Source organism: Bradyrhizobium sp. JYMT SZCCT0428 (assembly GCF_018131075.1).
Classification (GTDB): domain Bacteria; phylum Pseudomonadota; class Alphaproteobacteria; order Rhizobiales; family Xanthobacteraceae; genus Bradyrhizobium.
In genome coordinates this window covers 1-43760 of the sequence record NZ_JAFCLS010000058.1, presented here as the reverse complement: position 1 = coordinate 43760, position 43760 = coordinate 1, and the positions used below count along the sequence as shown (strand labels likewise).

42 protein-coding genes and 5 pseudogenes are annotated in these 43760 nt (G+C 57.8%); 23 read left to right on the top strand and 24 right to left on the bottom strand.

The features are described from left to right. Positions 1-161: 161 nt before the first annotated feature. Positions 162-1151 carry an ABC transporter substrate-binding protein gene (locus tag JQ575_RS37515; RefSeq protein ID WP_212038213.1) on the bottom strand — a complete coding sequence of 330 codons (990 nt, stop codon included), beginning with the start codon at positions 1149-1151 and terminating at the stop codon, positions 162-164. Positions 1152-2040: 889 nt separating this feature from the next. On the opposite strand from JQ575_RS37515, the gene JQ575_RS46725 reads away from it, so the two are divergent. Next, complete coding sequence (locus JQ575_RS46725; RefSeq protein WP_409364867.1) at positions 2041-2253, top strand: DUF6894 family protein; 213 nt, start codon at positions 2041-2043, stop codon at positions 2251-2253. Positions 2254-3340: 1087 nt separating this feature from the next. On the opposite strand, the gene JQ575_RS37510 is transcribed toward JQ575_RS46725, so the two are convergent. Continuing rightward, positions 3341-3544, bottom strand: a complete 204-nt coding sequence (locus tag JQ575_RS37510; protein WP_192740466.1) for a cold-shock protein — start codon at positions 3542-3544, stop codon at positions 3341-3343. A gap of 1110 nt (positions 3545-4654) precedes the next feature. Beyond that, on the bottom strand, positions 4655-5110 hold the full coding sequence (locus JQ575_RS37505; protein WP_212038212.1) for a hypothetical protein: 456 nt from the start codon (positions 5108-5110) through the stop codon (positions 4655-4657). Between the two features lie 1095 nt (positions 5111-6205). Between JQ575_RS37505 and JQ575_RS46720 the strand changes: the two genes are divergently transcribed. Continuing rightward, the gene (locus tag JQ575_RS46720) at positions 6206-6493 is read left to right on the top strand and encodes a Crp/Fnr family transcriptional regulator (RefSeq protein WP_409364868.1); all 288 of its coding nucleotides are present in this window, start codon (positions 6206-6208) and stop codon (positions 6491-6493) included. A 1111-nt stretch (positions 6494-7604) separates the two neighbouring features. Here the strand turns inward: JQ575_RS46720 and JQ575_RS37495 are convergent. After that, a pseudogene (locus JQ575_RS37495) lies at positions 7605-7851 on the bottom strand (HU family DNA-binding protein); the annotation flags it as partial. 114 nt (positions 7852-7965) lie between these two features. Here JQ575_RS37495 and JQ575_RS37490 point away from each other — a divergent pair. Then, complete coding sequence (locus JQ575_RS37490; RefSeq protein WP_212038210.1) at positions 7966-8142, top strand: hypothetical protein; 177 nt, start codon at positions 7966-7968, stop codon at positions 8140-8142. 281 nt (positions 8143-8423) lie between these two features. Here JQ575_RS37490 and JQ575_RS37485 read toward each other — a convergent pair whose 3' ends face one another. The 4 genes from JQ575_RS37485 to JQ575_RS37470 all read right to left on the bottom strand — a co-directional run bounded on the left by JQ575_RS37485 (position 8424) and on the right by JQ575_RS37470 (position 12422). Continuing rightward, entirely contained in the window at positions 8424-9023 is a 600-nt protein-coding gene (locus JQ575_RS37485) for an NYN domain-containing protein (RefSeq protein WP_212038209.1), read from the bottom strand. Positions 9024-10026: 1003 nt separating this feature from the next. Beyond that, the gene (locus tag JQ575_RS46715) at positions 10027-10494 is read right to left on the bottom strand and encodes a helix-turn-helix domain-containing protein (protein WP_409364866.1); all 468 of its coding nucleotides are present in this window, start codon (positions 10492-10494) and stop codon (positions 10027-10029) included. 267 nt (positions 10495-10761) lie between these two features. Further along, positions 10762-11070 carry an isochorismatase family protein gene (locus JQ575_RS46710; protein ID WP_212038218.1) on the bottom strand — a complete coding sequence of 103 codons (309 nt, stop codon included), beginning with the start codon at positions 11068-11070 and terminating at the stop codon, positions 10762-10764. 380 nt (positions 11071-11450) lie between these two features. Then, positions 11451-12422, bottom strand: coding sequence for an ABC transporter substrate-binding protein (locus JQ575_RS37470; protein ID WP_212038208.1), 972 nt, complete (start codon positions 12420-12422; stop codon positions 11451-11453). A 311-nt stretch (positions 12423-12733) separates the two neighbouring features. Between JQ575_RS37470 and JQ575_RS37465 the strand changes: the two genes are divergently transcribed. Both JQ575_RS37465 and JQ575_RS37460 read left to right on the top strand, forming a co-directional pair. Further along, positions 12734-13315 (top strand): N-acetyltransferase, encoded by a 582-nt coding sequence (locus JQ575_RS37465; RefSeq protein WP_212038207.1) that lies wholly within the window; start codon positions 12734-12736, stop codon positions 13313-13315. Between the two features lie 387 nt (positions 13316-13702). Next, positions 13703-15493 (top strand): adenylate/guanylate cyclase domain-containing protein, encoded by a 1791-nt coding sequence (locus tag JQ575_RS37460; RefSeq protein WP_212038206.1) that lies wholly within the window; start codon positions 13703-13705, stop codon positions 15491-15493. A 236-nt stretch (positions 15494-15729) separates the two neighbouring features. On the opposite strand, the gene JQ575_RS45890 is transcribed toward JQ575_RS37460, so the two are convergent. The 4 genes and pseudogenes from JQ575_RS45890 to JQ575_RS45210 form a co-directional block, all read right to left on the bottom strand. Next, positions 15730-15954 carry an ABC transporter substrate binding protein gene (locus JQ575_RS45890; protein WP_283842686.1) on the bottom strand — a complete coding sequence of 75 codons (225 nt, stop codon included), beginning with the start codon at positions 15952-15954 and terminating at the stop codon, positions 15730-15732. After that, positions 15951-16706 (bottom strand): ABC transporter substrate-binding protein, encoded by a 756-nt coding sequence (locus tag JQ575_RS37450; RefSeq protein ID WP_212038204.1) that lies wholly within the window; start codon positions 16704-16706, stop codon positions 15951-15953. The genes JQ575_RS45890 and JQ575_RS37450 overlap by 4 nt, the downstream gene beginning before the upstream one ends. A gap of 204 nt (positions 16707-16910) precedes the next feature. Beyond that, positions 16911-17180, bottom strand: a complete 270-nt coding sequence (locus JQ575_RS37445) for a hypothetical protein (RefSeq protein ID WP_212038203.1) — start codon at positions 17178-17180, stop codon at positions 16911-16913. 194 nt (positions 17181-17374) lie between these two features. After that, positions 17375-17547 (bottom strand): annotated as a pseudogene (locus tag JQ575_RS45210) (transposase); the annotation flags it as partial. 671 nt (positions 17548-18218) lie between these two features. Here JQ575_RS45210 and JQ575_RS37440 point away from each other — a divergent pair. After that, positions 18219-19094, top strand: a complete 876-nt coding sequence (locus JQ575_RS37440) for an ABC transporter substrate-binding protein (protein WP_212038202.1) — start codon at positions 18219-18221, stop codon at positions 19092-19094. A gap of 150 nt (positions 19095-19244) precedes the next feature. Here the strand turns inward: JQ575_RS37440 and JQ575_RS37435 are convergent, their stop codons facing one another. After that, the gene (locus JQ575_RS37435) at positions 19245-19691 is read right to left on the bottom strand and encodes an SgcJ/EcaC family oxidoreductase (protein WP_212038201.1); all 447 of its coding nucleotides are present in this window, start codon (positions 19689-19691) and stop codon (positions 19245-19247) included. 449 nt (positions 19692-20140) lie between these two features. Here JQ575_RS37435 and JQ575_RS37430 point away from each other — a divergent pair, with 449 nt between their 5' ends. The 10 genes and pseudogenes from JQ575_RS37430 (at position 20141) to JQ575_RS45885 (ending at position 28557) form a co-directional block, all read left to right on the top strand. Further along, a complete protein-coding gene (locus JQ575_RS37430) occupies positions 20141-21409 on the top strand; it encodes a sorbosone dehydrogenase family protein (protein ID WP_212038200.1) in 1269 nt (422 codons plus the stop codon). A gap of 69 nt (positions 21410-21478) precedes the next feature. Beyond that, entirely contained in the window at positions 21479-21838 is a 360-nt protein-coding gene (locus JQ575_RS37425) for a cytochrome c (RefSeq protein WP_249167160.1), read from the top strand. A gap of 497 nt (positions 21839-22335) precedes the next feature. Then, a complete protein-coding gene (locus JQ575_RS37420; protein ID WP_212038199.1) occupies positions 22336-24915 on the top strand; it encodes a GAF domain-containing protein in 2580 nt (859 codons plus the stop codon). Between the two features lie 17 nt (positions 24916-24932). Then, the gene (locus JQ575_RS37415) at positions 24933-25322 is read left to right on the top strand and encodes a response regulator (RefSeq protein ID WP_212038198.1); all 390 of its coding nucleotides are present in this window, start codon (positions 24933-24935) and stop codon (positions 25320-25322) included. Positions 25323-25524: 202 nt separating this feature from the next. Next, complete coding sequence (locus tag JQ575_RS37410; protein ID WP_212038197.1) at positions 25525-26010, top strand: ABC transporter substrate binding protein; 486 nt, start codon at positions 25525-25527, stop codon at positions 26008-26010. Further along, positions 25986-26489, top strand: coding sequence for an ABC transporter substrate binding protein (locus tag JQ575_RS37405; protein WP_212038196.1), 504 nt, complete (start codon positions 25986-25988; stop codon positions 26487-26489). Before JQ575_RS37410 ends, JQ575_RS37405 begins: the two co-directional genes overlap by 25 nt. Positions 26490-26691: 202 nt before the next feature. Next, positions 26692-27225, top strand: a complete 534-nt coding sequence (locus JQ575_RS37400) for an ABC transporter substrate binding protein (RefSeq protein WP_212038195.1) — start codon at positions 26692-26694, stop codon at positions 27223-27225. Beyond that, on the top strand, positions 27222-27665 hold the full coding sequence (locus tag JQ575_RS37395; RefSeq protein ID WP_212038194.1) for an ABC transporter substrate binding protein: 444 nt from the start codon (positions 27222-27224) through the stop codon (positions 27663-27665). The genes JQ575_RS37400 and JQ575_RS37395 overlap by 4 nt, the downstream gene beginning before the upstream one ends. A 385-nt stretch (positions 27666-28050) precedes the next feature. Next, positions 28051-28224, top strand: coding sequence for a hypothetical protein (locus JQ575_RS37390; protein WP_212038193.1), 174 nt, complete (start codon positions 28051-28053; stop codon positions 28222-28224). A gap of 169 nt (positions 28225-28393) precedes the next feature. Continuing rightward, a pseudogene (locus tag JQ575_RS45885) lies at positions 28394-28557 on the top strand (GDCCVxC domain-containing (seleno)protein). Positions 28558-29906: 1349 nt separating this feature from the next. Here JQ575_RS45885 and ligD read toward each other — a convergent pair. From ligD to JQ575_RS37375, 3 genes and pseudogenes are all read right to left on the bottom strand, one after another. Beyond that, positions 29907-30803, bottom strand: a pseudogene (gene ligD, locus JQ575_RS37385) (non-homologous end-joining DNA ligase). A gap of 333 nt (positions 30804-31136) precedes the next feature. Continuing rightward, the gene (locus tag JQ575_RS37380) at positions 31137-31361 is read right to left on the bottom strand and encodes a hypothetical protein (protein WP_212038192.1); all 225 of its coding nucleotides are present in this window, start codon (positions 31359-31361) and stop codon (positions 31137-31139) included. Positions 31362-32043: 682 nt separating this feature from the next. After that, the gene (locus JQ575_RS37375) at positions 32044-32550 is read right to left on the bottom strand and encodes a hypothetical protein (protein ID WP_249167159.1); all 507 of its coding nucleotides are present in this window, start codon (positions 32548-32550) and stop codon (positions 32044-32046) included. A 366-nt stretch (positions 32551-32916) separates the two neighbouring features. On the opposite strand from JQ575_RS37375, the gene JQ575_RS37370 reads away from it, so the two are divergent. Next, complete coding sequence (locus tag JQ575_RS37370) at positions 32917-33108, top strand: hypothetical protein (RefSeq protein WP_212038191.1); 192 nt, start codon at positions 32917-32919, stop codon at positions 33106-33108. A 730-nt stretch (positions 33109-33838) separates the two neighbouring features. Here the strand turns inward: JQ575_RS37370 and JQ575_RS37365 are convergent. Next, complete coding sequence (locus JQ575_RS37365) at positions 33839-34705, bottom strand: VCBS domain-containing protein (protein WP_312016090.1); 867 nt, start codon at positions 34703-34705, stop codon at positions 33839-33841. Positions 34706-35180: 475 nt separating this feature from the next. On the opposite strand from JQ575_RS37365, the gene JQ575_RS37360 reads away from it, so the two are divergent. Then, entirely contained in the window at positions 35181-35555 is a 375-nt protein-coding gene (locus JQ575_RS37360) for a hypothetical protein (RefSeq protein WP_409364865.1), read from the top strand. 267 nt (positions 35556-35822) lie between these two features. On the opposite strand, the gene JQ575_RS37355 is transcribed toward JQ575_RS37360, so the two are convergent. The 3 genes from JQ575_RS37355 to JQ575_RS37345 form a co-directional block, all read right to left on the bottom strand. Then, positions 35823-35999 carry a hypothetical protein gene (locus JQ575_RS37355; protein WP_212038189.1) on the bottom strand — a complete coding sequence of 59 codons (177 nt, stop codon included), beginning with the start codon at positions 35997-35999 and terminating at the stop codon, positions 35823-35825. 252 nt (positions 36000-36251) lie between these two features. Continuing rightward, positions 36252-36431, bottom strand: a complete 180-nt coding sequence (locus JQ575_RS37350) for a hypothetical protein (RefSeq protein WP_212038188.1) — start codon at positions 36429-36431, stop codon at positions 36252-36254. A gap of 333 nt (positions 36432-36764) precedes the next feature. Then, positions 36765-36968 (bottom strand): CsbD family protein, encoded by a 204-nt coding sequence (locus JQ575_RS37345; protein ID WP_212038187.1) that lies wholly within the window; start codon positions 36966-36968, stop codon positions 36765-36767. 279 nt (positions 36969-37247) lie between these two features. On the opposite strand from JQ575_RS37345, the gene JQ575_RS37340 reads away from it, so the two are divergent. Beyond that, complete coding sequence (locus JQ575_RS37340; protein WP_212038186.1) at positions 37248-38078, top strand: transglutaminase family protein; 831 nt, start codon at positions 37248-37250, stop codon at positions 38076-38078. A 117-nt stretch (positions 38079-38195) separates the two neighbouring features. Next, complete coding sequence (locus JQ575_RS37335; RefSeq protein ID WP_312016089.1) at positions 38196-38375, top strand: DUF3606 domain-containing protein; 180 nt, start codon at positions 38196-38198, stop codon at positions 38373-38375. 104 nt (positions 38376-38479) lie between these two features. Here JQ575_RS37335 and JQ575_RS37330 read toward each other — a convergent pair whose 3' ends face one another. Further along, on the bottom strand, positions 38480-38710 hold the full coding sequence (locus JQ575_RS37330; protein WP_212038185.1) for a hypothetical protein: 231 nt from the start codon (positions 38708-38710) through the stop codon (positions 38480-38482). Between the two features lie 62 nt (positions 38711-38772). Here JQ575_RS37330 and JQ575_RS37325 point away from each other — a divergent pair, with 62 nt between their 5' ends. Continuing rightward, positions 38773-39153 (top strand): holo-ACP synthase, encoded by a 381-nt coding sequence (locus JQ575_RS37325; protein WP_212038184.1) that lies wholly within the window; start codon positions 38773-38775, stop codon positions 39151-39153. Positions 39154-39856: 703 nt separating this feature from the next. On the opposite strand, the pseudogene JQ575_RS37320 reads toward JQ575_RS37325, so the two are convergent. After that, positions 39857-40479, bottom strand: a pseudogene (locus JQ575_RS37320) (tyrosine-type recombinase/integrase). Between the two features lie 236 nt (positions 40480-40715). Continuing rightward, positions 40716-41612, bottom strand: coding sequence for a LysR family transcriptional regulator (locus JQ575_RS37315; protein WP_212038214.1), 897 nt, complete (start codon positions 41610-41612; stop codon positions 40716-40718). A gap of 137 nt (positions 41613-41749) precedes the next feature. Between JQ575_RS37315 and JQ575_RS37310 the strand changes: the two genes are divergently transcribed. Next, positions 41750-42721: a tripartite tricarboxylate transporter substrate-binding protein gene (locus tag JQ575_RS37310; protein ID WP_249167157.1), complete on the top strand. Its 972-nt coding sequence runs from the start codon at positions 41750-41752 to the stop codon at positions 42719-42721. Positions 42722-42742: 21 nt separating this feature from the next. Then, a complete protein-coding gene (locus tag JQ575_RS37305) occupies positions 42743-43531 on the top strand; it encodes a class I SAM-dependent methyltransferase (RefSeq protein WP_212038182.1) in 789 nt (262 codons plus the stop codon). A gap of 48 nt (positions 43532-43579) precedes the next feature. Here the strand turns inward: JQ575_RS37305 and JQ575_RS37300 are convergent. Continuing rightward, a partial coding sequence (locus tag JQ575_RS37300; protein ID WP_212038181.1) for a hypothetical protein occupies positions 43580-43760 on the bottom strand: 181 nt, incomplete at its 5' end.

The following is a 43760-nucleotide window of genomic DNA, read 5'->3' as shown; positions in this document are numbered from 1 at the left end:
CGCTCAAGTGAGAACTCGTAAAACAGCGGGGCCTGATCAACCTGCCGCGGACCCATCATCGATTCGATCTCCCGCCCAGACGGGACGGAAGGAATCAGCGATCACGGTCGGCTTCAACACCGAGTTTTTCAACACAATCCGCCAAGAGTGGACTCGCACGATTATTCGATTACCTCATCAGCCCGAGCGCTTATTGATTGTGTGATTGTCACGCCAAGCGTCTTGGCTGCCTTCAAATTGATGACCAGCTGAAATCTGGTGGGCTGATAAATTGGAATGTCGCCCGGTTTTGCCCCATTGAGAATTTGGTGCACATTATCGGCGAGACGTTGGGCGAGTTCGCCGAGATCGGGCGCATAAGCCATCAGCCCTCCCAAGTCCACATAGTCGCGGTACGGATAACAGATCGGGACCCGGTGTTTGTCGGCCGATTCAACGATCAGTACTCGTTGCGCCAGAAATCCGCCTCCTTCGTCGATGAGCACAGCCTCGAATTGTTGTTGCGTCATCGCATCGAAGGTGTGCCGGATTTGAATCTCGTTGAACTCGGCAGGGAATATCCCGCTCACAGCCACGCCCAAGCGGCTTCCAGCTTGGCGAGCCGATGATCCCGCGTCGTCCTCCCACGCTCCGCGCGCCGACGCAAGGTAAGCGACTTTAGTCAACGAAGGTATTGTCTCCTTCAAGATTTCCAAACGCTTTCCGGTGATTTCGTTTCCCGCGTTGATGCTCACGCCCGTGAGGTTTCCACCAGGGCGCGCAAGACTCCTGCCTAATCCTCCCCAGATCGACGTTCCCGCGATCGCGACGATCGGTATCTCCGAAGTAGCCTGTGTGAAGGCGATGACGAGAGCATGCAGATTGGTAACGATGACGTCGGGCTTGCGGCTCACAATGGTACCGGCGAGTGCGGTCAAATGGTCAGTTCGGCCCTCGGCTGAGTAGCGTTCGACGACGAGATTGTCTCCCTCCCGATCGCCCAACTTGCGCAGCGTCTCGTAGAACCGGCGCACCCAGAATGGGCCAGCTGACTCGGTGAGTTGTTCCGCCGGGATACCGGAATGAACGAACGCGACACGGTTCTGCTTCCGCGACTGCTGTGCGCGGGCCGCAATCGGCCATGCGAACGATGCGCCGCCAAGTGTCGCCATGAAATCGCGCCGTCTCATCCAGCCCATGCCCCAGCCATCGCTGACGCGGGACTATAGCACCTTGGGAAGCCACGCGCCCGTCCTGTGGGCCAGCCGCCATGAAGTCTTTAGTTGAGCGCTGAACGCCCCAGCGCCAGTCTGACCGTGCCGAACACGCTCGTCGCACCGATCCATCGGAAGGCCGTACCGGCGAGATCGGCAGGCCAGCGCCGGCAGCTTGATACCGCAGCCCACATGATCGAGTGGTCTTGGGCCGGGCCTTAGTTCGGGAAGTTCGGCTCCAAATAATTCCGAAATTTTTTATTAATTCGGACCAGCCTCCCGTCAGCGGCAGGAGGTGTATCATGCGTAATCATGACTTCGTGTCCGACGGTTTCCTCGCGCTAATTGTAACCGCCCTTGTGATGTTGTGTTCAGGTTGGCTCGTTCTCGCGTTCAGCTAGGCACTCAATCGCGTGCACAAGGAAACTTGCTTCCTATTTGGCCGCGACTGAACTGGCTGACGCGCTTTATAAAAAACGGCCCCAGCGCGGGGAAGCAACTGGAGCCGTCAAGACTTAACGCGGGGCCCAATATGGACCTCAGAGTTCGCGAGCGTCTGTACACTTGTGAACGCAGGAACTCAGGTGTGCGGCGTTGCCAGGCGCGCGGAGACTCGTTTCTCGCGCCACTCGAAATAGGCAGTACGTTGCCTCGGGTGTTGGCGACATCCTTCGCCCGTATCGGGCGGGCCGAGCGGCACACTGGATCAGTGAAGAATCTACCTCACCGCCAAATCCGGGTCGCCGATAGCGAGTGATGGGAGGCACGAACGTCTGAAATCGAAATTCGCGTTGATCGATTGGGCCCGCCTTGGGGAACGATAACCCAGCATCCGCATTTCCCATCAATGCCGCACTATCATTTTGAATTAGCGAATGGACATCGGATTCCAGACCCGCGTGGCCTCCATTGTAGAGATAACGAGGATGCAATCGCCAAAGCGCACCAAATTGCGGATGCGATGGCCGCTGAGGTGGGCGAAACGCCTCGTTGCCTAGTCGTAGTGGACGATGAAGGAAACGATCTCTGCAAGGTGCCGATTGCATCACTCTCACCCTGACGCCGTGAAACTTGCGATGGTTGGAAGTAGGAATAGGCCTTGGACGGAGCAAGACGATCGCCGGCTGCTTGAATTGCGAAACAGCGGGAGATCGTATCTTTCGATAGCGGTGGCCATGAGACGCTCGGCCTCTGCGATTAGAGGTCGTCTGTGTATTGTCCGGGCTCGGGTGAGATCCATCCCAGAATCGCTAAAGGTCGATGCGTAGCGCCACGCTCAAGCCCACCCGCCCGCGCAGTGTTTCAGTTCACTTTTGAACATTTATCGGAAAGCGGATCGCGCAAACGGCCCCGGCGCGGAGAACGCCACGCTGCACCAAAGGCCGCCAACCCAATGGGGGTTTTCTCCCGGTTGGAGGCTGAGGAGTCACCGAGAGCGCAGAGTCGATTCCTGCGGCGCCGGATCGTTCCTAACATCAAGAAGAAAGCCCCGCCCGTAGGGCGCGAGGCGGCATAATCGCTTCGCATTTCCAGCATGCCCGCCTATGTATCCCGCATGCGTTTAGATGGCGAGGCGGTGCTGCTTGGTGTTGACGGGATCTCCGACTTCGACGGCCTTCACGCGTTTAGCTAAGGGCCTTTGGTCATATTAATTTTTCCATCTCCTGACGGGTGATTTGGTTCAAACTGGCTCCAGTCCAAATAATCGTAATAGCTGGACCATCGGAAAATCTCGGCACTGCAATTCCAGCACTTGAAGATCCCAAGTCGGCTGGGCGAACGCCGCTCTTGCATGGCGCGATAAACCCGACTGCATTGGGGGCAGACAAAGACTACCAGGGTCTTAGTGCCGAGCGGCATCTACTCAATATGCGTCCGGAACCCGCCGATTCCTAGGCATCGGAGGCTGGCAATCAAACTGATCCACTAGCTCTTTTTGCGGAGAACCCGCGGACTACATCGAACCGATCGAGGCCTGTGGGGCCGGGCGTGGAATTGTAGCCGCTTTGTTGGGCGCGTTTCTGGCCCGCCGCTCGACCGGCCGCTCAACCGTCGGGCCGCTCAGAACATGACTAAGGCCACACGGGCGTTACACCGTATGGCCTTTAGCCGGGACTGTCCCGCTCCTCGCAAGGATTGTGTCGCCGTCAGCCGACCCTCAGATTCTCCGCCGACATTTTTCCGCGGTTTTCCTTCACTTCATAACTTACTTTGGTGCCTTCGTTCAGATTGCTGAGGCCGGCCCTCTCCACGGCCGAGATGTGGACGAACACGTCATTGCCCCCGCCGTCCGGTTGAATAAAACCAAAACCCTTGGTCGCGTTGAACCACTTCACCGTACCTGTCGCCACGTCCCGCTCTCCCGTTTAAACAATGCTGCAGCTTAGGTCGGGGGGCCTGTAACCCGCCTGTACTGCTCCGGTGGGTTTTCTACGCACTACTCCCCCGGAGGCTTTGGGGTTCGGATTCATGCTCCTTGGGCCGTCTTTTCATTAAATCGGGGCTCTGTCCGGAACCGGACATAGATCGCGCCGCTGAATTGGTATCATCGCACGGCAATGGCTTACAACGGTGATGAGAACGCCGGTTGCGCTCCCGCCTTCCTTAGGAATGGAGCAGCGCCCATGCCACGACGCCGTATCCGACATGATACCCCACTTGACCAGCGCCTGATCGAAGAGACGCAGCGCCTGCGGAAACAGGCGCAAGGTGCTCACCCAGGTTGATCTAATCCGCAAAGCCCGGCAGGCTGAGGCAGCCGCGCATATGCAGGAATGACTATCATCCCCCGGGCCCACAGCCGCCCAGATAAGCGGCCAATAACCCCGACCGTCTCCACCATGATCAACATGACCGGCCTTCAGGTAGGGCTGCCTGTGGCGCGGAAGACTCCCGCGAGATGGGCACATTGTCGAAGTGGATGGCGAAATAAAAGTGAAATGGGACAGCGGCCGGACCAGCTAATACCCCCGCAAAAAGCGGCCAAGTTCAGTTAGTAGAGGCGTGAGGCGCCCTGCCCGCCTTTGAAGCCGCTCCCCTTAGTTCTCCGTCCAAAAACTTTATTCCACGAACCGTGCATTCACGGTCCGTTCGAAGCGGGTGAGACCGTCCCGTTGGCGCGCTCCGGACGAAAAGCGAAAGCCCGGCAGCTGGTTGCCGGGCTGATCGCAAGTATGTTTTTGCAAGAAAAAACCACTTTAAGGCCGCAATCGACAGCGCGTCTATTCCGGAGAAATACGGTCAGCTTATATGACAGAAAAGGGCCGCCATCCAGCGATGCATCGAGGCCGACTTATCGAACATCGCGGAGCATGACCGCATGGAAATACATGATGGTAGTCCGGTCTCGCGTTGCCAACGCAATCAACCAGTGGACAGGCACGGTGTTTCTGTGGCGCTACGATCGATAGGCAACCGACCCACACGTTCACAATGCGCACATGACAGATTACTGATGGGTCCTAGTTACCGAATAGTGCCAAGCTCGGAGTGTTCTCTCCCCCAAATGCCATTATCGGTGCATCTGTACGCGCTCGCACTACCAGTTGCGTGGCGCGGGCGGCTTCTCGTTTGGCTTTGCGTTCCGCGTACCGTTTGCGGCGCTCACGCAGATCGGCTTCAGTCTTTTTAGTATCGATCTTCTCCATGCGCTTTTCAGCCTGCACTTCCTTCACCGGTTCGGGTACCGATTCAACTGCAGCCACCTGTTGGGGCTGCGGCGTCGGCTGGGCTGCTTCTGCGGTCGTAGGCAAAATGACTCTGACAGGTGACGGGGGTTGCGCAGTTGCGCGGGCCTGATAGCCCGTCGGTTCCTTGATAGCAGAGTTCGCCATGAGAAGCCCGCCGCCAAAGCCAACCCCGAGGATAGCGAAAGTGGTTCCCACCCCAGCGAAGAAAATGCGCGCGCTCGATGCCATGACCGTGTCTCCGTCAATGCATGTGAACGCCGGCATCTTCGCTTATGTTCCGGACCTGGAAGAGGTAACGGGTTTATGCCGAAGGTTCCCGGAACGTATTGGCATCCACTCCTTTGAATCACGGCTCTGTTTGCGTAGGAGTTTATTAATGCGTACTCCCTCGCTCGTGCCAGACAATCAGGATTCAGACCATCTTTATGGTCGCCAATGACTTCGGCAAGATCGACCGCGCCTGGTGCGAAAGCCGGAGTATGAGATGACGACCAATCAACATCCAAGGAATTGCTCAGCGGCCAATACAGCAACCCGATCCGCCTCATCGCATTCAATACCGCCGAACGCTGGTAAAGACAGTCTCAGAAGACGCTCACGAACTGCGCCGACGGGGGCGCCTTTGGCGCGCGCGGGTTAGACGAAAAACCCCGCCGGTTAGGGCGGGGCTATTTGTGGGAGAAAACAACAGTTTGCGGATTGAGGTTCGACGGCGCTGCAGATGTTAGTCCGTTTACCGCAAGATCCCGGTATGCGTCACCCGCACTTCGGCACAAGGCCGACTGTGGACAGCTTGCGCGTCCTTTCTTTCTCGACGAGCTGTAAGCTGAGGCGCAGAGAGGCCTGCAGTAAATGGCTGAAAACGAAAATGAGAACCGCCGTAGAAGCTTTGTCCCAACGGCGGTTTCGTTAGCGCGTCGTGGTAGGCGCTGCCGGTGTCGTGGGAGATGGAGCTGTGTTTGGAGCAATCGGAGTCGATGGGCGCGTTGTCGACGAACCGACGGTCGTACCGGGCGCGGTGTTATCAGCAACTCGCGGGCCATTCCAAGGCGCCCACATAAACAGCACTGCCATCACCGCAACTGCTGCAATGAGAGCAATCATGCCGCGGCCCATTCCTTCTCGATGGTTAGTGCGGTCTAAGCCAGCTTGGGTAGTATTTCGGTTCAGATTATCGTCCTGCATTTAATATTCCTCTATGATTCCAGTAGATGGCACCCCTTGGAAAACATAATAGTTCCTGTGCTGACTGCGTTAGGAGGTTGGCAGTCTTACTGAGCATTTCCGTAGCATTGGCCCCTGTTCAGCCCGGCCTTGTTTCCGGTGCACTTGACGGCGTCGCATCCAACACAAGTTATCGCTCCCCGAACGGCTGGCGCTATTCAGACGGCCGATACGAGCGGAAGCAACACCATTAATCTGACACAGCAGTTTCTGGCCGAAATGCTGGGGGTGCGGAGGACTTCGGTTACGGAAGTTGCGAATAAAGTGCAGAGGACCGGTGCCATCGAGTACTCTCGCGGAGAGATACAAATCCTCGATCGACAAAAATTGGAGCGTCGCAGGCCCGGATCAATGTCGCTTGCAACGCCGCATCTGCAGATCGCATAGACGGCGCAGCTCCTGGCCGCTGGCTAGACGGCCCGAAGTGCTCACAATGTGGTGCTGAATACGGTGTAACTATAACTCCGCCGCCAACCCGTCCTACCGTAGGGACCGTCCGAAGCGGCGGCACCAGAAAAAGCGCAACGACTAGCGATGCTCCATCTCGGAGCCCGGCATCTCCGAAGAGACGGGGGCCTTGGGGCTCAAGACCCCTCATTCCGCGGAATCCTTGTAAGTGATGAATTGGTAGCGCGGGCAAGGGCCATAGAAAGGTTGCGTCGTATACTTGGTGGGGCCGGTTACGGCCCCCGAGTGCCGGATTCTTCCGATTACACTTATGGCCCCACTACCCCGAGAATAGCAGGTGGCTGCTTTAGGGTCATTTTGCTTTTCATCTTCTTCTTTTTCCTGCTCTCATTGCTTGGTTCAAATTTTGGAACGTTATTGCTTGGCTATTGAATTGCCGGTCGCGGCGTGAACAGCGGTGCGCTCGTTCAGACGGCACGACCAAGATTCCAAACGACCCCGGTTGTGAGCTCCGATTCCGCTGGCGGCCCTCATCGCAGAGCAGCGCTTTCCGGTGGCACCTTCCCAAGATGAGCGCGCCACTTAATCCCGCGGGTCCACCGCCGACGATGAGAACATCGAATTGCATCAAAAGCCCTTTCGTTGCCAAAGCATATAGATTTCCCGGCCTTGTTTGGAACTGGCGGCCCTTGTCGGCTCCCGGCCGCCTCGCTTTCGTATCGTGGCAAGCGAGCTTCCTAATACGTGCGCGTCCGCTGCATAGTCCGCGCCTCGAGAGCTAACCTTAATCGACGAGGGCCGTCACGCCGTTTACGGCTTTGGTCTTGGAGTCCGCGCTTTTGGGCCCAAAGCAAACGACATCGGAGCTGGCTGTAATGTCCATTGTTAGAGCCGAATAGGCAGCATGCTGACTTTTCGGAGAGGAGTTGCGATTGTCCGCGCAGCTCCGCCTTGCCGCTCCCCTGTGGCTCCCCGTCCGGTGCATGATCAACTCAATATTAGCTGCTTGAAGGCGCTTGTCGCCTTGACCCCAACCTTCACAGGGTTGAGGTCCGCTTTGGTGTGCTCAAGCTCAACGTCCGCTAGGACGTCAAGAGCGGACATAGGCTGAGCGCGGTCGCAGCAGTGCTGAAGAGCCCAGCTTCGCGATCGTAGTTGCCGTTGTTCCAGACGGTTTGCCGTTTATCCGGTGTTTCAGGATCGCCGATGGTTTGAATACCACGACCCTAACGCAGCGAAATTGTCGCCTCAGTTCCAGTCTTTGGATTTCGTCCGACACGCTGCTTCTTCTTGCGCACGATGAACGAGCCGAACGACGACAGCTTAACAGTTTCCCCGACAAAGCCGAAAATTCCTGCGGCGACACCATTCCCTGGCTTGCGATGGCCAACGCCTGAAACACTATGCGCGCATCCTTGCCGCATCGAATTCGTGCAACGAAGGAGCCAACGATGCGCAAGCTAGCCTTTTCAGCCGGAGCCCTCGCGATTGCTTTCATGGTTGCATTTGCCTGGTCGCACACTGTGCTCACGCCTTCCCAAGCAGGCGTCGAGGGGTCAATCAATCCGACCGAAATGATGACGAGTTACGAAGGCAAGCTTCCGATTGAGCAGTGGGAAGCGATTTAGCCGTTCTTCGACCCCTGTCCCTCTCTGACCGAAGTCTGAAGCCCGGGCAATTATCAGGGCTTTTGTTTCAGGGGGCTGACTCATTGAGGATCGCGTGGTCGAGGTGCAAAACCCAGGTCTCGCTGCGTCCCACCGCGGTAGTCGATGAAGCGATGCCCGTCCCGGCAGCTTGCGCCGCGCGTCACTCACGTGCGCCCCACACGTTCTTCGTGAATGCGCGAATGCTCGGCTGAGACCCGTTGTGGCCCAGGCGCCGTTACGAGCCGTTCACGTTGCTATTGTTATCGTCGGGCGGGGGAATTTCGCGAGGCGCTCTGGATTGTGGCACTTGTTGGAGCGAGGACAGGGGGCTCGGGACGGTCACGGCTGAGCTTGGGCTGCAACTCTACAAGGTCCATAAAGACGTCAGCCTGGCGCCGCAATTCGTCGGCGATCATCGGTGGGTGGCTCGCTATAGTTGAAATGACAGTAACCCGGACGCCGCGACGCTGTACCGCTTCCACGAGCGAGCGGAAGTCCCCGTCACCGGAGAACAAGAACATCTCGTCAACTTGACTAGCAAGTTCTATGGCATGGACGGCAAGCTCGATGTCCATGTTTCCTTTCACCTTGCGACGACCACTCGCGTCAACAAATTCCTTGGTCGCCTTGGTGACGACGGTGAAACCGTTGTAGCTGAGCCAATCTGTCAACGGGCGGATCGACGAATATTCCTGATCTTCGATGATTGCCTGGTAGTAGAATGCGCGCAGTAAAACACCGCGCCCATCAAATTCCTTGAGAAGGCGCTTGTAGTCGATGTCGAAGCCGAGCGTCCTCGCCGTCGAATGCAAGTTTGCGCCATCAATAAAGAGCGCGATGCGGTTAGATTGGATCGGCATCTGATTTTGACCAGCACTCGGTTGCCAACAGCTGCGAAAGCTAAATCCCGCCGCGCGCTCTGCCTGAAATCTAAAGCGCCGCTGTGAGGCAGACGGTTTAGTCGATCAGTAAGTTATACCAAATAACTTTAGGGTTCAAATATTATTTTGTGATCATTTCAAGACGGACAATGAACAATTGGCGCATTACAAAATATAAATATGTTGTAAGGACTTGAACCTGCAGAGAGAACCGACCGACCCATGTGCAGGGACCTAAATGATCGCAATGCTGCCTCCCCTGCCTGTGTTTGAAGCGCGCCTAAAAAGGCGTGGTCGTCGATGGAAGTGGAGTGTCTGTACCGCCGATGGGCGGGTGGTGATGGAGGGCGCTGAAAGCCGCCGAATTGCTGCCAGCTACCAAGCCAATAGGGCAATCTTCCTGCTGTTGCTCTGCGCTCCTTCCTCCGACGCCCAACCGCACGATGGTAAAGTTGCAATGCGGCACACCTATTCGGATGGCTCCCGCTCCAACATTTAGACCTATCTTGCGAAAACGTTCTGGTTGGCAAGGGCTCAATGCTGGGATGGTTTCTCCGGCTTGGGCAACGCACTCCTTTCGGAACCAGCAGGGGCCGGGAGGCTGCGCTGGAGCCGCATATTCCAGCCTCGGGCACCGCGAAAAGCGACCACGGCGGGTTAGATTACCGCAACTCGGTTGATCGTTCGGAGCTACTTTGGAGTACCTCCGCGGTGAGCTCCCCAGCTTGCTTTTCGTGTACTCCCTAACACACGTCCGTTAATATCGGAAATCCAGAAAAGCAGCCGAGCCGTCGGCCGACGGGAGGCGACCACCCCCCGTCACTGCCCGTCTGCGCGAAGAAATGATCGCCGCCAAAGAGATGCGCGGCGCCAGCATGATTATGCTGGCCCGCGACACCGCCGAACCTGGTGATGGGTAACCTCGGACAAGAAGGGCGATCTTATGACATCAGCAACACCACCGACGCAACCCGCGAACGAACTAAGAGCCGCAATCTGACGCGGCGACCCGACACATGAACGCGAGCGCAACCGGCATGGCCGCTGCCTTATCTTTCGGAAGCGTGTTCGTGGCGACTATTGTTTCGGCGCTCTTACCGCGCGTTTCGTGACGAGGGATGTGAAAAGCCTTTGCGGAATATTCGGAGATCTTGTTCCGAAGCGACCGCACTGAAACGCCAAGCAGTTGCGCCGTCACGGTTCTATTCCCATGAGTATGCGCGAGGGTCTCCAAGATCAGGTCCCCCTCGACAACGCTCATGGCGAGCCGATCAGCCATCGAGCGCGCCGGCACCCATGCTCGCGCCGGTTGGCGGTCGTGGATGCGGGAACTTCTCAATGGAACCCAGTGTTCAATTTTATACACCACGTGCGGAACGATTTTCCGGTCTTTGCGCGGGCTTGGGTCTGGATCAAGGCAGCCGATTGCTGAATGCTCATCAAGGTCCACCGCTCGTCACCCTTCCATAAATGCAGCTGATCCGTGCGCCGCGAGGTGGCGCGGTGCCGCCGGCTGGGATGGTTCGAGCCGAACGTCGCACCTGCGGATTCGATGGTGTTTCGCAGCGTCCTCCTCCCGTTTAATGCGCGCGACGGATGCTTCGAGGATCAGGCGGCACTGCGTTGACTGATCGCCACACACTCGGTGTGGAGTATCTCGCCAGAAGGCGTGAACCGGAACAACACACGCACTGGGTCGCCTTCATAATTTCGATAGTCAAGGCAAACGCCGTCGCCTGTAAAAGCGGACGTGTAGATCGGAGGAGCCCGGTGCAAAAGCGCCGAAACGGCTCTTGAGGATGATTAGATCTTCATGAGCGACGTCCAGTTCAGGCCACAGGGCATGCCCTTGGCTGCCAGCGGTGAATGCCTCGACGTAACTCGTACGACGTTTACGTCCGCAGAAGTACTCAAAGAAGACTGACCACGTGCGGATCGCCTCGTCATCCACTGTATGCTGGGTAAAGACCACTGTCCCACCTGCAGCGCGAAGGGCGGCGCTGATGCGGTTGACATTGGGAACAATGGTGCGCCATCGGCACTTCCATCACCTGCCCCTCGCCCATGAAGCCGTTCTGCAAATCAATGACGATATGCGCAGTCTGACGCGGGATTAGGCGGTCAAAGACGCCGCCGCGCCTAATGCGTTCGCGGATCTCGTCTGCAATGCCAGCTTTATGCATGACCATACTCGGTGATGACGGCCTGATCAATTGCAGCAGCTTATCAGGATCAATACCCTTCGCCAAAACCGGACCGACGTCCGACGACGCCCACGTCTGGAATGGGTCAAACTGAGAAGTCCGGGTTGGCCACCGGGAAGTCGGCTTTGCCTTCAAGAACGGACATCGACAGACCGGTCCCGTTGGTCTGGTTCGTGCCGCCAGATGCAGACGCCGCTTGAGATCAGTCGATCACTTCGTCGGCGAGTTGCTGGAGAAAGAGCGGCACTTCGAGACCAATCGCCCTTGCGGCCTTGAGATTTATCATCATCTCGAACTTGGTTGGCTGCTCGACGGGCAAATCGGCGGGCTTTGCCCCTTTCAGGATCTTGTCAACATACGTCGCTACCCGACGATAGACGTCGGGGAAACTTGGCCCATAAAAGATTAGCCCGCCTGCTTCCATAAACTCCCGGCCGCCGTAGATTGCCGGCAGGCGACTCTTTGCGGCTAGATCTGCGATCAGACCGCGGTGCGCCTGGGTCAGAGCCTCCAGTCCTACTATGATCGCGTCGGAACTCTTGTCGAGCGCAGCAAAGGCTTGCTCGATGTCCTCGCGCTTGCGAACGTCGAACAATCTGAAGCGCCAGCCCCGGGACTGCGCGCCTTTTTGAAGTTCCTCCAATTGTGGCGCGGAGACGGGATTACCCATGTTCAGGAGCGCAGCGAGGCCAGTGGTCGAAGGCGCGATCTCCTTGAGCAATTCCATGCGCTTGGTTTCAAGCTCGGGCTGCACCCCACTGAAGCCCGTGATGTTGCCGCCTGGTCGCGCGAGGCTGTCGACCACGAGCAGCGGCTCGCCGACAATCATGACCGTAGGAATGGTGCGTGTCGCCCGCTTGACCGCAAGCGCGGCTGGTGTGCCGCGGGCGATGATCAGGTCGGGACTACGGCCGATCACTTCGGCAACAAGGCTGGGGTAGAGCGCGGCATTGCCGTCTGCAGACCGATAGTCCAAGACAAGATTGCGCCCCTCGGCGTATCCAAGTTCTTCCAAACCGCGCCGCAAGGCAGCGAGGTTGGTCGTGTTGAGCTGCGCCGATGTCGGCTCGACCACTGCAATACGGTAAGTCCGGCGGGTCGGCTGTGCCTGTGCCGCGTGTTGTGGCGTTACTGACGTTGCGACAAGAGCTGCCAGAAATTCACGACGGTGCATGACCACCTCGATGCTGGATCGGGAATAATACCGGCTTCGGCGTGCTTCTACGAGACCCTTTAGGACGTCAGGCCCCCATGTCCGTTCCGGGTCATTCGATCGGTTTGACGGTCGGCGAGCCACTTCCGGTCTACCCTCGTCAACGGACATCGCAAGATCGGCCCGGCATGTCCGTTTCGTGCCCAAAAACGGACCTCAAGAATATTGAAATCGAAGTGCCGATCGCGCCCCTTTGCGTCGTTGCCACACGTGCTCCGTTATCATAGAGGTCTTGCTGATAGTGAAAGCCTGAAGCAACGATGTGAGTAGGCATGATCAGGAAGGCTGAAAAACGAGACGCGTCTAGTTTGGCGGCGTTGAGCATAGAAGTCTGGTTGAACACGTACGTCCGAGATGGAGTTAGTCCACTATTCGCGGACTATGTACTTTCAGAATTCACAGCGCAGAAGTTTCGAAACTCGATCGGCGATCCCAATCTGGCAATCTGGGTATCAGAAAACCGGAAGAGAATTGATGGTTTCGTGACAGTTTGTTCGACGGCCACGCCCTCACTCGCCAATTGTTCACCGCTGGAAATCACGACCCTGTATGTTCAACCCAGGCACCAGTCGAACGGAAGAGGCGTCGAGCTGTTGCATCGTGCCTTGGATCACTGCAGGGGGCATGGGGGCGAAAGCGCTTGGCTGAAGGTCAATGCCGAAAATAGCCGAGCAATCGACTTCTATCTTCGGCATGGCTTCAATAAGATCGGCTCTACGCATTTTGTGATCGCTGATCAGGCTTACGAAAACTATGTTATGAAAACAGACCTTCGGCATCCAGTTGCCCGACCTGCGTCTCCTGAGGATCGCAGCATCAAGAACGTCCGCTTCGGGTCATTTGCATCGGTTTGACGGTCGACGAGCCACTTCCGGTCTACCCTCGTCAACGGACATCGCAAGATCGGCCCGGCTCTTCTGCTTCGTGCCAGCATGCGACATCGAACGCACGCTTGAACTGAAACGCCAATTAAGGCAGGGCCGGAGGAGACGAAGCGGAACCCCTGACACAAACCGGAACGCTCCTCCGGCTCGCCGCATGGTAATTGCATTGCACTTGACCGTGATCAATTTGTGCCAACAGAGGCGGCCTAACGGATAGCTCTCTGCGGGCGGCGGATTAGTGCCCGCCTCGTCCGTGATTCGCGGATCATGTCAGAGCATGCCATTGCGGCCAGCCACTTTATGACTATCATTCCTCCACGAGCCATCTCAGCTCGGCCATCCGATTGCGGGGTCCCAATGGCGGAACTCGATCTGACGGATATTCGGACAGACCATCATGTTGCTTGGGCAAAGCGCGCGGTCCTGCTCACGGATATCGTCGGGTCGGTGGGTCTTATCGAACAGGATGAAGTGGGCGTCATCTCCCATTGGCTCAACTTCGTCGAGCGCGTGAAGCGGGATATACTTCCGCCGAACAACGGACGGCTCGTCAAGGGCCTCGGCGACGGCATGCTGCTGGACTTCGCCGACGTTCGATCGGCCGTGTCCGCCGCTCTCGCCATTCAACATGAATGCAGGCGAGCGAACGCCGGTCGGCCGGCAGACCGCCAGATCATGCTGCGCACGGGCATGGATGTCAGCGAGGTCATCGTCGAAGACAATGACGTCTTCGGCCGCGGCGTCAATCTTGCTGCTAGGCTCATGAGCTTGGCCGGGCCGGGCGAAATCGTTGTGTCCCAGCATGTGCGGGATGGCCTGACGCCCAGCCTCGACGCCGAAGTCGAGGATCTGGGCGACTGCTACGTCAGGGGCATTCCCACGGCGGTCCGCGCCTACAGGGTCGGCCCGCCGGGGCCACAGCCAAGGGTGGGATGTGCGCTGTCCTTCGACGAGATGGCGCCGTCGATCGCCGTCATTCCCTTCACGTCCCGCAATGTCTGCAACGACCACGGGGTGATCGGCGAGGTCCTCGCCGAGGAGATTATCAGGCGGCTTTCCCATTCGTCAGACCTCAAGCTCGTATCGCGCCTGTCGACAACCGCCTTCAGCGGGCGCAGCGCCTCGCTGGAGGAGATCGGCGCGCACCTGGGTGCCGACTACGTGCTGTCGGGCGCCTACTGGGTCGGCGACGGGCGTTTCGAGCTCGATGTCGAGTTGGCGGAAACCAAGTCCGGCCGGATTCTGTGGGTCGAAAGCCTGGAAGACCGTCTCGCCGCCATCGTGAGTGGTGAGCAGGAGTTGATCGGCCGGCTGATCGCCGGCGTCGGCACGGCGGTGACGAGCCGAGAGCTCCAGCGCTCGCGCACGCAGCCCCTGCCGACGCTCAAAGCCTACACCCTGCTCACGGGCGCCGTCAGCCTGATGCACCGCCTGTCGCTGCCCGACTTCGAGGAGGCTCATCTCCTCCTTCAAACGCTGATCGACCGCGGCGTGCGTCATCCGCTTCCCGTCGCCTGGCTCGGCAACTGGCACGTCTTGCGGGTCCAGCAGGGCTGGTCTGAGGATCCTCAGCGCGACACCTACCTCGCGTCGGAGTGCACCAAGCGCGCGCTCGACATGGAACCCGACAATTCGCTGGCTCTTGCGGTCAACGGGTTCGTGCACGTCAACCTCCTGAAGAAGTTCGACGTTGCGGAGGATTCCTACGAGCGCGCCCTAGCCGCCAATCCGAGCAACGCGTTCGCCTGGCTTTTGAAGGGCACGCTGCACGCTTTCAAGAGCGAGGGCGAGCAGGCAGTCGAGCATACCGAGCGCGCGCTTGCGCTCTCGCCGCTCGATCCGCATCGCTACTTCTACGACTCGCTGGCAGCCACCGCTGCCGCCGCTGCCGGCAAGTACGAGCGCGCACTCGACCTGGCGCAGCGGTCGCTCAAGGCCAATCGCAAGCACACCTCGACGCTGCGCGTCATGACATTCGCGCAATGGCTGCTCGGCCAACATGACGAGGCGCGCAAGACGGTGCAAGAGCTGTTGAGGCTGCAGCCGACCATGACGGTCAGCGGTTGGCTGAAAAGTTCTCCGGCCGCGCCCTACGATATTGGACGCCAGGTCGCGGAAGTGTGGCGTCGAGCCGGAGTACCAGAGTGACGGACCAGGCAGACTCAGAAGTCTCTAACAGCGCGAGCGTAGTCTGTTTTTCCTCCAGTAACCGATGTAGAGGGCAGCGCGATACAACCCGGATGTCGCGCAGCTCATCCGGGCTGATGTCCGCTATGGTGCGCATCACGGACTCGAGCGACAAATTGCGCGACGTCCGAAAAGGCCAGGAGCCGACATGGGCGCGATCCTACGCGCTCGAAGCTGGCGTAGAAGATGCCGCGAGATCACTCAATTACGCGATCCGCCCGTGCGAGCAGTGTGTCTGGAATGGTGATGCCAAGGGCCTTTGCGGTCCTCATATTGATGGACAACTCGATCCGCGTCGGTTGCTCAACAGCGAGATCGGCAGGTTTCGCGCCCTCGAAAATTCGCTTCACGTAATAGGCGGAGCGCCGATAAAGGTCGGCCCGCGGGGTGCCGTAGCCGGCAATGCCACCGGCATCGGTCATCTCTGGGATGGATGAGAAGGCGGGAATGCGATGCAAAAGGGCAAGCGAAGCGATGCGCTCTCTCTATCGATAATCGTCGCGTCATTGATGACAAGGAGGGCATTGGGGTTCGCTTTGCCGATATCTGCAAACGTCGCATCGATCTCCGCCGGCCCTCTGAACGGTGTGGCGTGGATTTCTCCGCCGGAGTTTTTGATGGTTCCCTCGATGCGTTCCAACATCGGCGTGTTGGATGGATTCGCCGGATTGTAGAGGACGGCGATCCGCGCGGCCTTCGGGACCACGAGGCGAAGGATATCGACCACCTTCGGTGTCAGATCCTCCGTCATATTTGCCAAGCCAGTGGTGTTACCGCCAGGCCGTCCCAAACTCGATACCAAGCCGGCGCCGACCGGGTCGTTGATTGAAGTCATGACGATTGGAATATCGGGCGCCGCACGTTGCGCAGCGCGCACGGCGGCAATCGTCGTCGCCATGATCACCCTTGGACGCTGCGCCGCGAGTTCCCCCGCCAGTTGCGGGAAGCGCGCGTATTCTCCTTCGGCCCATCGCGCATCGAGCACATAGTGTTGGCCTTCGATCAGCCGGTGCTCTCGAAGTCCCTCCTTAAAAGCATCAACGAACACGCCGCTTGATCCGGCACTGCCGCTGCCAAGCAGCGCAATGCGGGCGGTGGCTTGCTGCGCGTGGGCAGCAAATGGCCGCGCTGCCGCCACTGCAGCAAAAATGCCAATAAACTCACGTCGTTTCATGTCATATCCAATTGCAAATCTCGCCCTCGATGACCTCAATGCGAGCGTAAGCAATTCTCCGCACAGCTCAAGCGGTCTGATGTCTCAGTTGGGTCATTCGCGTCGGTTTGGCCGGAGCACTGCGACTTCTGGTCTACCCCGGTGAACGGACATTCTCAGGATAGGCAGTCATGTCTGAAAGGTGCCATGGGCGACATCAGTGTTTTATTCGATCACCTCGTCAGCGCGCGCGAGGAGTGTTGGTGAGACGTCCATACCGATCGTTTTGGCGGACTTGAGATTTAGGATAAACTCGAATCGGGTTACCCGCTCGATCGGCAGGTCTTGAGGTTTGGCCGCGCAGCAACCGATCTGCATAGCCCGCGAGCCGCCGATAGGTGCGCGTTGGTTACCCCCGTAACTTGCGAAGCCACCGACAAACGGCCATGAGGCTGCCACCCCGCCAGTTAGCTTGATGAACCCGCGTCGCTTCATGGCCGGTTCCCAACCTCGACACGTCGGGGCTATGCTAACAAGGTTTCGGTTGAGGTCCATGCGTCCAATGTCCGCATTGGGTCTTGGCCGTGTAAAAACGCCCTTCTAAGGAAGTTGGTGAGAAGCCAGGACCGGTTCGGTCTCAGGCCGCGATCGCAGTCATCAGCGGCTTGGTCGCCACGATGTTCATTTGCCAGATTATAGGCCAGGACCGAAAGAGCCATCTCGGCGGCTACTTTTGGATCGTTTTGGTGAGGAAGTGTGTCGCTCCCATGCGGGCCTTCATCGTACCGAACGGATGCTCGACTGTCTCGTGACGCCGGCGCATGGCTTGTGGGTTTGAATCAAGGCGCTGCTGCACAGCCTCGGTCATTTTCGGAAGTCGGCGCTCGCATAAGCGAGGTCCGCTCCGCCCCCAATTGCAGACATAGCGTTCCCGGATGTAGATAAGCTCAACGGGCAACATTCAACGCACACCTCAACCTATGCAGGGTTGAGCTCCAACTATCGACTCGTCACAACCGCCGGCCCAAGTCTTTGTCCCTGAGTGAGCGGGGGAGCCTCGGGGTAAAACCAAACCAAACTTGCTGCCTACAAGCGCAAGCCCTCAGCTTCGGACGCGCCTCAGCTCTAAAAGGGAGACACTACCAAGCTTGTTTGAGGTATCGCCGGTCAAAGGCCGGCCAATCTTCCGGAGCGACCACTGCGCAGGTTGAGCTCCGTATAAGCGAGTTGCTCCCAAATCCGGTAAATCGCAGGTCGGTCGTCGTCGGGTGTCTAGCTGCATGTTACAGGCGGCCGCGCCACCGGGCATTTTGAACCGCATCGGCCGTGCTGCCATGACGGCGTCGGCGCGGTGTTGCTTGCAATATGTTAGATTCTGGCACCACTTAGTGTACGCTGTCACCGTCCATGGCATGGAGACGCGATATGCTGCGACGAGTTTTCATCGCAGGAGTAGCGGCCACTGGTGCTTTGTCGTCATTTTCGCTGCGCACAAATGCGCAACAGCCGGCGGCGAGCCGCCCGCGCATTGGCGTGCTGATCTACGGCTCGCTAGAGCGCAATCCGAATACACAAGCACTTCTCGAGGGCCTCCGGCAGGCCGGCTATGTCGACGGCCAAAACCTCACCATCGAGTACCGGCATGCTCAGGGGCGGGCGGAGCGACTTCCCGCACTCGCCGCGGAGCTGGTCGACAGCAAGCCCGCTGTCATAGTTGCTCTAGGTGGCGACGTTGTGCCACATGTTACGAAGGCGACGCAGTCTATTCCCATCATCTACGCCATGAGTGCCGATCCGGTTCAACTCGGCATTGCCAGGAGTTTGGCAAGGCCTGGAGGGAATGCGACCGGCGTCACATTTTTGTCGGACCATCTCGCAGCCAAGCGGCTCGAAATCCTCAAGGAGGCGGCTCCCCGGATTGCGCGGGTTGCACTCGTCCGCGATCCAGGCCACGGCGACAACGAGCTGCCGGTGGCAGAGCGCGCAGCAAAGTCGCTGGATCTCCAACTCATGCCGGTCGACATCCGCGATCCCTCCGAGCTTGACCGGACACTTGAAACGGCGAGGAAAGCCGACATCGACAGTCTCTATGTCGTTTCCTCGCGGCACACGGATGCCAACGCGCCAAGGATCGTCGAGTTCGCTAACCGGCATCATCTTCCGATGGTAGCTGGATGGGGTGCATGGGTACAGGCCGGCGGCTTGATATCCTATGGACCCAATGTTGGGGAAATGGTCCGCCAGGCGTCGCGTTACCTCGAGCCTGTGCTCAAAGGAGCAAATCCCGGAGAACTTCCCGTGCAGCAACCCACACGGTTTGAGTTGTTCGTGAATTTGAGAACGGCCAAAGCGCTCGGCCTTAACATTTCCGAAGCGTTTTTACTTCGTGCCGACAAGGTGGTCGAGTAATGACCGAGATGACTTTAACAGTGGCAGGCCCCCCTTAACGGACAAGTGTCGCCTTGCCGAAATGACGAAGGTGAACTCAAGGCGGGGATCTAACCGCCGATCCGTTTTTTGATCGCAACTCAATGGCGCAACCGCTCCCAGGCAATTTGCTCACTGCCGTTGAGTAGCGCGTGGCGACGAGTGATGATGCTCGATCATCCATTTACCGCCGCGATTCACAACCACAAACGTAAAACGCGATGGTCGGGGTTCGTAGTCTTGTTCCTTTCGCGCAAAGTCATAAAATCCTGCGACAACGACGGCGGTTTCACTGAGCACGATTACACTCTTCTCTTTAATCGTATTCCTGCGGCCACCCTTATCCAGCGCCACGAAATACTCCCAAATCGCCTCGGGGCCTCGGGTCGCGACCGCGTCGGTCGTTCCGAAGAGAAGGGCATCCGGAGCATAGAGTTTTACCAGCGCATTACGATCATTGGCGCTGTAGGTTGCCGACCACTGATCGACCACAGCGCTGGCCTCGTCTGCAGGGCTTGCGAGAGTCGGTGTTGCTACAAATGTAAGCGCCACGCACAAAGCTTTGGTCAGGCCCCTCATGTATTCCTCCAATCACGGAGGGTTCGTCATATCACAAAGTGACTTACCGCAGGAATAAAAGGGACCTCAGGCTCCAGCCTGTCGATGCTTCTGGCGACGCGAGTTCATGGCTGGAGTGGCAGCTTGCCAGCGGCGGTTAAAGGCGCAGCGACCCATTGCAGACTTCACCCCTCAGGCACCTCTGCGAAACATGAGCAAGAGACAGCCGCTCGCGCCGGTTAGTACGCAATTCCGGGTACGAGCATGCATTCAGCCGCGGCTTCGACAAAGGAGAAGATGGGCAGCGTCCCCCAAACCATGAAGCGAAGAAGCGAAGCGACACTGCTGATTGACGCTATCATCGTTCATACAATTACATTTGACAATCATTCGGAGCGGCGCATTGATATCCGCATCCTCCGGCAGCGGGTGGTACCCGCCAGAACTGGGGGCATCGCAGGGAGGTATCAATGAATCTTCGATTGAAGACCGCGGCGGCACTTGTGGCGCTAGCCACGTGGCCGGCGTACGCTCAGCCGGCACCGCCGGCGCCCAGCGCGCTCGAAACATTGGGCGCGATGCGTCCTACGGGCAATGCCGCCGAGTGGCCCGAAGTCTCGCAGACCGGGGGGAAGGCGGATAAAGTCAAGGAAAACCTGAAGAAGATCAAATTGCCGGCAGGCTTTCATATATCTCTTTACGCCCTGGTGCCGGATGCGCGACACATTTCAGTAGGCCCCCAAGGCGTCGCGACATTTGTAGGCACACGTAAATCCAAAATCTGGGTCGTGACTGACCGCTCGCGCGGCGGTATTGGCGATGAGGTGAAGGAATTCGCACCGACCTTGCCGAAGAAAATTCCCAATGGACCCTGCTTCTCGAAGGATGGCTTCCTCTACATTGCAGAGCAAAATCGGGTGCTGGAATACCCGGCAGCGGAGTTCTTCTATGAGAGCCCAGACGTCGTCGCCAGCGTCGTCGTCGCAGAAGGCGAGCTGATTCCGAAATCGGAAGAGAGTTACAATCATACTGCCCGCGTTTGCCGGGTCGGCCCTGATAACAAGCTCTATATTCAACTCGGCCAGCCTTACAACGTGCCCACCAAGGAGAAAAATGAACTGTATCGCAAGCTTGGCATCGGTGGGATCATCCGCATGGACCGCGACGGCAAGAACCGTGAAGTCTATGCGATCGGGTTGCGTAATCCGGTCGGCATGGATTTCAATCCACAGGACAAGTCACTCTGGACTAACGACAACCAGGTTGACGGCATGGGCGACGACCAGCCGCCCGGCGAATTGAACCGCATCGCCAGCGCGGGTCTGGACTTTGGCTTCCCGTGGTATGGCGGCGGCAAGATTCGCACCAACGAGTACAAGAATGATACGCCACCCGCCAATGTGGTCTTCCCGCAGGTAGAGCAAGCCGCCCACGCTGCCGATCTCGGCTTGATATTCTACACGGGCACAATGTTCCCGCAGAAATATCGCGGCGCAATCTTCTCGACGCAACACGGCTCGTGGAATCGGACCGTGCCGGTCGGCGCGCGTTTGATGGTTACCTTTCTCAAGGAGGATGGCAATGTGGCCGGAAAATCCGAGGCATTCGCTGAAGGATGGAATGAAAACGGCTATTACCTGGGCCGCCCCGTGGATGTCGCGCAGCTAGCGGATGGATCGCTCCTGGTCTCGGACGATCTCGTCGGAGCGCTCTATCGCATCTGGTATGACGGCAAGTAAGCTCTGATGTCTGGGATGGCCCCGGGGGCCATCCCATTCCATCGTCATCCAATCACCCGAAGGCCTAGGATGAAGTCGACGCTTCTACGGACGGCAATGCTGGTCGTTAAGTTGCTCGCGCCAGCAGATCTTCTAGTGGCGGGCGGTAGGCCGAGCCATGCTGGCGACGTCAAGGCCGGCAGCGCCAAAGCGATGATGTGCCAAGCCTGTCACGGCCTCGACGGTTTGTCTAAGACTCCCGACGCGCCGAACATCGCAGGGCAGATCGAGCCCTATCTCGTCGCGCAGTTGCAAGCATTCAAAATTGGTTTGCGAAAAAATGATGCGATGTCGGTGGTTACGCCACCCCTGTCTGACCAGGACATCGAGGACCTTGCGGCCTATTTTTCAGCAATTGAGATCAAGATTGTAAAAGTCCCTGGCGAATGATTGCACTCGGTTCACTGGGCAGCCAGCCGTCGGCATAAAGCGTAGCAGAGAAAGAGTTCCCTGTGAGCAGCTCTGACTGATCGCTCGCGATCTCTAACGGTTCGCTCCGCGGCCTTCCGATGAGACCGTAACTTGCGACGCGGTCGAAGCGCTCTACAAACAATTGCAGCGGGACGTAAGCCGTTAATCACCGAATTGGCGGGCTGCGCAAGCGATAAGCGGACGCGCATGGCCTGGCCATTTTCACATAACACTACACATAATACTATAAGTGCGATGTTGCCTTGTGGCGGCACTTTTCGGACCTGACGCACCCTGATCGGGGATGTCCGCTGATCGGGGCAGAGCGGAATTTCGCGGCGCGATGTCAAAGTGACGCGAATGACCCGAAGCGGACATCGGACGGGCCGGTTAACTACGCGACCCCGGCTGATCCGCCCCTTCCAGAATGACGCTGTGTCCCGATAAGATGCCCTTCTTGACCTTGGGGGGCGGATATGGCGCGGCCATCAAGACCGGGCGGCAAGACGGGCCGCAACACAAACCCAGCAAAGGGTCGCAAGACGACCAAGACCAAGCCCCGCATTGCGCCAGTGGCCACCAGAGTTAAACGTCGTTCAATCTCCGAAGACCTGAAGGAAGCCCGCGAGCAGCAGGCGGCGACGGCCGAGATATTGAAGGTCATTGCCAGTTCGCCTGACGATGTGCAGCAGGTGTTCGACGCCATCGCCCACAGCGCCAAACGTCTGATCGGCGGGTTTTCCACTGCGGTCCATCGCATCATCGAGGACATCGATCACCTCGTCGCCTTCACTCCGACTAACCCGGAGTCCGACGCAGCACTCAAGGCCGCGTTCCCAAGGCATCTGAGCAAAGTGCCGGCCATCGCCTTGGGGGTAAGGAACGGCAAGACGGCGCAGGTTTCAGACAGCGAAACTGCAGACGCGAGAATCCGTGAACTTGGCCGGGCTCGCGGTTGGCGCAGCGCGACCTACACGCCGCTGATGGACCGGGGCACGTTCATCGGCTTCATCGTCTCCACACGGCGCGAGACGGGCATGCTGGCCGATCATCACGTCCAATTGCTGCGGACCTTCGCCGACCAGGCCGTCATCGCGATCAAGAATGTCGGACTGTTCAACGAGGTGCAGGCCCGCACTGATGATCTGTCCGAGGCCCTTCGGCAGCAGACCGCCACCGGCGACGTGCTTAAGGTAATTGCATCCTCGCCGACCGATGTCGGGCCGGCCCTCCAGGCCATCGTCGAGAGCGCCTGCGAGCTTTGTGAGGCGGACGATGCGCATGTTTCACTGAGGGATGGCAACGACCTGGTGTTCCTGGCGCACCATGGCTCGATACCGGTATCCTGGCAGCGGCAAGCCATCGACCGCGAAGGAATGGCCGGTGTCGCGGTGATCGACCGCGTACCGGTGCACGTACACGACCTGCACGGACCTGAAGGCGATCAATTCCCGCGCTCCCAGGAATACGCGCACCGGAGCAACGTACACACCGTGCTATGCATCCCCTTGCTCCGCGAAGGCGACAGCATCGGCGTAATCGTGCTGCGTCGCACCGAATTGCGCCCCTTCAGCGAAAAGCAAATCGCCCTGCTGCAGACGTTTGCCGACCAGGCAGTGATCGCGATCGGCAATGTGCGCCTGTTCGAGCAGGTGCAGGCAAAGACTCACGATCTTACCGAAGCCCTCGAGCAGCAGACGGCAACTGCAGAAGTGCTACAGGTTATCTCATCGTCGGCCGGTGATTTGGAACCGGTCTTCAACAAGTTGCTCGAGAACGCGACACGCATATGTGGCGCGAACTTCGGTACAATGACTGTCTATGAGGACGGTGGTTTTCGTTCCGTTGCCTTGTATAACGCGCCTAAAGCCTATGCAGATACTCAATTATATAAGGTTATCCGGCCTCACCCCGAGAGTGGCCTCAGGGCAATAGAGAAGACCCATCGGCCCGTTCATATCGCCGATCTAAGGGCCGAGCCGCCCTACGTTGCCGGAAATGCCAACGTTCGTGCGCTCGCTGACTTGGCGGGCGCACGAACACTCCTGATGGTTCCTATGCTGAAGGACCAAAAGCTGGTTGGCTCTATCACGATTTTCCGCCAAGAAGTGAGACACTTCACCGACAAGCAAACCGCCTTGGTGACAAACTTCGCAAGCCAAGCAGTCATCGCAATCGAAAACGCAAGGCTCTTGAACGAGTTGCGGCACCGTACCGAAGAACTATCGCGGTCCCTTGACGAGTTACGAACGGCCCAAGATCGTCTGGTACAAACCGAAAAACTCGCATCCCTTGGACAGCTTACCGCAGGCATCGCGCATGAGATCAAGAACCCACTGAATTTCGTCAATAATTTCTCCACGCTTTCGGCGGAATTGACCGATGAACTGAATGACATACTCAAGTCTGCCGCTCTCGGCGAGAAGATGCGGGAAGAAGTCGACGAATTGACTGGTCTGCTGAAGGATAATCTTGAGAAGGTCGTGCAGCACGGCAAGCGCGCAGACTCTATCGTTAAGAACATGCTTCTGCATTCGCGCGAAGGTGCTAGTGAACACCGGCCTGCGGATATAAATTCGCTTCTCGACGAGAGCCTCAATCTTGCCTATCACGGGGCTCGCGCCGAAAGATCTGGTTTCAACATCGCGCTGAAGAGGGAGTTCGACCCCGCCGCCGGAACGGCAGATATATATCCTCAGGAGATTACCCGCGTTTTGCTCAACTTGATTTCCAACGGTTTTTACGCAGCCACCAAGCGTGCCGTTGAACCCGGGGATGCTTACGAACCGATGTTGACGGTCGCGACGAAAAATCGCGGTGATAAGGTTGAAATTCGCATACGCGACAATGGTATGGGAATTGCACCCGAGATAAAAGAGAAGATATTCAACCCCTTTTTTACGACTAAACCCTCGGGTGCAGGAACTGGGCTCGGTCTTTCGATAAGCCACGACATCGTGGTGAAACAGCACCGTGGCACAATCGACGTCGATACCGAGCCGGGTTATTTTACCGAATTCATTATCATGCTGCCCCGAATAATATCGGCTCGATAGAGGACTGGAGGCATGACTTGAGCACCCATATTCTCGTCGTCGATGATGAGCCTGATGTCGAAAGCATGTTTCGCCAGCATTTCCGGCGCGATCTTCGTTCGGGCCGCTTCATCATGGAATTTGCGCTGTCCGCGCCAGCCGCACTGGACCGCGTGAAGGCTATCGCTGACCCTTCGCTGATTCTTATCCTTTCCGATATCAATATGCCCGGCATGAGCGGCCTTGAGATGCTACCGAAAGTGCGGGCCGAGCGACCGAACGTGCCGGTGATCATGATAACCGCCTACGGTGACGAGGACACCAAGCGACACGCGATTGCCCAAGGGGCCGTTGGATTGCTGACCAAACCAATTGATTTCACGTTGCTGCGCGAGGAGATCGACGCACGGCTAGAACAAGCGGCTTAAGTCCGAAATTTGATGAGGCGGGCTGACGAGGTCCGTTATCGGGGGTATAGCCGACATGCCGAACCGGCCGGGCGAGATCTGAGTTTGACCCAACTGCGACATTGGCATCACACGACGAAAATACTCTCGATACCGGTTTCTGCCCTATCAAAGCGTTCGCTCTCGCCGCTAAGATGCCGTCTCCTGAGTTTTGGGGGCGGACATGCAGCGCCGTGGTTTCATTACAATACTCGGCGGCGCTGCGACGTGGCCGCTTATGGCCCGGGCGCAGGGGGCCATGCCGGTGATCGGCTTTCTCAGCACCTTTTCGAGCCGCGCCAACGAAGCCGCCTTCCGGCGGGGTCTGGCCGAAGAGGGCTATGTGGAGGGCAAAAACCTCGCAATCGAAAAGCGCTTTACCAACTTTAGACCAGAGCTAATGAAGGAGGCTGCCGGCGATCTTGTTCGGCTCGAAGTGAACGTCATATTTGCATCACATCCAGAGGCGGTTGCCGCGGCCAGGAACGCAACGAGCAGCATTCCTACCGTTGCGGTAGACATGGAGAGCGATCCCGTTGCGATGAGATACATCAAGAGCCTTGCACACCCAGGCGGCAATTTGACCGGGGTGTTTCTTGATCTTCCGGAGTTGAGCGGGAAACAGGTTGGGCTGCTCAAGAGGAGATGGTTCCCGGGCTGTCTCACATAGCAATCTTTGGCATCCGCGGCCTCAACGCGGCGCAATTCGCAGCGGCTGCGTCGGCGGTACGGACGGTCGGGGTCGAAGCTGAAATTATTGAAGTGCAGGTCCCGGACGACTGGGGACGCGCCTTGGAGGCTGCCAAAACAAGGCAGGTCGAAGCCGGAATTTTGTTGTCGTCGCCTCTTGTCTTCATCTCTTCAAAGCAAATCAGCGAGCTTGCGCTGGCTAATCGACTCCCTCTCATTTCCTTGTTCGCCGAATTTCCAAAAGCGGGCGGTTTGATCGGTTATGGGCCGAGCATAGCCGCGATGGTGCAAAGAGCCGGGGTTTATGTTGGGAAAATCCTGCACGGTGCCAAGCCAAATGACTTACCGATACAGCGGCCGGAGAAGTTCGATCTCGTAATCAACCTCAAGACTGCTAAAGCGCTCGGCCTCGAAATGCCCGCGATGCTGCTCGCACGCGCCGATGAGGTGATCGAATGAAAACGGCGACTTCCGGTGGTGGCACTTAGAGACATGCCGACCGGCCCTGCGATGTCCGCTTCCGGCGGAAAGCCGGAAGTAGTCTGCCGACGACAAGTGACGCGATTGACCCGGAACGGACATCAAGCCAATTAATCCCCGACCGTGGTTCGCAAGGTGCTAAGGTTGAACGCGTGGGCTGCTCGACCCTTCGGAGGCTCCCATGCGACGACGCGAGTTTATTTCGGTTGTTGGCGGCGCAGTGGTTGCGTGGCCGCTTGCCGTGCATGCGCAGAAATCGTTGCCCCGGATTGGGTGGTTAGCCTTTGGCGACGCCAAAAAAATGGGACCGGTCGATCAGTCGTTGAAGGACGCACTTGCACAAGCCGGACTCATCGAGGGCCGCAACGTCGAAATCGTCTTTCGCTATGCCAACGGAATGCCGGATCGACTTGCGGCATTGGCCACCGAATTTGCCGCCCAAAGGCCCACCCTTCTGCTCGCTGTTGGCGGTGATGTTATCAAGCCACTGTTTGAGGCAAGTAAGGGGAGCATAGCCATAGTCGGCGGCGTTAGCGATAGCCCCATCCGGTCAGGAATTGCCGTGTCGCTTGCGCGACCAAGTAAGAACTTCACCGAGATCACGTTTCTTACGGATGAAATGGCGGCGAAGCGGATTGAATTGCTCAAGCAAGTGGCCCCCAACGTCAGGAAGGTTGCGGTGAATTTTATTCCCAGCATTTCGATGACGAAGTGACTTTTGCACGGCGCGGAGCCCAGTCGCTCGACCTTGAGCTAACGACCCACCCGATAAACAAGATCGCCGACCTCGATGCAGCACTGCAGGGGGTGGAAGCAAGCCGCGCTGATGGCCTGCTCGTCATTTCGTCACGCCTTACTGGCGTTGTTGCCGCTAAGATCGCACAACACGGCCAGGAGCGTCGTCTTCCAGTGATTGCGTCGTGGCGGGGATTCACAGACAGCGGTGCTTTGCTGTCCTACGGCCCGAGTCGGACTTTTGAGGCCAAACGTCTAGTGGGCTATGTGCAAAGGGTCTTAAACGGGGAGAAGCCGGCAGACTTGCCTATCGAGCAACCTGTGAAATTCGAACTTGTTATCAATCTCCAAACTGCCAAGGTCCTCGGGCTCACGGTACCGCCTTCATTGCTCGCCGGCGCTGACGACGTGATTGAATGAAGCGGCTGTCCACTGCAGCACAGGAGGTCCGTTCGCGGCAACTCTAAGAAGTGCCCGCCAATCCTGGGAATGTTTCCGTTCGGGTGGCTTTCGCGCGGAATGTGAGCCGCTCCCTGCCGGGCGGTTGTGCCATGTCCTGAGACGGATGAGGCGCCGTAAATCAGCTCGCGGTTTGATCACGCCGGGGGGGACGGACGTACTCGCATCGGCTGATCTGAATGGTTCCGGCCCGGAATTATCGGAGCCATTTCATCGTTCAGCCCGGCTGCTCGGTTAGCAGCAGGCGGACACGAATTTACTAGATAGAAACCATCTCAAATGATCCGAAAAACGTTAACGAAACAAGTTAGCCGTCTCGGCGTAAGTTTGTCGGAGGGCGCAGCTCATGACAAACCGCCAGCTTAGAGAGCAGGAAGTTCAGATCGCGCGTTATCAATTTCTGTCGCGCGAGGTAACTGACCCGCTTGCCGTCTGTTTGCTTCGAGTCATTGTCGAAGAACTTGAAGCCGACATGCGAAGGGATCGTGACGTGATTAGTACAGTTCCAGCTTCTTCTTGATTTCCAATGCTTTTAGCGCTGGCTGTAGCTGGGTCGTGCAGTCGAAATTTGTCTTGAGTTCTTTCAGCGGTAGCGGGAGCTGCACGCCGATCTTGCGGCCCAAGGGCCGTCGATGAAATCCTACAGACTTCGGACACCTCACGGCCTTCAGCACCAACCGACCGAGACAATGCGACCAATGCATGCCAGTTTTTCTATTACTGCGCCGGTTGCGGCACTCGCCTGAAACTCAACGCTTTCGACTGTTGCGTATTCTGCTCCTACGGGACCGTGCCGTGCCCGCCGATCCAGGCGAACGGCAAGTGGCTGCTAAGATCCCCACTGGAACCTTAACCGCCTCGTTTAGTTGCCCTCGGCATCACCGGCCAGAGGGAGCGCGCGTGCCGTGATGGAACAACCAAGTCTCACTTCGTACTCACTCGCAGCACGCATCTGTCTTACCGTTGCGATCCTCAGTACCGCTCTGCTCGCCACGGTGATTACGCGCGGCCTCGTCATGTAAGTAACTGGACAACGGGTTTAGACCAGGGCCTACATCATTGGCTCGGACGGCCGCACTCAACAACGCTTCGGCCTGACAGCCACCGACGAAGGCACGGCCTAGGAGCAGGCCAAGCGGTTAGTGGACGGCCACGACGTGAGAGCTATGGCAAGGCACCGTGAAGGTCGCGAAGTTCACTCGCAAACACTAGTCGGAAGTTCTTCGACCGGGAAAGAGTGTTCGCATGCGGAGAATGCAATCGGCCATGGTCGGAACAAAGCAGCGACCCGAGCATAAACGTCACATGGACAATTTGAACCAGCGCAAGGACGAAGCTCTCGTCTATCTCTCGCTAAGCACAGCAACGTTGATTGCGTGCTTCGCCATTGCGCTTGCGTTGTATTGAGGCCGCCTCAGTTGGCGGCCCCTCTCGTTTAATCGAATGCGTTGGTCGGCTGCATGGGCATTCACGCCTGCGCAGCTCGTGATCGCCATCGATTGCCGTAGTCCTACGGAGGAATTCTACATCGTTCCGACTGGTTTGGCGCGCATCGTTGCAAGATGATCGAATCAATTTCAAAAATTCGCGAGTGCGAGAATTGCAACGCTGAGATGATGCCACTCGGCAAGGACCAAACCGTTAACAAGGTGTTCGGTTGCTACGAGTGTAACCGCATTGAGTTCTAGACACACTAGAACCTCCTTCGTTGGCGGCCACTTTCATTCGTTGTTTTGCTTGTCACCATCATAATCGGTTGGCGTTGATGAATGGCGTAGCCTGCAACGGTCGAACATCGAGCGCGAGGTCGTCCAGCCGATCATGACGTTAGATCCAGGCCGGCTTTGTGGGCTGGCGCTTTCTTTGAACAGAAATGGCCCGTTGATTGAAGCGCGGGTGACCGCGTCAGTTGGTTTAGGCCAACAGATCAGCACCCGCTTCAGTGAACTTTCTCGATATGTATGTGAGCTGACGCACAGTGTTCGGTCGCGATTGGTCAGACAACGCGGTTTCCCGTGGATGCAGGTTCAGCCATGACCGAATCTGCCAAGCGGCGCATAACAGTTGATGTGATAATCCTAGCGGTCGGAGCGGCAATCTTGATCGTTTCTGCCTTTGTGGGCGTGCTATAACTGAAGGGGAGGCTTTTCGCGTTCTCAGGCAGCCGGCCCGCGCCTGTTCGAAGCTTGACGCGGCACCGCGTCAGAAGAACGGGTGTCGAACCTTGCCTTCGGCAGATTTCGCCCGGTACTCAATTTCGGCCAGTAGCTCCGGCTCGACCCAGATTCCCCGATGTGCGATGCGCTTGGAATAGGGCTGGGTTTTGCGTATCAGCGGCGTGGGACGTTGGCGCAACGCTGCCGCGGATGTTTTGTCGAAGCCATGGTCGACCTTACCGGCGTAGATCAGGTCGTTGCCCTTGCGTCGACCAAGATAGATGCCGTCCCAGTCGTTGCCGTCAAGTGCAAAGCCGGCAATCGTCAGCGTCTCGCGCTGGGCACAGGTCTTCTTGACCCAGTCGTTACCGCGGCCGGACGAATAGCGTCTGTCGCGTACCTTTGAGACGACGCCTTCGAGGCCGACCTTGCAGGCGCGCGCGTAGATCTCGGAGCCATCCGTTTCGAAGCTTTCGCTGAACTGAACCGACGTATTGGCGACCAGCTTCTTGAGATGCGTCTTGCGTTCGATCAGCGGTAGCTTCCGGAGATCGTAGCCATTGAGATAGAGCAAGTCGAACGCGACGAAAACGATTTTGTCGGACTTGCCCTTGAGTTCGTTCTGCAGAACGGAAAAGTCGGTCGTGCCATCGGCGGCCGGCACAACGATCTCGCCGTCGATGACCGCAGAGCCTGCACTGATATGCCATGCGTCGTTGGCAACTTTCTTAAACCGATCAGTCCAATCGTGGCCGCGGCGCGTGAAGACCTTCACCGCTTCGTTTGCGAGATGGACTTGAACGCGATAACCGTCGAACTTGATTTCGTGAATTCAGCGCTCGCCGGATGGCACCTTGTCGATCAAGGTCGCGAGCGCGGGCTCGATGAACCCCGGAAAAGGAGCCTTGACGCCGATCGCCGCTGGCTTCTTGCGTGGGGCCATCTCAAGTCCGCCGCCGATCAAGCAGCTCCTTCAAACCCATTGCTGTGAGCTTGAAGAGGTCCCCATCTCTTTCGATATAACCGCGTGCGACTAGGTCTATGACCTCCGCTTTCTTCGCCTGATTGAATGACGAAGCGGGGCCAATATCGCGTAGAACTGCAATTTGCCGGTCGGTTAGCATCGTCAGACCATGCGCATCGGCAGCGGTAGTTGGACGTCGCGGTAACGGCCTTCATAGCGGTCGGTGAAGTCCTGCAGCGGCACGGGAATATCCCGCATCTTCAGATCGCATCGACGGGGAGTTCCAACGCCGTCTCGCTGGACTCGGAGCTGTCATTTCTTCGCCTTGGGTCGGGCTTTTGTGGGCGGTGGCGCTGCAGCCTCGCGCTCCAGCCGCTCGGCCTTGAGACGGTCGCGGTTTTTTGAGAACGCCTTTTGCGCGATCTCGTGCTCGGTCATTGCCTTTTCGGCGTCGACTTGGCGGAATGCCTTACGCGCTTCGCGCTCGGCTTTGCTGATCGGCTTCTGTGGTTCAGCTTTGCCCGGTGTCTTCGTCATTTCTTAGCCCTTCAGCCAAGATCTCGACAAGCCGCAGTTTTCCGCAATCAGAGTGGGCGATCAAGCGCGCGGAGGGCTCGTCCGGGGTGCGGTTCCCCGAAGTTCTGCAGCCGCCGCATCGGTGCGCCGCTCTCTTGTTCATCTATTGGGTGGTGCAGCCACGAACAAGGTTCTAGGAGCGGACTTGTCTGCGATGTGGGAGACGTTCCACGGTGATAATAGAAAGAACACAGCTACCAACGCAGTTGCACCCATTACCGCTAGCACAGTCGTACCCAGTCCCAGATCCGGACTAGAATTGCACTCTTCCTGCATTATTTCTCCAAACGCCCCTGATGTTCAACGAACAGCACCAGGGAAACGTTCCTCCGGAACGAGCGCGATATCCTGCAAGCGGAGCGAAGCTGATCCTCGCCAGAACCCCTCGATCGATGGTTTCACGGTCGGCGCGCCCCGTGCGCAGATCCTGAGGGGCTTGGCAAATCGCTGGATCAGTCCGTCGAATCTCGACTTCGGCGCACTAATCGCACCTGCTCAATTCTGTTACACAGGTCACAGCGATATTGAATGATGTCAATTCCTTCAGCGTCGGGGGAGCTTTTTTCGAGCCTCATTGTTTGATTGCATACGATGCAGCTAACGAGATCGATAAGCGGGCTTTTATCGTCGTTGCCCGCCGTGCTCACTTCCCCTTCGCCTTCGGCTGATCAAGGCGAGCCTGACGAAACTCCGGAGGCCTCTTGGTTAGCCGCCGTCTGCGCTGGGCTTGTTCTTCAGGGGCGGCCGCGGGATCGATAATCTTTTCGATCGCCTTCGTGGCAAGCTCCTGAGCGCGCAACCTCCGGCCCGGCTTGTCGGCCGGCCGAGCATGCGCTTTGACCTTCGTCCCTAAGCTGTCGATTGCCTCAACGGCTAAGTCCGCAACGAGAGCGGCGCTGAGTCGCCCGGTTGGCCTCGATTTCGCCTTTACAGTGAGCCCCAGCTCGACCAGCCGACGGAAGGCGTCAGAGCGGCTGGTTTTGTTGGTTTCTGCCCAAGCCTCAACCGCTGCGATCAGGGCAGGCGGCATCCTGGCAGCAATATGTGGATCTCTGCCACCTTTGATAGCAGGTCGACCGCGCCTTTTTGGTGCAACCGCACTTGATTTTTTCATATATTTGGTTGTACCATAAATCTGCTTGAAAACCAAGCGGCCCGCGACATGTTGCCACGACGCCGGCAAGTGAGGCGGGGAATATCGCCGTCCACCCGCCAAAAACGTCGTGACGCTAGTTTGGGATGGCCCTATCAGCCTGAAGGGTAAGCCCGTCGGCCTACGCCGGCTTTTTTTTCGTTGCCCTTGCACCGATCTCGTCAGGAACGTCTTCGCCCGTCCGCGGTTAGTGCAACCGGAGACGGAATCACGCGAGGAGCGGGACAGTCCCGGCTAAAGGTCATGCGGTGTAACGCCCGCATGGCCTTAGTCATATGTGAAGAAAGACCGGGAGTAACACTTTGCCCTATAAAGTGGTCGCAGAACGCGGCGGATGGCCAGCACGTGGAGGCGGAGTGGGATATGGCCAATGGTCGCTATCGGGTCTTGCTGAAGCATCCGCATCGGCCAACCGAACCGGGGCAATGGTTCGACGTGCCGTACTCCGTCATAATCGAAGAGCCGAATCTCAGCGGCATCGCGATGGTTTGGTGGGCGCCGTCTTACGATAGCCGCGATGGAAGTATGACCCCTATGTGGCAGCACCATTATTGAGCCAGAGTGTGTTTGCTCCTGACGGAGAGTTCACATTCGCTTCGGTATTGAACGCTTCCTACAGCAATCACGTTGCCCTCGGACGGCACTGGTGTATTCTCAGATACTGGTCAGCAACTGGAAGGGTCTTACACGAGCGAAACTGTATCTGTCGGTGATGTTGATGAAGATGGAGATCTAGATTTCGTCGATGTAACGAGCGGAAGCAACAGCCCGGACAGAATCTGGTTAAACGATGGGACGGGCACGTTTTCGGCCGGCGCCTCCATCGGTCAAACACATAGCTGGGACATTGCGTTAGGCAATCTTGATGGCGATGGGCCGCTCAGCGCGGCGCAATCCCATGTTCTAGACGTGCTGGCAAACGACTCAGATGTTGACAGATACCGTCCATGAGGTCGAGCACGACGGCTACCGGCTGTTCATCGCGAGGGCACAAGCGCGTGCGTCTGTTCACACGGAACGGTTTCGACTGGAGTGTTCTCTACGCCTAATCCTCAGTACGACGGGGGAATTTGGCAGGATGAGCACGCAGCAAATGGAAATCAGCAGGTTCGAAATTTCTTCCGTGCTCGTCGGTGATAGAAGTTTTCCAACCTTCTTCGATGAAGATTTTGGCCTTGGCTACAGCGATAAGGGCACTCTCTCTTGTGCTTCGTATAGTTTCGTCGCGATGGAGATGTCGACGCAATCATCGCATCAGTCTACGCTGGAGATAATAGGGTTCTCTTCAAACGCCATCCAAATCGGCGTGCGTATTACTCGGCTCCCCGGGCAGCCAGTTGGAGTAGACTGGGATGGCTGAGCCGTTATCCCAAAATACTTGACCAGCTTCGGGTCCAGTCTGCCAATTCCAGACCCCCTCGGTGGCGGTATCGCTCCCGCCGATCCACATGCTTCGGTCAACAATCGGTTCAATCCCTGGGTTGATTGGCAAACCGGTGCTCGTGACACTGCCCGGGTGCCCCGCGTCGATGTGATCCCAGATGAATTGGTTCTCTTGGGCGGTTGTTACCGTGGCAAGATACCCGCCGGCAACCGTAGCTGCGTCACGCGCGTCGAACCAGTTCTTTGCAACCCCCTCAAACCGGTACCAGTGGCCATTCGCGCTGTTGAAGTAGAACCCCGCGTCCTCCAGCTGGATCGCATCTAGGCTGTCGCCTGTCGCAACCGGCGCGTCGTTCGTGCCGACAAGATTAACCGTAATGCTTGTAGTAGCGCTTCCGCCGAGATCGTCCGAAACTGCGTAATCGAAATTTTCTACCGATTTTTCCCCGTGAGATAAGCCAACGAAAGCCGATGTTGTCGGATCGTAAACTAGCACCCCGTTGGTTAAAGTAACTGACGCACCCGAAGCAAGAACTACGGTGTCAAACTCGGAAATTAATAAGCCATTGATGTGAGTAACCTTCAGAGTCCCGCTGTTCGCGCTGGTGGCTGAGACCGATGTGACGTTCAGGACAGCGCCGTCGTCCACGTCCGTGTCGTTGGCGAGCAGGCGCGAGGCTGCGAAGGACCGGGGTGTGTCCTCATCTGTGAAAGCGCCGTCCCCAGGCCGGCCGCCAACCTCGACGAAGGGGCTCGAAAACCACGTTATTTTCTACGCTAATAATGGGATTTGGTACGACTACCAAGGAGGCAATTTGGCGTAGTTGGCGCAAGGACTCAAGTTACCGAGAAAATTCGGGCCGACGCGATAAACCCACCCTGGTGGCAGAGGTTGTTCTCATAACAGCCGTCCGCGTCGCGCAACGGGTCAGCTATCTGTCCCCCACGCCACATTCTGCCCGGCTGTCGTTAAGTATGGTGCGTTCCCGCGCATCGCGATCAGGTCAACGTCGATCGATGCGGAAGCAACCGAAGATCGCCTTGACCAACCGCTTGCGTTCCGGTCCCGCCGGCACTCGACATCTCGCCCCATGGATTTACCGGCGGTGCCGCGCGACAATAGCCGATGGGTTCGGTCTCGAAAGAACGGCTGTTCGGCGCGAGCATCAAGGCGGCCGAGGAACGCGCCAGGGACGCGCGCAAGATTGCCGATGCGGCCGCTTGCGAGGCATGGAATATTGCGCATGAAAGGCTATGGCGGGCTCGTGCAGCCATCGCCGTCGCTCGGTGACGCGCTCAACGCCGGCTATCGCTACCTCGAAGTGAAATGCGACGGCTGCAACACGCATAGCGCCGTCGATTTGACGATCATCCGGCGGCCGAAAGAAACCCCAATTTGGCAACTGGAACGCCGGATGCGCTGCAAGCCGTGCTCGGAACAGCGCGGATATGCCTATAAGCGCGGGCACCTGGTGCGGCTGCGAAAAAGCCCGGTCACCACGAAAAACGATGGCGAGCCGTGGTATCCGGGCGCCAGCGCGACCGCAATTGACGATGTTCACGGCGCTCGCGACGACCGTCCGACTCATGAGGCCCTGTTAGCCGGCCTTACCCCATGAACACAGCAACGGACAGCACCCGCCAGGCCGGCTTCCTGGCTCGGTTTCTGTTTGATCTGGGTCAATTCTGTCTCTGATTGGCCGGGTCCAAAATCGGCGGATGGACCGCCGCCGAAGACTGGGTACAAGTCGCGGGATACGCAACGCTTATCCTGACGATGGTGGCGCTCGATATTGTTTCGGTTTCGGTGATCTTCCCGCAGCCTTGACCGGCTTATCGGGCCGCGCGGGCCGCACCGCGAATACGATTGCGCGCGATTAGCTGCCCTACTTCGTAGCGCTTGCTTTCATCGCGCGCTCAACTTCGTCGGCCAGGCGGTTAAGGTGTTCGTGTAGCCGGTTGAACATCTCGCGTTTGGTCCGGTCTGTGGCGAGGTCGCGTATCAGAGCAGCCTCGGCGGCATCCTTCCGCAGTTTTTCAATCGAAGCCTGATAGTCCTTCATCGACGCGGCCCCCTATTGCCGTTACGACCGCAAATGCAATCCGCATACCTCATTTCGAGGGCGACAGTTTCTTGCGGGCGTCTCTCACAGTGGGAAACGGCGTACCCAGCTTTCGGGCTCGGTTGCGAACAGAAGCAATAGAACAGCGAAAAATTGACGCAGCCCGCGTGGCAGACACGCCATTGGCGATTAGCGATTTCAATCGCTCGCCGTCTTCAACAGTCCAATGTCTGTTTCTCAACGGCGGCATAGCTAACTGTTGAAATGTCGAAACGTGGCTATCCTGCGCGTGCCTAACCACAGTTCAACGTCGTTCCCATCTGCGAGAAGCTTTGCGCGCTCTCTTGCGGTGTCTTCGTCTTCGCAAATCAACTCGACCCGGTGCTTGATATGACCTTCCCGGTCCAGCAAATAAGCGCGGTAATTCAGCATTCTGTGCATCCCGGCGGGTAAGCACTTTAAGATTAGAACTGGTCTAAACTGGTGTCTATATCCACCACTCGGCCACCCCCAGGAAACGCGCCGTAAAATTACGGAATGATGAAAATGTCTGGCAGTTTGGGCCATCGCGGTTTGTAAGCGCGACCCCTTGCAGGTGCCAGGGACAGCGCCCCTTAGCTCTTCCTTCCGCGAAGGATCGTTACCGAAGGCCTCTTGGCCCGGCACGCTTGTGCGTAGAGCCTGGTCAGCTTGCTGACGCGACACGCAACCCTTAGACGCACTGACAAAAAAAGCCCCGCCGAAGCGGGGCATTCTAAGTGGATGTCACCAGGTCTGGCGGCCGTACCAGTCGTCCATTTCCTTTTGCGCGCGGTCCTTCGCATAGCCGTAGCGCTCCTGGAGCTTTCCTTCGAGCTGGTCCTGTTTGCCGTTGATGACATCAAGGTCATCATCGGTCAGTTTGCCCCACTGCTCCTTCACCTTGCCTTTGACCTGCTTCCAATTTCCTTCGACCCGATTCCAGTCCATGGCGTCCTCCTTGGGTTCGGTTATCAATTAACGAGGTTCCGAATTTTTCGTTCCGTTCGTTGACGTTGCGTTTTGCATCCATTTTCCACACACCGCTCACAGGAACTGGCCACGCGGTAGGAGCCGAACGCGCAATCCAAGTACGTCCCGTTCTGTACAAAAGTGAACCCAACCGCATCGCCACGCGGCTTACATTTTCAGCAGACTTCCGCAGGAACCAACCCGGAGACATTCGATTAATCGAGGCCATTCACCACGAAGCAAGATCAGGAGAGACAGTTGATCATCCGGGCAGGCTACGAAATCGCATTCGACTGTTATCAGGAAGTCCCAATGGTGCTGCTCCTGTCGGTGCATCCGTCACGCCATAAAGACCTCCTGAGCGAACATAAGATAGAACTTTCGCCGCAGCTCTCTTCACGCGACGGCATCGATCCCTTTGGCAATGTCTGGACCAGATTTGTGGCGCCGCCTGGCCGGGTCGGAATCCGCAATGACTTCCTGATCAACGATTCCGGCCTGCCGGATGATGTTGCGCCTGGTGCGTGCCAATGGCCGGTAAACGAGCTTCCCGATGATGTCCTGCCCTTTCTCTATGGAAGCCGTTACTGCGACACCCAGCGCCTAACAGAACTCGCCTGGTCGCAGTTCGGGGCAATCGCAGGAGGCTGGCAGAAGGTGCAGGCCGTCTGCGATTATGTTCACCAACGGATTCAGTTCGGCTACCATCACGCTCGCGGCGACCGCACGGCGTCAGAAGGCCACGAAGAGCGGGTGGGGGTCTGCCGTGACTTTGCCCACCTGGCCGTCACGCTCTGTCGCTGCATCAACATTCCCGCGCGTTACTGCACGGGCTATCTCGGCGATATCGGTGTGCCCAAAGACCCTGCACCAATGGATTTCAGTGCCTGGTTTGAGGTTTTCCTGGACGGGAAATGGTTCACCTTCGATGCGCGCCACAATGTTCCCCGTATCGGCCGGATCGTTATCGCCCGCGGCCGTGATGCGGCAGATGTCGCCATCTCGACCCAGTTCGGCAATGCGGCCCTGGCCCGGTTTGTTGTGATAACAGAGGAAGTGAACTCCCATGCCCTGAGCCGGGCCGCCTGATCGTCATGCTGAGAGAGCTGGAGATTGCGTAAATTTCATGCGGCCCGCCGGAACCCCGCCAGTTGGCTACCGTTCTATCCGCAACGAGAGCGCCTATGCCTCTCAGGGAGATCCGTCGTGCAGATCCGTAAGCCCACTATGTTTCGCAACGCCATCGATTTACGGGACAAGATCCAGGTAAGGGTTTTACGAAAACGGCTCAAGCTCTCTGCCCCAGAGTTGGGTGAGATTGTCCGCAAGACTGGCAATTCGCTTGCGGCTATCACCAAGGAAGCTGGCGCCACGCGGCCTCGTTAGGCCTTTCCTGCGCATCTTGCTTTTCCCGGGTGTGTGTTGGCAGAGAACACCGATCGTGCTCATCAACGTAAGAAATGCCCACTCAGGGGCATTTCTCGCCGATCTCAGAACCGGTCAGCCTCCTTGCGTTCCCGAATGACCAGCCGGCCGCTGACAGGCACGGCAACCAGTTCAACATTGAACCCCTTGCCATCGTCATGCGGCCACACACCGCCGATCTTGGTCCAGAACGCGCTCTCTCCGTCGCTAGTGACGACAAAGGCTTCGTGGGTAGGCTTCTTGGCCTTCGAGGTTGACTTGATAGCCCTGGTATTCTCCCGTTGATGATGCAGCATGCGACAGACCGGTCGGAGACAAAAACGTTTCCTGTGCCGGTGGGTGCCGACATGCGGGGTGATTGAGCGTAGGGGTAGGCGATGACTGGATCGACGAGGTGTTCACAGCTGACGAGCGCAAGCTGTGCGAGCGGGGCATAGATCCTACCTTGCTGCTTGCCCGTGGTTTCAGCGGCAAAGAGGCTTGTCTCAAGGCGCTGGGTACGGGGCGGACGGCCGACATCGACTGGCACGACATTGAGGTCTTGCAAACCGACCCTTCAGCCTCCCTGCGGCTCTCGGGCGGTGCTCTTCAAGAGCTGCAAGGACTTACGCCCGCGAGCTACGAGCCTGTCCTGCATGCTTGCTTCGGGTGCAGGGATCGCGCAAGCCATCGTCACGATTTCGGCGGTCCTGCAGCGGTGACAATCGCTCCTGTTCGATCCGAAACTGCCGATCGATAACAGCTCAAAATCAGCCAATAGACCTTGGACTTCAAACATAAGACGATCAAATATCGTGGCTTGTCGGGTTGGGCGGGAACTTGACTTCAGCTTCCGCTCAAAAGCCGACTTGGCCTGACCGGCCGCTGCTGGCGGCTAGTGTTGAAAAAGTCGAAAATCGAGGAACTCCGAAAATCTCGCAGATGTCGATCTCTTTCCCACGGCCACATCGCTATTGGCGCCATTACGCAGGTCTGTGATCGATTCTGGATAAAACGATTTGGTCCCTCACATCGCAGCGCATAAGACGCACGAGCGGCCCTCAGAATTTTCAGTCAACAGCTAAAAAGGACTTTTTCAATACTATCGGCGCAAAGCGGCCGGTGAGATGTGTGAGACTTGATCTAACTAGCTTTCGCTGGCTGGACCTAGCTTAAACTTGCCCATGATGGATTGGAGCGAGAATTTAGGTTTTTCAATTAGTTAGAAGGCGACGTGTGCACGCCGTGTGCACCGGGAAATCGAAGAAAATCTAGCGACAGCCAAAGTGAGCAGGATGAACTGAACGTGCTGCGGTGTCGGCGGCGGTGCGAGCGGAATGGTCTCGCTCGGCAAGCCACTGTGTTTCGCCGGCCAATTGCCCAGGATTCGCGGATTGAACGATTATGGAACGACCGCTTCTGGCGCGAAAGCGACCACCGGCGCGGAAGCCGGTGGTCGACAATCAGAGTTCAATCTGTTCGGCAATATTCAAGGCGTCGTCCACCTCAATTCCGAGATATCGGACGGTGCTTTCCAACTTGGTGTGTCCCAGAGAAGTTGGACTGCACGCAGGTTGCCGGTCTTCCGATAAATCTGGGCAGCCTTCGTGCGACGCATCGAGTGCGTGCCGTAAGACGCTGACTCTAAGCCGATGCTTTGAACCCAGCGATGCACGAGCCGCCCATATTGGCGGGTTGAAATATGAGGACTTGCATGAAGCCGGCTGGGGAAGAGATATCGCGAACCTATAGTCCGGAGCATTGGTAGCCAAGCCTCTACGGAATTCCTCGACTGCTCCGAGATCTCAAGCTGAACCGGTCGTCCAGTCTTCTTTTGGACAATAGTCGCTCGACGCCTCACATTTGTTCCCAAGCAAATGTCCTCTAGCCGCAGTTTGACCAGGTCACAGCCGCGAAGTTTGCTGTCGATTGCTAAGTTAAAGATTGCAAGGTCACGCTTGGACCGCGCGATTTCTAGACGGACTCGAATTGACCATACATGCTTGGGCTCCAGAGGTTTCTTCTGGCCGACGAGCAATCCTTTGTTCCAAGGTTGTCGGCCTCGAGCGACGGGGCGTGCGGGCATACAGGATCCTCCGCCATCCCACCCTCCGCGCCGCTCTATCGCGAGTGACTGACTTATAGCCGACTGAGCGTTCAGGCGTTGCCTATGTATATGCTCATGATCGGCCGCTTATGGCGCGAAACGGACACTCGCGCCGAAAAGTGCCAAGAGAAGACTCTTTTCGAAACTCGTAACGGACGTTCGCTTCTAGCAGGCAGTCTGCTCCCGTAAATCACTCCGCTCACTGTCCTCGATCATCAAGACACCAGTGTGCCCGGCCTCAAAAACTCGACCAGCCGTTGGGCGTGTGCGGGCAGGGACCCGAAACTTCGCACGCAAATGCTTAGTGGGCGAAGAGCCCAGCTGTCCGTCAGGGGAATGACGCGGATAGCCATCGACTGCTGGGATCGCCGAGCTGCCGTTTCAGGCAGAATGGCGAGACCAATGCCCTTTTCGACCATCTGACACATCAACGTGGATTCGTTGAGGCGGATGCGCAGCTTAAAGCGGCGTCCGGCACGGAAGGCATGATAGTTCAACAAGTCCTGCATCGGGCTGCCCACGGCAAAGCCGATGAATTCATGGTCGAGAGTTTCGCGGAATGCAATTTTGCGATGCCGGCTGAGCGGATGCCGCAGTGGCGTCACTAGGACCAGGCGGATCTCCGCGAATGGAAAACTGTCCAGCTCCGCGCCTGGATCGACGGTCTCCCCGACAATGCCGATATCGCCGCGACCCGCGGCGATTGCTCTAATAATCTCGCCGCTTCCATGATGCTCAAGGTCGACGTCGATATTCGGATGGGCAGAGAGAAAGGCCGCCAGGGGTACGGGAAGAAATTCCATTGCGCCGATATTGGACAGCAAGCGCACATGTCCCGCCAACCCGTTCCCGAAATTGTCCAGGTCACCGCGCATTTGCTCCAGCTGCTGCGAGACAATCCACGCGTGATGCAGGAGCACCGTTCCTGCTAAGGTGAGCCGAATCCCCCGGCGGTTCCTTTCCAGGAGCGGGGCGCTGAGCGCATCTTCCATGGCGCGGATACGCTCACTCGCCGACGCCAGGGTCATATTCGCGCGAGCGGCCCCGTGCGTGATGCTGCCAGCTTCGGCGACGTGCACGAACAGGCGCAGGTCGGTCAGATCAAACCTTATGGACATCGTCAGGAACGTACCTTCGGCTGCGCCTGAGGCACACTTAGCACATTCCGCATTGTGCGTCTCTTGTCGCGCATACAGGGTCGGGGGCGTGGACATCCTATCTTGGGCACCGCAGGACAAGGAGAATGACGATGAAGCCAATCGGCACCGCCATAGTCATGGCCGCGTTCGCGCTTGCTGCCGGTGCCATTCCGGCGGCGGCTGCTTTTCCGGAACGAGCGATTACTTTGATCGTTCCGTTCGCCGCCGGTGGCCCCGGCGACACGGTCGTACGCCTCATAGGGGCGCATATGGCCAGAACGCTGGGCCAACCGATTGTCGTGGAGAATGTTGCGGGTGCTGGCGGCACGAGCGCCATCAGCCGAGGTGCGCGAGCAGACGCAGATGGATACACCATCATGCTGGGCAATATGGGAACACATGGTGCAGCGCCGGCGCAGTATCCCGACCTGAAATACAATCCTGCCAAGGACTTTGCTCCCATCGGACTGATGGTTACCACGCCGATCATGATCGTTGCCCGGAAGACATTTCCAGCCCGCAATCTCCGCGAGTTCGTCGACTATTTGAGAAACAACCAGGACAAGGTAGTCGAAGCGCATGCCGGCGTCGGCTCGGTTTCTCACACGACGTGCACTCTTCTCCAATCAATCATGGGGACGAAGACTGCCCGGGTAGCCTACCGCGGCACGGGGCCGTCCATCAATGACCTGATTGCGGAACACGTCGATTTTGGCTGTGACCAGATTGTAAACGTAGCGCCGCATATTCAGGCGGGCACGCTCAAGGCGTTTGGTGTCGCGACGGCCAAACGTTCGGCGGCCATGAAGGATGTCCCGACGACCAGGGAAGGCGGCCTGCAGGAGTTCGAGGTCTCTGCCTGGATTGCGCTATTTGCACCGAAGGGTACGCCACAACACGTGGTCGGCAAATTGAACGACGCGCTTGTCAAAGCCCTTGATGACGAAGGCACACGCGCGCGACTGCTCGATCTTGGCAGCGAGATCCCGGACCGGGCCGGGCGCGCGCCTGACGCGCTGCAGGAATTAGTCGTTCGTGAGGTCGCCCGTTGGACGCCGGTGCTCAAGGCCGCCGGTCAATGAACTACGCAGCGAGGTTGCCCAATGTCCGCACCGACGATCAAGTTCGATGACGGCGCCGTCTATGAACGGATGATGGGCAAGTGGAGTGGACTAGCCGGACGCGCTTTTATTGAATGGCTCTCGCCCCCGCCCAATTTGCGATGGATCGACATCGGTTGTGGCAATGGCGCGTTTACGCAGTTGCTGGTCGAGCACTGCGACCCGGCGATCGTCGAAGGCGTGGATCCCTCGGAAGCTCAGCTGGCCTTTGCACGAGAGCGGCTGGCGGCACCTGTCGCGAAGTTTCGACAGGGCGATGCAATGGCATTGCCATTCGCCGATGGCACCTTCGATGCGGCCGTTATGGCGCTTGTTGTGTTTTTCATTCCGGATCCTGCCGGGGGAGTCACTGAAATGGCTCGCGTCGTACGGCCGGGAGGTCTCGCGGCCGCTTATAGCTGGGACGTCGTCAGCGGCGGCGCCCCGTCGGAGGCCATCATTATCGAGATGAAAGGCATGGGGCTTACACCACTGCGGGCTCCTAGAGCGGAAGCTTCGACGCCCGAAGGACTACATGCGCTGTGGACACGGGCGGGGTTCGCCGATGTCGAAGCGCGTGTTCTTCGCACGCGACGAATTTTCGACGATTTCGAGGACTATTGGTCTACGACGATCGCGGCGCCCAATCTCGCTCCAATGCTCACAACGATGGCGACAGCCGACGTGACGCAACTCAAGTCTCGGGTTCGTGAGCAGGTGCCTGTCGAGGCGAATGGGCGTGTCTCGATCGAGGCGCACGCCAATGCGATCGTCGGCCGTCGGCCCGGATAGGACTGTCGATCTCTCTTCCGCTGCTCCCTCCAGAAACTGCCAACCTCTCTACTTGCCGCCACGAGGTTCTGGGCGCGACCGCTTGTGGCCGATTGTGTTGAAAAACTCGGTGTTGAAGCCGACCGTGATCGCTGATTCATTCCGTCCCGTCTGGGCGGGAGATCGAATCGATGATGGGTCCGCGGCAGGTTGATCAGGCCCCGCTGTTTTACGAGTTCTCACTTGAGCG

Bases quoted from the DNA above. Each gene is read 5' to 3' on its own strand.
- JQ575_RS37515 (WP_212038213.1), bottom strand. From the start codon at position 1,151: ATGGCGACACTTGGCGGCGCATCGTTCGCATGGCCGATTGCGGCCCGC.
- JQ575_RS46725 (WP_409364867.1), top strand. From the start codon at position 2,041: ATGCCGCACTATCATTTTGAATTAGCGAATGGACATCGGATTCCAGAC.
- JQ575_RS37505 (WP_212038212.1), bottom strand. From the start codon at position 5,110: ATGGCATCGAGCGCGCGCATTTTCTTCGCTGGGGTGGGAACCACTTTC.
- JQ575_RS37490 (WP_212038210.1), top strand. From the start codon at position 7,966: ATGCGCAAGCTAGCCTTTTCAGCCGGAGCCCTCGCGATTGCTTTCATG.
- JQ575_RS37485 (WP_212038209.1), bottom strand. From the start codon at position 9,023: ATGCCGATCCAATCTAACCGCATCGCGCTCTTTATTGATGGCGCAAAC.
- JQ575_RS37470 (WP_212038208.1), bottom strand. From the start codon at position 12,422: ATGCACCGTCGTGAATTTCTGGCAGCTCTTGTCGCAACGTCAGTAACG.
- JQ575_RS37465 (WP_212038207.1), top strand. From the start codon at position 12,734: ATGATCAGGAAGGCTGAAAAACGAGACGCGTCTAGTTTGGCGGCGTTG.
- JQ575_RS37460 (WP_212038206.1), top strand. From the start codon at position 13,703: ATGGCGGAACTCGATCTGACGGATATTCGGACAGACCATCATGTTGCT.
- JQ575_RS45890 (WP_283842686.1), bottom strand. From the start codon at position 15,954: ATGACCGATGCCGGTGGCATTGCCGGCTACGGCACCCCGCGGGCCGAC.
- JQ575_RS37450 (WP_212038204.1), bottom strand. From the start codon at position 16,706: ATGAAACGACGTGAGTTTATTGGCATTTTTGCTGCAGTGGCGGCAGCG.
- JQ575_RS37445 (WP_212038203.1), bottom strand. From the start codon at position 17,180: ATGAAGCGACGCGGGTTCATCAAGCTAACTGGCGGGGTGGCAGCCTCA.
- JQ575_RS37435 (WP_212038201.1), bottom strand. From the start codon at position 19,691: ATGAGGGGCCTGACCAAAGCTTTGTGCGTGGCGCTTACATTTGTAGCA.
- JQ575_RS37430 (WP_212038200.1), top strand. From the start codon at position 20,141: ATGAATCTTCGATTGAAGACCGCGGCGGCACTTGTGGCGCTAGCCACG.
- JQ575_RS37425 (WP_249167160.1), top strand. From the start codon at position 21,479: ATGAAGTCGACGCTTCTACGGACGGCAATGCTGGTCGTTAAGTTGCTC.
- JQ575_RS37420 (WP_212038199.1), top strand. From the start codon at position 22,336: ATGGCGCGGCCATCAAGACCGGGCGGCAAGACGGGCCGCAACACAAAC.
- JQ575_RS37410 (WP_212038197.1), top strand. From the start codon at position 25,525: ATGCAGCGCCGTGGTTTCATTACAATACTCGGCGGCGCTGCGACGTGG.
- JQ575_RS37405 (WP_212038196.1), top strand. From the start codon at position 25,986: ATGGTTCCCGGGCTGTCTCACATAGCAATCTTTGGCATCCGCGGCCTC.
- JQ575_RS37400 (WP_212038195.1), top strand. From the start codon at position 26,692: ATGCGACGACGCGAGTTTATTTCGGTTGTTGGCGGCGCAGTGGTTGCG.
- JQ575_RS37390 (WP_212038193.1), top strand. From the start codon at position 28,051: ATGACAAACCGCCAGCTTAGAGAGCAGGAAGTTCAGATCGCGCGTTAT.
- JQ575_RS37380 (WP_212038192.1), bottom strand. From the start codon at position 31,361: ATGACGAAGACACCGGGCAAAGCTGAACCACAGAAGCCGATCAGCAAA.
- JQ575_RS37370 (WP_212038191.1), top strand. From the start codon at position 32,917: ATGGCCAATGGTCGCTATCGGGTCTTGCTGAAGCATCCGCATCGGCCA.
- JQ575_RS37360 (WP_409364865.1), top strand. From the start codon at position 35,181: ATGAAAGGCTATGGCGGGCTCGTGCAGCCATCGCCGTCGCTCGGTGAC.
- JQ575_RS37355 (WP_212038189.1), bottom strand. From the start codon at position 35,999: ATGAAGGACTATCAGGCTTCGATTGAAAAACTGCGGAAGGATGCCGCC.
- JQ575_RS37350 (WP_212038188.1), bottom strand. From the start codon at position 36,431: ATGCTGAATTACCGCGCTTATTTGCTGGACCGGGAAGGTCATATCAAG.
- JQ575_RS37345 (WP_212038187.1), bottom strand. From the start codon at position 36,968: ATGGACTGGAATCGGGTCGAAGGAAATTGGAAGCAGGTCAAAGGCAAG.
- JQ575_RS37330 (WP_212038185.1), bottom strand. From the start codon at position 38,710: ATGCTGCATCATCAACGGGAGAATACCAGGGCTATCAAGTCAACCTCG.
- JQ575_RS37310 (WP_249167157.1), top strand. From the start codon at position 41,750: ATGAAGCCAATCGGCACCGCCATAGTCATGGCCGCGTTCGCGCTTGCT.
- JQ575_RS37305 (WP_212038182.1), top strand. From the start codon at position 42,743: ATGTCCGCACCGACGATCAAGTTCGATGACGGCGCCGTCTATGAACGG.